Raw genomic sequence first — 57,671 nt, 5'->3', positions numbered from 1 at the left:
TCAAATTATAAATTTCGACACGCTGGTAGACTGTTGAGAAATGGTGCTGAATTTCGCCTTTTGCGAGGGAAGATGTACGAGGGTACCTCGACCGAGCAAAAGGCGAAAAACGCCAAAAGCGGCTTAGATTCGATGTCTAAGCCGCTTTTACAATCCCTCCGAGTGCGATAAATCGCACCCACCTCCCTTTACACAAGAGAGGCTCAAATCGGTTTATTAAATTTATATGGCGTGTTTCAGCCCACTTTATCGACAGTCTAACTCAAAGGCTGATGCCTTTGAGTATTTTCTTTATGCCGCTATGTTATACCAGTTTTCCTGAACATCCTTTATTTTTTCTTCGCGAAGCCTGTGACGTTCCTTTTCCTTTTCTGCCTGCTTTTCCTTTTTGTCCTGAATAAGCAAAAATATACAACCGACAACAAAGTATACGATCAATTCAATCAAAAAGAATATTCTTTGTCCGTCCTTTGATACTGACAAAAACAGGTTGAAGGGGATAGCCATTGCCGCATATCCTACTGCCAATGTAATAATTGAAATAATAATTCCTTTGAGTATTTCTTTAATTTTCATAATAATTCTCCTTTGAATTTTCTTTACAACCACATTGTAATTCATAGGAGATATTAATACAATAGCCTTGCTCTTTATGGTACTTAAAATAGTACTTATAATACAAAAGTTCTAAAAATTATTGCGTAAGTATTGACTTTAGTATTTCAACCGCCTTTGGTATATCCTCGGCTTTAACAGCTGATGGAGTAAGTGTTATCTTTGCTTTTTTGTTATCGATATTTATAATGTTTACACTTATTCCGTGTTTTTCAAATACATCTGCATCTATGATAAAGTCAAGCTGAATTTTCACTTGTAAGCCGTTTTCACTCAATTCTACATTAGCATTTGGCAAGGCTGACGAAAGCTCGTCACACAGCCTTTTTGCTTTTGTTGTATAGTGCCTCCTGATTTTTCTTGCCTGTGAATTTATGTGTCCGTCACGGATGTATTGACAAAGTGCTATTTGCTCTGTTTTGCTTGCTGCCTGGGCAAATCTGTGTCTTTGCATTTCAAATTTTCCTGCAAGCTCCTCTGTCAGTACCATAAAGCTTATTCTGATTCCGGGAATAAGCACATTTGAAAAGCTGCCCATATAGATAACATTTTGTGAGCTCGACAAAGCATAAAGCGACGGCGTTGGCTTTGCCTGATACAAAAAGTCGCTGTCAAAGTCGTCTTCAAATACGAGGCTGCCGTGCTCCTTACTGTAATTTACAAGCTCAAGCCGTCTTTTAATCGGCATTACATTTCCGTATGATGTCATATGCGACGGCGATACATAAATTATATCAGCGTCCTTGTCTTTTGTTTTTACATCATATCCGTAATCGTTGAATATTCCTATGCCCTGAACAAAGCTTTTGTCGGGAAAAGAAACGGTCTTTCTGTCTTTCGTCAAAGCACACAGAATATGCAAAAGCGATTGAACCCCGGCGCCGACAACAATTCTGTCGGGTGAGGCAGATACATTTCTTTTTGTTCTTATATAGTCGGACAGTGCCTCTCTTAAATCCTCCTCGCCCTGAACATCACCGTATGATAACAGCCTGTCCTGTTGCCTTAATGCACTTTTTATATACCTTTGCCAAAGCTTAAGGTCAAAGCTTTCCTCATCGGCATCTCCGCTTTTTAGGTCGTATTTTATATTGCTTATTGGTTTGCTTCGTGTTTTTTTAGATAGGGGAGCAGAGCTCTGCTCTGTGACATAGTATCCGCTTTTCGGACTTGAAATAACATATCCGTCTGCCTGTAATTCAAAGTAGGCGTTTTGTATTGTTGTTTTGCTGACAGGCAAAAGCTTTGATGCCTGCCTAACTGACGGCAGTCTGTCACCTGCCTTTAGCTGATTTGACACAATCAAGTCCTTATAGTAATTGTATATTTCCATATATTTTTTCATAACTGTACCCTAAAATATTATAAATTTTGCCTATATGAAAAATGACAGAATTATTATATAATATATAAAACCGGATTTCAAGGAGAAATATAACACTATGGCAGATATAATTTATACACTCTGTGGTGGAACATATATCAATATTACCAACAAATGTCCGTGCCGTTGTACCTTTTGTATTCGTTCGCAGGGCAATGCAGTAGGCGAGGCGGAAAACCTTTGGTTTTACGGCAACGAGCCAAGCCTTGACGAAATAATTAAGGCTGTTGATGATTATGGATTTGAGAATGTTGATTCCGTTGTATTTTGCGGATACGGTGAGCCCACCGAAAGACTTGATGTCTTGCTTGCTACTGCAAAGCATTTAAGAGAAATCAATCCAAGCATTAAGATTAGATTGAATACCAACGGACTGTCAGATTTGATTAACGACAGAAGCACTGCTCAGGAAATCGGCAAGGCGTTTGATGTTGTATCTGTATCCCTCAATGACCCCGATTCCGATAGCTATGATAAGGTTACAAGAAACATTTATCCTACAAAGGCTTTTCCTGCTATGCTTGAGTTTACAAAGCAATGTGCAAGGTTTTGTCCGCATGTTCGTATGAGCGTGGTTGATGTTATAGGCGAGGAAAATATAGAAAAATCAAGAAAAATTGCCGAGTCTCTCGGTGCTGAATTTGTTTGCCGTTCATTTGATAACGGTAGGTAAACATCAAAATAACATACTTTAAGCTCCTGCTTTCTGGAGCTTTTTGTTTTTGTTGTATTAAATTCTAAAAAAATTACCAAAAGTTAGTGACAAATGTTTATTTTTATTGTATAATGTTTTAGTAAATTTATATATTTGAAAGGAGTTTTTTATGAAACACTCTGAAATTGTCGGAAAGATGAGCCTTGAGCAAAAGGCTACATTTGTTTCCGGTTATGATTATTGGCATCTTGAGGAAGCACCTGAGCTTGGTCTTCCGAAGATTTGCATTACCGACGGACCTCACGGCTTGCGTAAGGCAAAGGGCAAGGATTATGTCCCTGAAGAAGGCGAAGCAAAGAACTCGGGCGGTGGTATCGGCTTGGGCAACTCAGTACCTACAACCTGCTTCCCTCCGGCAGCAACCTCATCTTGCTCTTGGGATGATGAGCTTCTTTTTGAGGAAGGTGTTGCAATGGGCGAGGAATGTCTTAAGGAAAAGGTATCGGTTATTCTCGGCCCCGGTACAAATATTAAGCGTTCTCCTACCTGTGGCAGAAACTTTGAATATTTTTCAGAGGATCCGCTTCTTGCAGGTAAATGCTCAGCCGCTGTTATCAACGGTGTTCAGTCAAAGGGCGTAGGCACATCACTTAAACACTTTGCCTGCAATTCACAGGAAGCATTCCGTATGGTTCTTAACGAGGTTATTGATGAACGTACAATGCGTGAGATTTATTTTCCTGCATTTGAGATTGCTGTTAAAGAGGCACAGCCTTGGACTATTATGAATTCATACAACCGTATTAACGGTGTTTATGCATCACAAAATGAGTGGATGCAGCAACAGGTTCTCCGTAAGGAATGGGGCTTTGATGGCTTGATAGTAACAGACTGGGGCGCATCTGTTGACAGAGTTGACGGTGTTAAGGCAGGTACAGACCTTGAAATGCCTACATCAGGCAAGCTTAATGCTCAAAAGATTGTTGCAGCCGTAAAGGACGGAACTCTTGACGAAGCAATTTTGGACGAAAGAGTTGACGCAGTTGTAGACCTCATTTTGAAATCAAAGCCTGCTCTTGAAAAAACACATACATATGACAAAAAGGCTCACCACAAGATTGCACAGAAGATTGCAGAAGGCTCAATGGTTCTTCTTAAAAATGACGATAACATTCTTCCTCTTCAGGCAGGTCAAAAGGTTGCAGTTATCGGTGAGATGGCAAAGGCTCCTCGCTTCCAGGGCGCAGGATCATCCGTTATCAATCCTACAATGCTTTCAAATGCGTATGACGAGCTTGTTGCTCTCGGCGTAGATGTTACCTATGCACAGGGCTATTATAAGTCAGCAGGTTCAAAGAAAGAGCAAAAGACAAGAATGACAGAGGCTCAGCTTACTGCCGAGGCAGTAGAGGCTGCAAAGAACGCCGATGTTGCTGTTGTATTTGCAGGCCTTACAGAAGATTTTGAGGGCGAGGGATACGATAGAGAAACTATCAATATGCCTCCAAATCATAACAAGCTTATTTCCGATGTAGCAGCTGCAAATCCAAATACGGTAGTTGTTCTTGCAGGTGGTTCTGTTGTTCTTATGCCGTGGCTTGCAGAGGTTAAGGGCCTTCTTAATTCAGGTCTCGGCGGTCAGGCAGGCGGTGCTGCTGTTGCAAATATCCTTACAGGAAAGGTTAACCCATCAGGCAAAACATCCGAAACCTATCCTGTATCATTTGAGGCAAATCCAACATTTGGCAATTATCCGGGCGGTCCTGTTACATCAGAGCATAAGGAAAGCGTTTATATCGGCTACAGATATTATGACGCTGCCAATGAGGATGTTGTATTCCCATTCGGCTACGGCTTGTCATACACAACATTCGAGTATAGCGACATCAAGCTTTCAGCTGATTCTATCAAGGATACAGACACACTCACAGTATCATTTAAGGTTAAGAATACAGGTAGCCTTGCCGGTGCGGAAATTGCACAGGTATATGTTGCCGATAAGGAATCAACAATTTATCGTCCTGTTAAGGAGCTTAAGGGATACAAAAAGGTATTCCTTAATGCTGGTGAGGAAAAGGAAGTATCTGTTGAGCTTTCAAAGAGAGCATTTGCTTTCTATAATGTTAAAATCGGCGATTGGTGTGTTGAGTCAGGTGACTTTGATATTATGGTAGCTGCTTCTTCAAGAGATATTAAGCTTACTGCTACTGTTAATGTTGAGGCTCCTGCTTGTGAAATCCCTGATTATCGCACAACAGCTCCTGCTTATTACAATAATGTTGCAGGCATCACCCGTGATGATTTTGCCGCAGTTTACGGCGAGCTTCCAAACCCTCAAATTGATACAACAAAGAAGATTGATAAGTACTGCTGTCTTAATGACGCAAGACATACAAAGTGGGGCGGTAGGCTTTGCAACCTTATCAATAAGGTTATGGTAAACCTCGGCTCTGCAGAAAACGGTGACGGCAAGATGCTTGCCGCTATGGCAACACAAATTCCTATCCGTAACTTTGTTCAAATGTCTATGGGTGCATTCAGCGAACAGCAGGCAGAGGGCTTGATTATGATGCTCAACGATGACCAATCATCATTCGTTGGCTTCAGCAAGATATTCTGGACTCTCGGCGGAACAATCGCAAGGCTTCCAAAGCTTTTGTCTGCAATTTAATTAAGTATAATAAAAAAGGCAGTTCGGTTGAACTGCCTTTTACATTATGTGCGGTTATTCCTGCTTTTTTGTTTCTTCTTCCAATTCAGTTGCCTTAGCCTAATAGCATCCGAACCTAATAGCCTAAAGTAAGGTAATTATGGTATCTGTCGCCATTTTTTGCCTTGATATACGGCAGTATAACTTCGTCAAAGAAATGACGACAGCTACACAAACTAACTCACTTTAGGTGCGTAGCAGTTTATATTAAACAAATTTTTAATTAGACAAGGCATATTTTTAATTGCATACTTGCGTATTCAATTAAAAATTAACGCAGTATAATCGTAAATTTGTTAATATAAACCTAATTATGTTCGAATACTGTTAGGCTAACGGTGTTAATGTATATCAATACAAGCATAACGATTAATGCAAGATACAGCAAAAGGGAAATTGCAAAGAATTTCTTGAAGGTCTTTTTATACTGCTCTGCGTTTTCTCTTGCAGAATCTGTTTGAGCAGTTAGGTTAGCAGGTCCAAAATTAAACTCAGAATTTTTATATAATTCTATCGCTGCTGCGGCACCCTTGTAATCGTTGCCTGCCTTAATTGCAACTCCTGTAGTTGTCGCACTTGCAATGAATATTATTACGGAAAAAACTATAAACAGTATTGTTGATTTTTTGTTTTTCATAAAAACATCCTCCCAAAATGTATTTTATCAAAAACATTATAACATATTAATTTTTTACTTGCAATTTATATTTTTATAGGTTATAATATGCAGGTAATTATTTGGAGAGTTGTCCGAGCTGGCCGAAGGAGCACGATTGGAAATCGTGTGATGCTTTCAAAGGTATCCGAGGGTTCGAATCCCTTGCTCTCCGCCAAAAAAGACGGTTTTTACCGTCTTTTTTCTTTAATAAAAGCGGGTTGAAAATTCCTTCAGCCCGCTTTGGTGTTTTATATATGAAAGCATTTGTGCAATGATTTGTAATCACCGAGAACAAGTAAGCTTTTGCTTGCAGAAAGATATGTGTCAGGTGATATTGACATATTCATTCTGCCATTTTCCTTGATTGCCAAAATATTGATGTTGTATTTTTTTCTGACATCAAGCTGGCCGATTGTTTTGCCGTTCCATTCTTTCGGCATCTGGATTTCGAAAATTGCGTGCTCATCATCAATCTCAATAAAATCAAGAATATGGTCTGCCGTGTATCGCATAGCCGTCCATCTTGCCATTTGCTTTTCGGGATATACAACCTCGTCGGCACCGTTACGGAGCAAGAATTTTTCCTGCACATCTCGTTTTGCGGCAGATACAACACAGCTTGCACCGAGCTCCTTTAGTAGCGATGTGGTTTCAAGTGAGTTTTGGAAATTGCCCGACATTGCTACAATACATACATCAAAATTTTTGATGCCCAATGATTTTAGGAAATCAACATTTGTGCTGTCTCCGATTTGAGCACTTGTAACAATCGGTAAAACCTCGTTAACCCTGTCCTCGTTTTGATCAACAGCCATAATCTCGTGATCGAGTCTGTTAAGCTCGGTTGCTATATGCTTGCCGAATAAGCCTAATCCAATTAATAGTACACTTTTCATTTTGTTCTCCTTTAGTGTGCGTTATCCTACTGTAATTTTATCAAGCGGTAGCTTTGCATTAATTTTTTTAGTACCTGAAAGTGCGGCATAAATAAGTGTTAAGCCTCCCACTCTGCCAAGGAACATAAGTACAATAATAATACCCTGTGACGCAGGATGGAGTGTAGGAGTTAGCCCAAGTGATAAGCCGACTGTACCGATTGCAGAGGCTGATTCAAACAAGCAATCGGCAAGAGGTATTTTCTCTATTGTACTTATTGCAATTCCGCCGAAATAGAATAATACAAAATACATTATTGCGATTGTTGACGCATTTTTAACCGCAGAATTGTCAAATCTTCTTCCAAAAGCAGTAACATCCTCGCGTCGCCTAAAGGTTGCTATTGCGTTTAATATCAGCACAGCTATTGTTGTTGTTTTAAGTCCGCCGGCAGTTGAGCCCGGAGAACCGCCGATAAGCATAAGAGCAATCATAATTGCCTGAGAGGGCTTTGACATAGCGGTTAAATCAGCTGTGTTGAAGCCGGCAGTTCTTGTGGTAACTGATTGAAACATTGCAAGAAAAACCTTTTTTTCGGCACTTACATCGTTGAAATCAAAGAAATAAAAATATATAGCCGGAAGGATAATTAATATCGCAGATGTAACAAGAATAATCTTGCTTTGCATTCTGTATTTTTTTATCCTAAGCTTCTTAGTACAAATATCATCCCAGGTTAAAAAACCAATACCTCCGATTATTATTAAAAGCATGATAACAATGTTAAGCAGAGGATTTGTGTTAAAGCCTGTAAAGGATTGATATGGGCTTTGTTCAGTGCCCAAAATATCAAAGCCAGCATTACAAAAGGCTGATATGGAATGGAACACGGAAAGCCAAATTCCTTTCGGCCCGAATTGCTTGCAGAATACAGGCATCAGTGATATGGCGCCTATACTCTCAACAATGAATGTTCCGAAAAGAATAAATCTTGTCAGCTTAACAATACCGCCAACCTTTGGGGCAGAAATTGCATCCTGCATTGTGCTTCTTTGTAAAAGGGATATTCTTCTGCCGGCAAGCATTGCAAACGAAGCCGCAACCGTTACTACTCCAAGTCCGCCGATTTGTATCAAAACAAGTATAATTGCCTGACCGAATACAGACCAATAGCTACCGGTATCATGTACAACAAGACCTGTAACACATACTGCCGATGTTGATGTGAACAAAGCTTCATTAAAAGGAGTTACAACTTTTTGAGCCGAGGAGATTGGTAGCATCAGCAAAAATGCCCCAAGCAGAATAACACCTGCAAATCCAAATATTATTAGCTGAAATGATGTCAGATGTTTTTTGTTTTTATATAGCTTGTCAGCCATAATGCGTTGATTCTCCTTTTTTATACATTAAAGGTTTCAAATGCAATGTGTGAGCTTGGCTGATCCTCGTACAGTACACCGATAGTGTTGTCGTTAATCCTTGTCATACAGCTGTATGCATAAAAGCCTTCGTTAATTTTTATATCGTCCTTAGACCACTTGATGCCTTTGCATTTGCCTTTTTTGTCGTAGTCAAATGTACCTACGGAGATAACGCCGTCGTGTCTGCCTTTTTTGGACGGATGAGATACAAATATTCTGTCACCTATAACAAGACAGTTCTTTTGGCATTTAGGAGCCTTGAACGGTGCCTTCTTTGTCTTTTCCCAGGTAATACCGTTGTCGCGAGAAATTGCGGCAGGAGTTTTTTTGTAGCCCTTTGCCCTTGAAAATGAGTACAATACTCCCTCGGGACCTTCTGCCAATGTCCACTCGTCAATGTTTGGCGTGAAGGTTATATTTTCGTTTCTTCTCCATGTTTCGCCGTTGTCATCGGAATATACACATACGGTACCGTTGAGTGTATAAAGAGGGAATAACATTCTTCCGTTTTTGGTGGTTAATGCACTGCCGGGTGCAACGCCGAGGAAAAATCCGTCCTTCTTTTGATTGAGAATACTGCCTGTGATGTCAACCGGCTTTGACCATGTTTTGCCCTTGTCAGAGCTTTTAAGCATAAATACATAGTTTCGCTTAACTGCCTTAAGCGGTGCACCGTAGGTGGTTTTGGCATTGCCGTCAACAGCCTTGCCCTTGGCACCGTTAAGGAAGATGTTGCCTACATATTCGCTGTCCTTGTAAAGCTCACCGTCGGTAAAATTAACTGTGTACGGTGTTGACTTTTTGTTTTTGTCAAGCACCTTACCATTGTTTAGCACATAGTAAAAGCTTCCGTCCCTGTCATAAATAAGGGGTACAGTCTGTCCGTCAAAGCTTGCATAGGCAAGCTTACCTTTATCCATCATCTTTTTATTGAACAATCCCTTTGATTCAGGATAGTAGGTTACAAGCATAACTATATCGCCGTTTGGAGCAACTGTCATACATGGGTCAATGTAAAAGGCAGTAGCGGTGTTTTCCTTGTCGCTGTTAATTACTCTTGCAGGCGGAGTAGCAATGGATTTTAGCGGTGTCCATGTTTTTCCGTCATCGTTGCTTGTTCTTATTCCTATTTCTATGTAACCCCAATCTGTAGGTACATATGCATTGTCAATTGCAGCAACAAGTGTACCTCCTGCGTTAACTAAGCTTGGAATACGGAATGCAACACCTCTGTTGCCGTCATCTGCATCCTTGATGCACTCCGGAGATAAAAACTCCTCGTTTGTTCCGCAAAACAGAATTTGTTTGTTTGCCATATATATCACCCTTTTAGTAAAGATTTTTTTATAAATTATATTATAGCAAAAAATATATCTTTATACAATATACTTTTTTATAAAAATAGCAGTATTTCACAGTAAGCAACACTTGATAATCCCGTACATTTGTTGTATAATATATTGATTATTGTTTTTTAGGAAAAGATTTGCATATGGATAAGTTCAAATTAGTTAGTAAATTTAAGCCGACAGGCGACCAACCTCAAGCCATTGATGCCCTTGTCGAAGGCGTTTTGCATGGTGATAGGGAGCAGACTCTTATGGGTGTTACCGGTTCGGGTAAAACCTTTACAATGGCAAATATCATTGAAAGAGTGAATAAGCCCACACTTGTGCTTGCTCATAACAAAACTCTTGCGGCACAGCTGTGCTCCGAGTTTAAGGAGTTTTTTCCCGATAATGCCGTTGAATACTTTGTGTCCTATTATGATTACTATCAGCCGGAGGCATATGTGCCTACAACCGATACCTATATCGAAAAGGACAGCTCTATTAATGATGAAATAGACAAGCTTCGCCACAGTGCAACTGCGGCGTTGTCAGAGCGGCGTGATGTTATTATTGTTACTTCCGTATCGTGTATATATTCTATCGGTGACCCTCTTGACTATAAAAAGATGGTTGTTTCTCTGCGCCCCGGTATGCAAAAGGACAGAGATGAATTAATACACAAGCTTGTTGAAATTCAATACGAACGAAATGATATAAACTTTGTTCGTAACAAATTCAGAGTACGTGGTGATACGGTAGAGATATATCCGGCAGGCAGCAGCGGCAGTGCGGTCAGAGTTGAATTCTTTGGTGATGAAATAGACAGGATATGCGAAATTAACCCCTTAACAGGTAAGGTTGAGGGCGTGTTAAGCTCTTGTGTTATCTACCCTGCATCTCATTATGTTGTTGGACCGGAAAAGCTTAAAAAGGCTCTCAAGCAGATATATGATGAAATGGTTGAACGTGTTGCTTATTTTGAAGAAAACGGAAAGCTCCTTGAGGCACAGCGTATAAAGGAGCGCACAATGAACGATATTGAAATGCTTGAGGAAACAGGCTTTTGTAAGGGCATAGAAAACTATTCAAGAATAATGAGCGATCGCAAGCCCGGTGAGGCCCCGTTTACTCTTATTGATTATTTTCCCGATGATTTTCTTTTGTTTGTTGATGAAAGCCATGTTATGCTTCCGCAGGTCAGGGGGATGTTCGGCGGAGACCGCTCAAGAAAGCAAAGTCTTATTGATTACGGCTTTAGATTGCCGTCTGCATATGACAACAGACCGTTAAAGTTTGATGAGTTTTACGGAAAAATTAATCAGGTAATATTTACCTCTGCAACTCCGGGTGATTTTGAAAAGAATGTATCAACTCAAATAGTTGAGCAGGTTATCAGGCCGACAGGCTTGCTTGACCCGGTTATCACGGTTAAGCCTACAGATGACCAAATGGACGACCTATTGTCTGAAATTAACATTAGAACATCTCGTGGTGAAAGGGTGCTTGTAACCACTCTTACAAAGAAAATGGCAGAGGATTTAACTGCTTATCTTGAAGGCTTTGATGTTAAGGTAAGATATATGCATCACGATGTTGATACCATTGAAAGAATGGAGATTATTCGTGATTTGCGTCTCGGTAATTTTGATGTGTTGGTTGGTATTAACCTTTTGCGTGAGGGACTTGATATTCCCGAGGTATCGCTTGTTGCAATTCTTGATGCCGATAAAGAGGGATTTCTTCGTTCCGAAACCTCACTTGTTCAGACTATCGGCCGTGCTGCTCGAAATGAAAACGGTGAGGTAATAATGTATGCAGACAGCGTTACTCCCTCTATGGAAAGAGCTATTACCGAAACCGAAAGAAGAAGAAAAATACAAGAGCAGTACAATTCGGAGCATAATATTATTCCGAGGACAATTAAAAAGGATGTTCGTGATGTTATTGAAATTACATCAAAGGACGTGCTTGACGATAAGAATAGACGAATGACTGCAAAGGAACGCAGAGTATTAATTGACAAGCTCACGCGTGAAATGAAGGAGGCCGCAAGAATGCTTGAATTTGAGCATGCCGCATTCCTTCGTGACAAGATTAAAGAGCTTAGTGATGAGGAGTAATTTAGTGATGAGGAGTAATTATGATAAAAAACATTGTTGTTAAGGGTGCAAGAGAGCATAACCTTAAAAATATAGATATAGAAATCCCGAGGGATAAGCTTGTGGTTTTTACCGGGCTTTCAGGTTCGGGCAAATCCTCATTGGCTTTTGATACCATTTATGCAGAGGGACAGAGAAGATATGTAGAATCCCTGTCATCATATGCGCGTATGTTTTTGGGACAGATGGACAAGCCTGATGTTGATTACATTGAGGGGCTTTCTCCTGCAATATCCATTGACCAAAAAACAACCTCAAAGAATCCTCGTTCTACTGTGGGTACCGTAACAGAAATATATGATTATCTTCGTTTACTTTGGGCAAGGATAGGTGTTGCTCATTGTCCCGTTTGCGGCAGAGAGATTACTCAGCAAACCGTTGATCAAATAGTCGACAAGATTATGCACTTGCCCGAACGCACAAAAATACAAATTTTATCTCCAATTGCAAGAGGCAAAAAAGGGGAGTTTGTAAAGGAAATTAACGATATAAGAAAGCAAGGCTTTGTCAGATGCCGTATAGACGGTGAGGTTGTTGAACTTGAAGATGATATTAAGCTTTCAAAAACAAAGAAGCATAACATAGAGGTTATTGTAGACCGCCTTGTAATTAAGGATGGAATTCAGTCAAGATTGAGTGACAGCGTTGAAACTGCTACAAAAATAAGCAACGGCTTATTGCTTGTTGATATAGTAGGTGAAAAGGAGGAGCTTTTCTCTCTTAATTACGCATGTCCGGAGCATGGTGTATCTATTGATGAAATGAGTCCGAGAATGTTTTCCTTTAATAATCCGTTCGGTGCCTGTAAAAAGTGTGACGGTCTTGGTACATTTAAGGAAATTGATCCCGAGCTCATAATTCCCGACAGAAAGATGTCAATTAATCAAGGTGCAATTAAGGCAAGCGGATGGAATGTTGCAGAGGGTAGCTCTATTGCAAGAATGTATCTTGACGCATTGGCAAAGGAGTATAATTTTTCGCTTGATATGCCTGTTGAAATGATTAATGATGAGGGAATGAATGCTATCCTCTACGGTACGGGCGACAAAAAGCTAAAGATGAAACGCGTTACATCTTACGGCAGTGGAACATACTTGAGTGAATTTGAGGGTATCATTAATAATCTAAAGCGTAGATATACCGAAACTACATCTGATTACTCTCGCTCGGCAATAGAGGAAACCATGCGTGAATGTACCTGCAGCGAATGTAAAGGTTCAAGGCTAAAGGCAGAGGCATTGGCTGTTACCGTCGGGGGCAAGAATATATATGAATTTTGCTCTATGTCGGTAGCTGATGAGCTTGATTTTATCAGCAATCTTGTACTCACCGAAAAGGAGCAGATGATAGGAAAGCTGATTATTAAGGAAATAAAAGAAAGGCTAAAGTTTCTTAATTCCGTTGGCTTGGATTATCTTTGCCTTGCAAGAGAGTCGGGCACCTTGTCGGGCGGCGAGGCACAGCGTATTCGTCTTGCAACACAGATAGGCTCCTCGCTTATGGGCGTCCTTTACATTCTTGATGAGCCTTCTATCGGACTTCATCAAAGGGATAATGATAAGCTGCTTGATACATTGCGACACCTTAGGGATTTAGGCAATACGCTGATTGTTGTTGAGCATGACGAGGACACAATGAGAGCAGCAGATTTTCTTGTTGACATCGGTCCCGGAGCCGGAGTACACGGCGGACATCTTATTGCAGCAGGAACTCCGCAGGAGGTTATGGATTGTGAGGAAAGCATTACAGGTCAGTATTTAAGCGGAAAAAGAAAAATATCCGTTCCCGATAAACGAAGAGAGGGTAACGGCAAAAAAATTACCGTTTTTGGCGCAAGAGAAAACAATCTTAAAAATATTGATGTGGAAATCCCTCTTGGCAAATTGGTTGCAGTAACAGGTGTTTCGGGCTCGGGGAAATCGTCGTTGGTTAATGAGATTGTATTTAAGCACCTGTGCAATGAACTCAATCACGCAAAAAAACATACAGGTAAGTTTTCTTCAATGAAGGGCGTAGATGCTCTTGATAAGGTTATTGATATTGACCAGTCGCCAATCGGCAGAACTCCTCGTTCAAATCCTGCAACATATACAGGAGTGTTTAATGATATTCGTGATTTGTATGCATCTACAGCAGACGCAAAGGCAAAGGGCTACGGTCCAAACAGGTTTTCGTTTAATGTTAAGGGCGGTAGATGTGAGGCGTGTCAGGGCGACGGTATTGTAAAAATCGAAATGCATTTTCTTGCCGATGTTTATGTGCCGTGCGAGGTCTGCGGCGGCAAAAGATATAACAGGGAAACTCTTGATGTAAAATTCAAGGGCAAAACTATTTTCGATGTTCTTGAAATGACGGTTGACGAGGCTCTTGAGTTTTTCTCAACTCACACGAAAATTGCCCGAAAGCTTAAAACTCTTTCCGATGTAGGACTTGGATATATTAAGCTTGGACAGCCTGCCACCACTCTGTCGGGCGGTGAGGCACAAAGGGTTAAGCTTGCAACAGAGCTTGCAAAGCGCTCGACAGGCAAGACAATTTATATCCTTGATGAGCCAACAACAGGACTTCACACTGCCGATGTGTCAAAGCTTCTTGATGTGTTAAATAAGCTTGTAGATGGCGGAAACACTGTGCTTGTTATTGAGCATAATCTTGATGTTATCAAATGCTGTGACCATATTATTGACTTAGGCCCCGAAGGCGGTAACGGCGGTGGACAGATTGTTGCTGTCGGTACACCTGAGGAGGTTGCAAGAGTTAAGGGCTCCTACACAGGTCAGTATCTTAAAAAATATTTGCACTGATATTTATTACAATTATGTAACCATTATTGATAACAAAACCCGATTTTGATATTATGTTATAGATAAAATTGTCTAAAGGAGTAAATTTATGGAAAGAAAAGTCGTAATTTTTGATCATCCGCTTATTCAGCATAAGTTGAGCATTCTCCGCAACAAAGAGACAAGCACCAAGGATTTTAGAGAATTAGTTAACGAAATCTCTATGCTTATGATGTTTGAGGCTACAAGAGATTTGCCTATGGAAACTGTTGAGGTTGAAACACCTTGCGGTATTGCAAAATGCAATCAGCTTGCAGGCCGTAAGCTTGCGTTTGTTCCTATTCTTCGTGCAGGATTGGGTATGGTTGACGGTTGCTTAAAGATGGTCCCAAGTGCAAGAGTAGGTCACATCGGTCTTTATCGCGATGAAACAACTCACACCCCTGTTGAGTATTACTGCAAGCTCCCAAAAGATATCGATAAAAGAGATGTTTTTGTTGTTGACCCAATGCTTGCAACAGGAGGTTCTGCCGTTGATGCTATTTCTCAAATTAAAATGAGAAATCCGCGTAAGATTTGCTTTATGTGTCTTATTGCCGCTCCGGAAGGTCTTGAGGTTCTTAAAAAGGCACATCCCGATGTAGATATTTTCTGCGCTGCTCTTGATGAAAGGCTTAATGAAAATTGCTACATTATTCCCGGTCTCGGAGATGCGGGAGACAGAATTTTCGGTACTAAATAAATTTAGTATATAATTACAATTGGAGGATTACATAATGGCTAAAACAAAAATCAAATTTGGTAAAGAGCCAATATACGATGCACGTCAGCTTGGTGCACCAAAGATGGTTGTTCTCGGATTTCAGCATATGTTTGCTATGTTCGGTGCAACCGTAACAGTTCCGCTCTTAACCGGATTATCAATCTCGACAACCTTGCTTTTTGCAGGTCTCGGAACACTTTTGTTCCACCTCTTAACAAAGTTTAAGGTTCCTGCATTCCTTGGCTCATCATTTGCCTTTCTCGGCGGTTACTTTGCAGTTATCGCGATGGGCGCAGAAAAAGGATTAGACGTTAAGCAATCGCTTCCGTATGCCTGCCTCGGTGTAGCGTGTGCCGGTGTTCTTTACATTGTTCTTTCACTGCTTATTAAGCTTGCAGGCATCAATAAGGTTATGAAGCTTTTCCCGCCTGTTGTTACAGGACCAATCATCATAGCTATCGGTCTCGGACTTGCAGGCTCTGCGGTTACAAACTGCCAAACAAACTGGATTATTGCTATCGTAGCACTTATTCTTATTGTACTTTTCAACATTTTCGGTAAGGGTATGGTTAAGATTATTCCTATCCTTCTCGGTCTTCTCGGTGCCGTTGCAGTTGCCGCTGTACTTGCCGTAACAGTCGGTGCACCGTTCGTTGATGCCGAAACAGGCGCAGAATATATCGCTATTAACGGCAATGCAAATATGCTTCTATTTGATTCCGCAAAGCTTCAGGCTCTTAAGGATGCTGCATGGATCGGCAATCCTATCGATTGGAGCTCAACAGTATTTGGCGGTGTATCAGATAAGGGACTTGCGACATCTGCAATTATCGCTATCGTTCCTATCGCTATTGCTACAATGATGGAGCATATCGGTGATATTTCGGCTATCTCCGCTACAACAAACAGAAACTTTATTCAGGATCCGGGTCTCAACAGAACTCTTCTCGGCGACGGTCTTGCAACAATATTTGCGTCACTTTTCGGTGCTCCTGCAAACACTACATACGGCGAGAATACAGGCGTACTTGCTCTTTCAAAGGTATTTGATGCAAGGGTTGTACGTATTGCGGCATATTTTGCAATTCTTTTCTCGTTCTCACCAAAGTTTGCTGCTCTTATTAACCTTATCCCAACAGCAGTTATCGGCGGTATTTCATTCGTTCTTTACGGTATGATTTCGGCAGTCGGTGTTCGCAACATCGTTGAGGCAAAGGTTGATTTCTCAAAGGCTCGTAACACTATCGTTGCAGCTGTAATTCTTGTATGTGCTCTTGGTATCTCTGCAGGTATTTCATTCAATGTAGGCACAACAACAATTACACTTTCAGGTCTTGCAATCGCTTCTATCGCAGGTATTCTTCTTAATGCAATCTTCCCCGAAAAAGACTTTGATCCTTCAAAGGCTTTCCAGGCTGATACCGTTACAGCTCAAATTAACACCGAATCCGATTACGGTAAAAAGAAGGCAGATGCTGAATAATTTTAACATAGTATAAAAAGATAAACTGCCTCGGGATATCCCGAGGCCGTTTTTATCTGTAAAATCTTATTGCAACAACAATCTTGTGCTTTTTTGTTTCATTTACTGCTTTGGAATAAATGAATTTGCCGTATCCTCTTGCGGATACAACATCTCCGTCCTTTAACAAAACAGAATCCTTGTATATTATGTTGGAATTAATGAAAACCCTTTGTTGATTGATAAGCTGTGATGCGGAGCTTCGCGACATTTTGTACACCGCCGATAATACCGTGTCTATCCTTAATGAAGAAACAATAAATTCTGTTTCTTCGGGTAATTCATTAAGTATTTCCGGAACTGCATCGGCAACGGTGCATTTAATTGATGTATGCTTTACCGATGATAAATTTTCAACTATATAATTACTTATTCTGTCTATACAAAATATATATCCGACATTATCTATTATTTTTATGTCGCCAATCATTTCGCGTTCTATACCGAGATTCATCAAAGCACCTAAAAAATCTCTGTGAGTAAGCTTATCGGAAAACTTTTGATTTAACGGCTCAGCCTTGATGCAGGTGATAGGGTGGGTGAAAACCTCTCTGTCACTAAAGGCACAAATACATCTTTCTGCATTGGTATATCCACCGTATAGGGTTGCAACGCTGTTTGTTTTTATGCTGCTTAATATGCCGATTTCCTGTATGTTCAAAAAGTCTGTGTATGTTGTATATCCTCGTTCAAATGCTCTGTTAGAAAGCTCCGATATACGCTTTTTAAGCAATTCATTGTTATCCATTTTTTATCTCCAAAACAGTTAGTGTATCTCCTTTAACACAAAATTTTATTTCCATTCCCGCAAAGGAAAAACCGTATTGCCTGTCATCATTGTGATATGCAGGGCGCGGATCACCTGATAATATACTTAATAGAGGTTTTCGCTTATTCTCGTCAATCATATTGAGTAAATTTTGCGCAATGTCAACCTTAAGGCAGTATTCCTTTTTTTCATCCGCGTATCCGCATACCGCATCTGTGTGGCAATCTGTAAAGCTTATGTACGGCTTGATGTCGTATATGGGTGTGCCCGATACAAGATCTGCTCCGCTGACAATTAGTGATACATTGCCGTTTGCGTCCTTTTCAACTTTTTCAAGCTTTACACTTGAAAGACCTATTGGGTTAGGTCTGTACGGTGATCTTGATGCAAACACACCGACACGTTCATTCCCTCCGAGGCGCGGCGGACGGACTGTCAGAGATGATGCTTCGTGCGAATTTAGACTAAATCCCCAAATGAGCCACAGGTGAGAGTATTCCTCAATTCTTTTGAAGCCTGCCTCGTTTGAATATTCCTTTTCAAAAATTATCCTTGATATAAGCTCATTTGCAAGTCCGCTTTGCCTCGGCACAGCAAATTTACCGTCAAAATCATTTACTATTTTTGCTATCGTTTTCAGTTCCATATGTGCTCCGTTTTCTGTTTTTTAACAGTATTATAACACATATTTTTATGTTTTTGAAAAAAAATGTTGAATTTGTTTCAACTTTAATGTATTATATAGTAGAAATATCTTTCTGATTAAGGAGAAATATATAAATGGCTAAGGTAAAAGATAAATCAGCACTTGCAAAGTTTAACAGATTCCTTTCTATTGTTTTGGTATTGTTGTTAATTGCAACAGTAATTATTGTGATTGTTTCACCTGCTAAGGTTGCAGTTCAGGAAACAGCTCAGGCAGAATTTGTTGACGAGCCTGTAATTGACGAATTCAAGGCAGGTACATACGGTGGAGTTGAGTTTGGTTCAGCAGAAGATGTTGTTAATTATTATGTTGAATGCTACAATCACACAAAGACATTAACTGTTCCGGGCGCATATGAGGGTAACCCTATCACTATGTATAAGATGCTCGGTGACGAATCAATTACTATTGAAAACCTTCTTGTTGAGGGCAAGTCAAACGATACTATTAACAAGCTTGTTCCCGGTATTCTCGATAATCTTTTCAACGGTGGTGTTAAGAGCCTTACACCGGGTAACTCTATGGAGCCACAGCATGATAAGCAGGAAACTGCAAACGGAGACGTTGACAGAACAGTATCTCATCTTACTGCTGAGGATGTTCTTGCCTGCAATGTAACGGATAACGGCGACGGTACAATTACTTTGGTAATTCAGCCAAAGGCACAGCTTCTTGCAATGCCGGCTGAAGATTCACAGGGACGTTTCTTTAATGTACTTGGTGATATTTCGGGCGTTGTTAACAGCATCAGTGTTCTTTCATTCTCTGAAGGCACTATTGATGAAAACTTTGTTGTAAACTATGCAGGCGGTACAGGTACAATCAAGATTAATGTTGCCAATAAGGAAATTGTAGAGGCTGATTATGTTATGAATGTTCATATTGATGTTAAGCATGCTAACGTTGCTATCATCAAGGATAAGAATGCTTCTCTTGATATTATTTACAAGAATCACTTCCCGGCAGATGAAAAGTATATGAACGAAAAGGGCGTAACATACAGATAAAACGTTATAATACAAAAATAGACCGTTTTTACAACGGTCTATTTTTATGCCATATTTTGATATTCACTAACTGCCAACCTGTCGCAAATCTCGTTATACTTGTGACCGTTGTGGCCTTTAACCCAAACAAATTCAACATTGTGGATTTTAAGTAGCTCAAGCAACTGCTCCCACAAATCAACATTTAGTGCAGGCTTTTTGTCTGCCTTGCGCCAATTATTCCTTTGCCATCCAAAAACCCATTCCTTGTTAATTGCATCGCAGACATATTTGCTGTCGGTTGTTAAAGTAACGTTGCAGGGCTCCTTTAATGCTTTTAAGGCTTCTATTACTGCGGTTAACTCCATACGGTTGTTTGTAGTGCTTTTTTCTCCGCCTGAAAGCTGTTTTTCTATTCCGTTATAAACAAGCACGGCACCCCAGCCTCCCGGTCCGGGGTTACCGCTGCAGGCTCCGTCTGTGTATATATTTATGCTTTTCATATAATCACCGAGTATATTTTATCATTAATTTTGCAAATAATCAATATAGATATTGTACTAATAGTTCTTGACTTTACTGCAATAATAATCTAAAATATATTTAATTATGTATGCGGAAAAATATTATAAAACAGGAGGTTCATTATTTAATGACAAATCAAAAAAAGGTGCCTGCATCAAACGACGACAGAAAGCGGAATTCTAAACGTCGTTATTACACCAAGAAAAAGGCACCAAAGAAATCCGTTTCTACTCCTCACGTAGAGCAGGAGAAGGTTCGTATTTCTTTCTTGGGTGGTATGAACGAAATTGGAAAGAATATGACTCTTTATGAGTACAAGAACGATATGTTCATTGTGGATTGCGGTCTTGCATTCCCAACAGCAGAGCTACCGGGCGTTGACCTTGTAATTCCTGATTTTACACATATTGTAAATTACAGCGACAGAATCAGAGGTATTATTGTCACTCACGGTCATGAGGACCATATAGGCGGTCTTGCATACTTACTAAAGCAGGTTAATATACCTGTTTATGCAACAAAGCTTACAATAGGTCTTATCAAAGGAAAGCTTGAGGAACACGGCTTACTAAATAAGGTTAAGCTTGTTGAAATCAAACCGAGAGATAACATAACACTCGGCTCATTCAATATTGAGCTTATTCATGTAAATCATTCAATACCGGACGCAGTAGGACTTGCTATAAGATGTCCTGCCGGTATTATCATTCAAACAGGAGACTTTAAGATCGATACAACTCCCGTTGACGGTGATATGATAGATTTACCTCGTTTTGCCGAATATGGCAAAAAGGGTGTTCTTGCTTTGCTTTCGGATTCAACAAATGCCGAGCGACCGGGATATACAATGAGCGAAAAGAACGTCGGTGAAAGCTTTGAGCTTTTGTTCCGCAAGGCAAAGGGTAAAAGAATCATTGTTGCCACCTTTGCATCAAACATTCACCGTGTTCAGCAAATCATAGATGTTGCAAATGCAAGAGGAAGAAAGGTTGCCGTTATCGGCCGAAGCCTCGAAAATCTTGTAAAGGTAGGCGAGGAGCTCGGATACCTTAACGTTCCGCAGAATATTCTTATTCCGATCGACACAATTAAAAGCTATCCCGATGATAAGCTTGTTATTATTACAACAGGATCTCAAGGCGAGCCGATGTCTGCCCTTACAAAGATTGCAATGGGTGAGCACCGCAAGGTTACAATTACACCTAATGATTACGTAATCATTTCGGCAACACCTATTCCGGGTAATGAAAAAATGGTTGGTGCTGTTGTTAACGCTTTGATGAAGCGCGGAGTAGAGGTTATCTACGAAAAAATGTACGAGGTTCACGCATCGGGACACGCCTGTCAAGAGGATCTAAAGCTTATGATAGGTCTTGTAAAGCCAAAATATTTCATTCCTGTTCACGGTGAGCAAAAGCATTTGATGAAGCATGCATTTCTCGCTCGTGCTATGGGTATTGAAGATAAAAACATTTATATCTCCGAAATAGGTGAAACCGTTGAACTGACCGACAGCTATATTAAAAAAGCGGGCAATATTCCTGCAGGTGATGTTTATGTTGACGGTCTTGGCGTAGGCGATGTCGGCAATGTTGTTCTTAATGACCGAAAGCGTTTATCACAGGACGGTATCATCATTGTTGTTGCCACCATTGATGCTCACGACGGATATGTTGTATCCGGACCGGACATTGTTTCCCGTGGCTTTGTATATGTCAAGGACAACGAGGATTTGATGAATGCTGCAAGAGATCTTGCTTGCAGGGTTATAGATGAACAGTATGATAATAGGTATCACGATTGGAATTCGGTAAAGACAAAGCTTCGCGATGAGATTTCTCATCTTATGTATGAAAAGACAAAGCGTTCACCGATGATATTACCTATATTTATGGAAATATAAATTATTAGAAAGGGCTTTGAAAAATTATGAAGGTTATATTAAAAGCAGATGTTAAGTCGCTTGGCAAAAAAGGCGAATTGGTTAATGCAAGTGACGGATATGCAAGAAATTTTTTGTTCCCCAAAGGATTAGCTGTTGAAGCAAATGCAACTGCTATGAACGAGTTTAATACCAAGGAGCAATCAAAGAAATTCCACAAGGCAGAGGAAATTAAGGCTGCAGAGGAAATAAAGAAAATAATTAACGGCAAAACCTTCTGCTTAAAGGCAAAGGCAGGAGCTAACGGCAAGCTTTTCGGCTCTGTGACATCAAAGGATGTTTGCGCAAAGATTAAGGAAGAACTTAACATTGATATTGATAAAAGAAAGATTACAATGACCGATATTAAAGCCTTTGGCACTGTTAAGGCAGAGGTAAAGGTATATCAGGGCGTTGTTGCTCAAATCAGCGTTCAGGTAACTGAATTGTAAGGATAACGATATGGCAGAATTAAATGTTACATTACCATATAATCTTGAAGCAGAGCAAAGTGTTTTGGGAAGTATATTGATTGACAATAAGTGTATGGCAGATGCTAATATGTATTTGCATGCGGATTATTTTTATCTTCCCCAGCACAAGGCAATTTACAGCGCTATGGATTATCAGTTCCTCAATAACGGAGGGGCTATCGACCCTGTAATTATTGCTGATGCGCTAACAAAGGATGGCAAGTATGATATGGCAGGCGGTAAGGAATATCTTATGCAGCTTGCAAGCTCTGTGCCGTCAACTGCTAATATAGAGAAATATGCAAAAATTGTTCAGGAGCAATACTATTTAAGAAATCTTATTCAGGTTTCTCAAAGTATAATTGAGGACGCAACCGCCGGAGCAGGCTCCGCCGGAGACATTATTTACAGCGCTGAACAAAGAATATATGATATTCGTCAGGGAAAAACAGGCAAGGGTCCTGAAAAAATTGCCGATGTAATTATGGGTAAGGTTTACCCTGAACTGAAAAACAGAACAGGCGAAAACAAGCAGGATTATCTTGGCATTCCAACGGGCTTCGGGCTTTTGGATAAATATATTACAGGCCTTAACAAATCTGATTTTATTCTTATCGGTGCCCGTCCCGCTATGGGTAAAACATCGTTTGCGCTTAACCTTGCGCAAAACATCACCATGGGTGCAAGAAAGCGGTGTCTTTTCTTTTCTCTTGAGATGACAAAGGAACAGCTTGCAGAAAGATTGCTTGCCTCACAGGCAGGAATTGAATCACAAAAGTTTAGAACAGGTGAGCTTTCCGAGGATGAGTGGATAAGGCTTGGAAATGCCCTTTCATCATTCCACGATGTTGAGCTTTATCTTGATGATACATCATCAATTACCGTTCCGGAAATAAAGTCTGTTGTCAGACGTTTGAAAAATGTTGATTGTGTTATAATTGACTATTTAGGTCTTGTTCAGTCCGCTGTACATAAGGAAAACAGAGTACAGGAGGTATCCGAAATTACAAGAAACCTAAAGATGATGGCAAAGGATTTGGAAATTCCGGTTATTTGTTGTGCACAGCTTTCCCGTGGTACAGAGGGTAGGGGCAAAACTCATACTCCGCAGCTTTCCGACCTTCGTGAATCAGGCTCTATCGAGCAGGATGCAGATATTGTTATGTTTTTGTACCGTCCCGATTATTATAGAAGCGAGATGTCCGAGGAAGAGCGTGAGAATGTAGACGAAAACCTTACAGAGCTGATTGTTGCAAAAAACCGTCATGGCGGAGTAGGTACAATTCAGCTTACATTTGATAAAGAATTTACAAGATTTAGAAGTATTGACAATGTTAGAGATTACAGCCAAGGCTGACAAATTAGTTGAAAAATACAATATGCTTTCTTATGGCGATTATGTGGTTGTAGGCGTTTCCGGCGGAGCAGACTCAATTGTCTTGCTTGAATACCTGCTTTCCAAAAAAGATGAGTACAACCTACGGCTCACCGTTGCCAATGTTGAACATGGTATCAGAGGGCAGGAATCACTTGATGATACTGCCTTTGTAAAGGATTACTGCATTAACAAAGGCTTAGATTTCAGCTCGCTGTCAATTAATGCTGTTGAAGAAGCAAGAAAGTGCGGTATGGGAATTGAGGAGTATTCAAGAAAAAGGCGCTATGAATTTTTCGAATCATTCAATCCTGACAAAATTGCTACTGCACACAATCTTTCCGATAATGTTGAAACGGTTCTTTTCAGAATGGCTCGAGGTACGTCTGCAAAAGGCCTGTGCGGTATTCCTGCAGTACGGGGAAGGATTATTCGACCGCTTCTTTCCTGTACCGCTGACGAAATAAGAAATGCCTGCAAATTGGCATCAATCCCATACAGAATTGACAGTACAAACAGCGACGTGGCTTACAGTCGAAATCATATAAGACACAATGTTATTCCACAGCTTGAAAAGCTCAACCCATTATTTACCGATGCCGTGTCAAGAATGATTGCAAGCGTAAACGAGGATGAGGATTTTTTAAGTATATGTGTTGAAGAAGCATACAGCATTTGCTTTAGTGACGGAAGACTTATTACGGACAGACTGAAAAAACAACATCCTGCAATATTAAAAAGAGTAATCATTAAATATTTGAATTCGTTTGATGTCTCGGTTGACGAATTACATCTTAACGGAATTTTGAATTGTATAAGTAATTACGGCAAATATCAAATTGCAGGCAACGGCTTTGTAGTATGTGATAAAAACTCTGTTCGTTATGCTTTGCTATGTTACAACGAAGAAAAACAACTAATTGTAAATAAATCTGTAATAGATTATAAGGATTTTTTAACTAACTGTAAATTTTACACCAAACAATTTGACATATATTTTGATTGTGATAAAATAATCGGTAATGTCTATGCTCGTTACAGAAAGGCAGGGGACAGGATTTCTCCTGCAGGCAGAGATTGTTCAAAATCGTTAAAAAAGCTTTTTAACGAGGTTTGTGTAGATGTTGAAAAAAGAAACAGCATTCCTGTTATTTGCGACGATGACGGTGTAATTGGCGTTTGCGGCTGTTGCGTTGATGAACGGGTAATGGCTGACGAAAATACTAAAAACATTCTTTTGTTAAAGATTTCTTTGGAGGACTAATAATAAATGCGAAATAACCTTTCACAGAATTGGAAATCTGTAATATTTTATATTTTGATTCCTGTTATGCTTATTGGTTCAATATTCCTGTTTTCAGGGCAGAACAAGAAGACGGATGTAAAGAATTATAGTGAAATTGTAAATTTGTTCCGTACAAATCAGGTTGCCGAATACGAGCTTGATTTAAGCTCAGGTCAGTTGACATATAGGCTGTTTGATGACAAAAAGGACGTTGTTAACAAATATACTGTTCCAAGTGTAACATACTTTATAGATGACATCAGCGAGTATGTTAATGAGTATAACGATGCTCATACCGATAAGCAAATAACTTATAATTATAAGAAGGGTTCAACAAATAATTGGTGGCTCAGTATGCTTCCGACCTTCTTCTTTACAATTATAATTATTTTAATGTTCCTGTGGCTTATGCGTAAGATGACAGGCTCCATTTCCAGCGAAACAAACAGAACACTTGGCTTTGGAAAGATAAAATCAAAAACACAGTCAGGCGAGGATTCGGATAAGAAATTTGAGGATGTTGCCGGCTGTGAGGAGGAAAAGGCAGAGCTTGAGGAGCTTGTTGATTTCCTTAAAAACGGTGAAAAATATACCGAGCTTGGTGCAAGAATACCAAAGGGTGTTCTTCTTGTCGGCCCTCCTGGTACGGGTAAAACTTTGCTTGCAAAGGCTGTTGCAGGCGAGGCGGGTGCGCCGTTTCTAAGCATTTCAGGCTCTGATTTTGTAGAGATGTATGTTGGTGTCGGTGCTTCAAGAGTAAGAGATTTGTTTGAGCAGGCGAAGAAAAAGGCACCATGCATTGTGTTTATTGATGAGATTGACGCGGTCGGTCGTCATCGTGGCACAGGTATGGGCGGCGGCAATGATGAGCGTGAGCAAACCCTTAATCAGCTTCTTGTTGAAATGGATGGATTTGGTTCAAATTCAGGTGTTATCGTTATTGCAGCAACTAACAGACCTGATGTTCTTGACCCTGCATTGCTTCGTCCGGGCAGATTTGACAGACAGATTACCGTTAACAGACCGGACGCACAGGGAAGAGAGGATATTCTTAAGGTTCACTCAAAGGGCAAACCGCTTGCTCCTGATGTTGATTTGCACGAGGTTGCAAAGGATACTATCGGTTTTACCGGTGCCGACCTTGAAAATCTTATGAACGAATCTGCTCTTCTTGCAGTAAGAAGAAATAAAAAGGCAATTACATCTCAAGATATTATTGATGCAACATCAAGAGTAGAGCTTGGTACAGAAAAGAAATCTCATAAGTTCTCTGAAAAGGCTAAAAAGCTTACTGCATATCACGAGGCAGGTCATGCCGTTGCATCCTTCTATATCGAAGGTCACGACCCTGTAAGAGAGATTTCCATTGTCCCTCGCGGACTTGGTGCCGGTGGATATACCTGGTACACACCGCAGGAGGAAAATTATAATTCTCGCAAGGATATGCTTGATAATCTTGTTTCAATGTTTGGTGGCAGAGTTGCAGAGGCTCTTGCACTTAATGACATTTCAACAGGTGCGTCAAATGATTTGCAGCGTGCAACCGAGATTGTCAGAGATATGGTTATCAAGTACGGTATGAGCGATTCCATCGGACCTGTTGTTTATGACAGCGGTAACGGCGAGGTATTTCTCGGCAAGGATTACGGTCACGTTAATAATTATTCCGAGGCTACATCGGCTCGTATTGATGCCGAGGTTGAAAAAATTATGCGTGAGGCATACAACCGTACTGTTGAAATTCTCAGCGAGCATTTTGACAAGCTTGAGCTTGTTGCAAATGTTTTGCTTGAAAAAGAAAAAATTTCGGGTGAGGATTTCGAATCCTTGATGAAAAACGGCGTACTTTCTTCTTTCGATTCTCAGGATACTACTTCACCTGAAAATAATGATGGTACCGCTGCGGAAATTCAAAATGAAAATACTGACACCGCAGAAGAGAACAATATCGACGATTCTTCAACCGAAAATGATGAATAATGTACAAAATACCTTGACATTTGTCAGGGTATTTTTTATATAAATTAATATAAAAGACAGTTGACTATTTTTATGATTTGTTATATAATTAAATTCCGAAAGAGGTGCGATATGACAACACTAATTAAGGGTGCTTTCTGTTACACAGGAGCAGGGTTTACAAAACTTGATGTTCTCATTAAAGATGGTAAAATAAATACCCTTGGTACCTCCATTTCTACAAATGGAGTTGACGCTGTTTTTTATGCACAGGATAAGTATTTAATTCCGGGTTTCGTAGATGTTCACGTACATCTTAGAGAGCCCGGTTTTTCTTATAAGGAAACAATTAAGACAGGCACTATGGCAGGGGCAAAGGGCGGCTACACCGCGGTATGTCCTATGCCAAACCTAAATCCTGTTCCGGACAGCGTAGAGAATATTAATGTTCAGCTTGATATTATAAAGAAGGATGCATGTATAAATGTTTACCCCTTTGCATCAATTACAAAGGGCAGACAGGGCAGAGGTGAGCTTGTAGATTTTGAGTCACTAAAGGAGCTTGCAGTTGGATTTAGTGATGACGGCACAGGTATTCAGCTTGGTGAGGATATGCAACGCGCAATGCAGGAATGTGCAAGGCTCGGTAAAATAATTTCGGCTCACTGTGAGGTTAACGATCTTCTAAAGGGCGGATATATTCACGACGGTGAATATTGCAGGGCACATAATCATAAGGGTATTTGCTCCGCCTCCGAATATGAGCAGATTGCAAGAGATTGCGTTCTTGCAAAGCAAACAGGTGTTAAATATCATGTTTGCCACATTTCAACAAAGGAAAGTGTTGATATAATCAGGAAAGCAAAGGCAGACGGCGTTAATGTAACCTGTGAAACCGGTCCGCATTACCTAACTATGTGTGATAATGATTTGCAGGAGGACGGCAGATTTAAGATGAATCCACCGCTTCGAAGTGAGCAGGACAGGCTGGCACTCTTGCAGGGCATAGCTGACGGTACAATTGATGTTATTGCTACCGACCATGCACCGCATTCGGCAGAGGAAAAGTCAAAAGGACTTGCAGGTTCGGCAATGGGCGTTGTCGGTCTTGAAACTGCCTTTGGTGTTTTGTATACAAAACTTGTTAAAACGGGAACTGTTACTCTTGAAAAGCTTATTGAACTTATGAGTATTAATCCGAGAAAAATATTTGGATTGCCCGGTGGAGTTATTGCCGAGGGTGAGGTTGCCGATTTGGCGTTGCTCGATTTAGACGCAAGATGGACTGTTGACCCGTCAGAATTTGTTTCTATGGGCAAGGCAACTCCTTTTGAGGGTTGGCAGCTTCAGGGTAAAAATGTATTGACTATTTGTGGAGGTAATGTAGTATATGAAGCCTTATGATAAAAAAATCATTCTTGAAAACGGAATGGAATTTTACGGCTATGGCTTTGGTTCAAACAAGCAGGCTGTAAACGAGATTGTTTTTAATACCTCAATGGTGGGTTATCAGGAGATAATTTCAGACCCATCATACACAGACCAAATGGTTTGTATGACATATCCGCTTATCGGTAATTACGGTATGACCGATGACGACTACGAAACAAGAATACCCACTATGGGCGGCTTAATTGTAAGGGAGTATAATGACCTGCCTTCAAACTTCAGATATACCAAAACTCTTTCAGAGGTTCTTGATGAATATGACATCCCAGGCATTAGCGGTGTTGATACAAGAATGATTACGCGTATTATTCGCAATGAGGGCAGCCAAAAGGTTATGATTTGTAATGCCCATAAGCCGTATGATGAGGCTTATGCAGAGCTTAAGGAATACAAAATTCCAACCGATATGGTTGCGAGGGTATCGTGTAAAAAGCGTTGGTATTCCCGCACACCTAATCATAAATATGATGTGGTTGCTATCGACTGCGGTATTAAGCTTAATATTGTCAGAAAGCTTAATGAAAAGGGCTGTAATGTTACCGTTGTTCCATACGACACACCTGCAGATGAAATACTTAAGCTTCGCCCGGACGGACTCTTCCTTTCTAACGGCCCCGGTGACCCGGAGAATGTTGAGCCTGTAATTAATCTTGTAAGGGAGCTTCACGGCAAGCTTCCTATCTTTGGAATATGTCTTGGCCACCAAATGATTTCGCTTGCACTCGGAGCGAAAACCTTTAAGATGAAATTCGGCCACAGAGGCGGTAATCATCCCGTTCTTAATCTTGAAAACGGTAAGATAGAGATAACATCTCAAAACCATTCATATGCGGTTGATGTTGACAGCCTGGAGGGAACGCCTCTTAAGCTTACTCATAAAAATCTACTTGATAACACCGCAGAGGGTGTCGAGTCAGTTGAAAACAAGCTGTTTTCCGTTCAGTATCACCCTGAATCTGCACCCGGTCCGCAGGACAGCTCGTATCTTTTTGATAAGTTTATTGATTTAATGGCAAAGGAGGCTGAATAATATGCCAAAGCGTACAGATATTCACAAGGTGTTGGTTATTGGTTCAGGTCCTATTGTTATCGGACAGGCTGCGGAATTTGACTATTCCGGCACACAGGCTTGCCTGGCATTGAGAGAAGAGGGATATGAGGTTGTGCTTATCAACTCAAACCCTGCAACAATTATGACCGATACCGATATTGCAGATAAGGTTTATATGGAGCCTCTTAATCTTGAATATGTTGCAAGAATTATCCGTCACGAAAGGCCGGATGCAATTCTTCCGTCCCTTGGAGGACAAACCGGTCTTAACCTTGCTGTTCAGCTTGCAAAGAAGGGCGTTTTGCAGGAATGTGATGTTGAAATTCTCGGCACAAGCTTTGAGGCTATTGAACGTGCAGAGGACAGAGAATTATTTAAGGATTTATGTGAAAGTCTCGGTGAGCCTGTTCTTCCGTCGGAAATTGCAAACAACCTTGAAGAAGGCCTAAAGGCTGCAAAAGAAATCGGTTATCCTGTTGTTCTTCGTCCTGCATTTACCCTTGGCGGTACAGGCGGTGGCTTTGCCGATGATGAGGCAGAGTGTGAAATAATGCTTAAAAATGCTCTTGCCCTTTCTCCTGTACATCAGGTTCTTGTAGAAAAATCTATCAAGGGCTACAAGGAAATTGAATATGAGGTAATGCGTGACGCTAACGATACTGCCATCACTATTTGTAATATGGAAAATATTGACCCTGTCGGTATTCATACCGGTGACAGTGTTGTAGTTGCTCCGTCGCAAACCCTTACAAATAAAGAATACCATATGCTGCGTGACAGTGCGTTAAAGATCATTCGTGAGCTTAAAATTGAGGGTGGCTGTAATGTTCAGTTTGCTCTTGATCCACTGTCATTCCAGTACTATTTGATTGAGGTTAATCCAAGAGTATCGCGTTCATCAGCCCTTGCATCAAAGGCATCGGGCTACCCCATTGCGAGGGTATCTGCAAAGATTTCCGTTGGTATGCATCTTGATGAAATACAGATTGCAAACACTCCCGCATCGTTTGAGCCAACACTTGACTATGTTGTTACAAAGATTGCAAGGTTTCCGTTTGATAAGTTTGCGGATGCCAACAACTCACTTAACACTCAAATGAAGGCCACGGGTGAGGTTATGGCTATCGGTAGAACAATGGAGGAATCTCTTCTTAAGGCAATTCGTTCGCTCGAAACAGGCGTTTGCCATCTTTACAGCAAAAAGTTTGATGATTACACCGCCGATGAGCTTTTGGAATATATTAAGATAGGCACTGATGACAGATTGTTTGCAATCGCACAGCTTATCCGTCTCGGTGTAGATCTTAATATGATTTACAACGACACAAAAATTGATATGTTCTTCCTTGACAAATTCAAAAATATTACCGAATTTGAAAAAGAGCTTAATTCAAATGTCGCTGATGTTCAAACACTTAAAGATGCAAAGAAAATCGGCTTTTCCGATAAATATATCGGTCAGGTTTGGAATATGACCGAGGCAGAGGTTTTTGCACTGCGTAAGGAAAATAATATATTCCCTGTGTACAAGATGATTGATACCTGTGCGTCCGAGTTTGACAGCTATGTTCCTTATTTCTATTCAACATATGAGCAGGAAAATGAATCAATCGTCAGTGAAAAGAAAAAAATTATTGTTCTTGGCTCCGGTCCTATTCGTATAGGTCAGGGCGTAGAATTTGACTATTCAACCGTTCACGCTATTTGGTCAATCAGAGATGCGGGCTATGAGGCAATTATTATCAATAATAATCCCGAAACAGTATCAACGGATTACACAACATCGGACAAGCTTTACTTTGAGCCACTCACGGTTGAGGATGTTATGAATGTTATTGAGCTTGAAAATCCTCTTGGCATTGTTGTATCTCTCGGCGGACAGACTGCAATTAACCTTGCTCCTCCTCTTGACGCCCTCGGTGTGCCTATTATTGGAACAGATGTTGAGGCTATCGACAGGGCAGAAAACCGTGACTCGTTTGAAAAGGTTATGACAGAGCTTGGCATACCTCAGCCAAAGGGTGAGGCAGTAACCGACATCGAAGAAGGTGTTAAGGTTGCCGAGCAAATCGGATATCCTGTTTTGGTTCGTCCTTCGTTTGTACTCGGAGGCAGAGCTATGCAAATTGTTGCAAACGAGGAATCACTTCGTCACTACCTGCAAACAGCTGTTGAAATAAATACAGAACAGCCTGTACTTGTTGATAAATACATTATGGGCCGTGAGCTTGAGATTGATGCTATTTGCGACGGTGAGGATGTATTCATTCCGGGTATTATGGAGCACGTAGAGAGAACGGGTGTTCACTCCGGCGACAGTATTTCGGTATATCCTGCATTCACCGCTAATGAAGAGGTAAAAAGCAAAATTATCGACTATACCGTTAAGCTTGGAAAGGCTATCGGCATTGTTGGTCTGTTTAACATTCAGTTTATTGCAGACGATAACGACGATGTATATGTAATTGAGGTTAACCCTCGTTCATCAAGAACTGTTCCGTTTTTGTCAAAGGCAACAAGTGTTCCTATGGCTCACATTGCCACACAGGTTATTCTCGGCCACAACCTTAAGGAGCAGGGTATAACCAATGTATATCAGCCTGAAAAGAAGAGATGGTATGTTAAGGCTCCTGCATTTTCGTTCAGTAAATTAAAGGGTATGGATACCTACCTTTCACCTGAAATGAAATCTACCGGTGAGGCTATCGGCTACGACAAATCTCTTACAAGAGCACTTTATAAGGCAATTCAGGCTTCCGGAATGAATGTAGCCAATTACGGTACGGTTCTGGTTACCATTGCCGATCAGGACAAGCCGACTGCATTACCTCTTATCAGAAGATTTTACGACCTTGGCTTTAATATCGAAGCTACAGAGGGTACTGCAAAATATCTTAAAGAGCATAATATCAGGACAAGAGTCCGTCACAAGCTTACCGCCGATGAAAGCGATGAAATTCTTATGGCGTTGCGTCAGGGACACATTGCATATGTTATCAATACTATTGATATTAATGCAGGCGATAGCCATTCTGACGGCTCTGAAATCAGAAGAGCGGCAGTAGATAACAATGTCACTATGTTTACATCACTTGATACCGTAAAGGTTCTTCTTGATGTTCTTGAAGAAATTACACTTGGTGTATCAACTATTGATGCAGAATAAAGGAACGCATATGTATAAGCAGAACAAATATATAATTTTATCAAATGAGGCGTTGACTGATGACGTTTACAAAATGGTTCTCGGCGGTGATACTCAATACATCACCGCTCCGGGACAGTTTATTAATATTCATCTTGATGGCAAATTCCTACGCCGACCCATATCTGTTTGTGATTATGATGACGAAAGCATAACTATTATCTACAAGGTAGTGGGCGAGGGAACACAGCAGATGAAAAATCTTGTTGCAGGTGAATTTTTGGATTTGCTTACAGGCCTCGGCAACGGATATGATATTTCAAAATCGAAAAAGCCTCTTTTAATTGGCGGCGGAGTCGGTGTTCCTCCTATGTATAATCTTGCCAAAAAGCTTATTAAAGCAGGGCAGGAGGTCAGCGTTGTTCTTGGCTTTAACACAAAGCAGGAGGTTTTTTACGAAGCGGAATTTAAGGATTTGGGTTGTACAACATATATAACAACCGTTGACGGCTCATATGGCATAAAGGGCTTTGTTACAGATGCCATTAAGAATATAGATTACGATTACTTTTACACCTGCGGTCCGCTACCTATGTTTAAGGCTGTGTACAATGCTACCGAAACATCAGGTCAGTTCAGCTTTGAAGAAAGAATGGGCTGTGGCTTTGGGGCTTGTATGGGTTGCTCCTGCAAAACAAAGTACGGCAACAAGAGAATATGTAAGGACGGTCCTGTTCTTGTTAAGGAGGAGATTATATGGTAGATTTATCGGTAAACCTTGCGGGAATGAAAATGGACAACCCGGTTGTGCCTGCGTCCGGAACCTTTGGATTCGGTAACGAGTTTAAGGATTTTTACGATATAAATATCCTTGGCTCTTTCTCCTTTAAGGGAACAACAAAAGAAGCAAGATTCGGCAATCCGACTCCGAGAATTGCAGAATGTAAAAACGGAATGATTAATGCCGTAGGACTGCAAAATCCCGGCGTTCATCATGTTATTGAGCACGAGCTTGTTGAAATGAAAAAATACTTTCACAAGCCTGTTATTGCAAATGTTTCAGGCTTTAGCGTTGATGATTACGCATACACCTGCGAGCTACTTGATAAGCAGGAGCAGGTTGGTATTTTAGAGGTTAATGTATCATGCCCAAATGTTCACGGCGGCGGTATGTCGTTTGGAACATCTCCTCAGGCGGCTGCCGAGGTTACAAGAGCTGTTAAAGCCGTTACCTCAAAGCCTGTATTCATTAAGCTTTCGCCCAATGTAACAGATATAGTTGCAATAGCAAGGGCTTGCGAGGAAGCAGGCGCTGACGGTATCTGCCTTATCAACACAATGCTTGGTATGAGAATTGATATAAAACGCAGACAGCCTGTTATTGCAAATAAAATGGGCGGTTTCAGCGGTGATGCTATTTTTCCTGTTGCCGTCAGAATGGTGTATCAGGTTTCGAAGGCTTGTAGTATTCCTGTTATGGGATGCGGAGGAGTTAGCACAGCAAAGGATGTTATAGAAATGATGATGGCAGGTGCAACCGCAGTTCAGGTGGGTGCGGCCAATCTTGTTAATCCGTACGCCTGCAAGGATATTATTGAGGCTCTTCCTGCTGAATGTGAAAAGCTTGGAATAAATAAAATCAGTGATATTATAGGAGTGGTTGATTAATGGGAAAAGACGTAATTATTGCTTGCGATTTTGCAAGCGCAGATGAAACATTTAGGTTTCTTGACAATTTTACCGATGAAAAGCCTTTTGTAAAAATCGGTATGGAGCTTTACTATGCAGAGGGTCCTGCCATTGTAAAGGAAATTAAACGCAGAGGACACAAGATTTTCCTTGACCTAAAGCTTCATGATATTCCCAATACCGTTAAAAAATCAATGGCGGTTTTGTCAAAGCTTGACGTAGATATGACAAATCTTCACGCCGCAGGTACAATAGATATGATGAAGGCTGCGCTGGAGGGATTAACCCGCGAGGACGGCACAAGACCGATTTTGATTGCAGTAACCCAGCTTACATCAACAAGTGAGCAAAGGATGCAGAACGAGCTTTTAATTAATGCATCAATTAACGATACAATAGTTAAGTATGCTCAAAACGCAAAGGAGGCAGGTCTTGACGGTGTCGTTTGCTCTCCTTTAGAGGCCGGAATGGTAAAGGATGAATGCTCAAGGGATTTCATTACCGTTACACCGGGCGTAAGATTTGCAGACGGTGATGTCGGCGATCAGGTACGTGTTACCACTCCTGAAAAAGCAAAAGAAATCGGCTCTGATTATATCGTTGTCGGAAGGCCGATTACACAGGCTGATGACCCTGTCGCTGCATACAGAAGATGCTGTGCTGAATTTATTGATTAGGAGCTGTAATTATGGAAGGATATAAAAGAGAATTTATAAAGTTTTTAGAGGATGCCGGAGTTTTGAAGTTCGGTGATTTTACTGCAAAGAGCGGAAGAAAAATTCCTTACTTTATCAATGCGGGCGAAATTAAAACAGGCGAGCAGATTTCAAGGCTCGGTGAGTTTTATGCAAAGGCTTATTTTGATAAGGTGGGCAAGAAAAGAGCTGTGCTTTACGGACCTGCATATAAGGGTATTCCGATTGCCGTTTCCGTTGCTGTTGCACTTGCCAAAAACGGCCTTGATGTTCCTTTCTTCTTTAATAGAAAGGAAGAAAAGGATCACGGTGAGGGTGGTGTATTTGTTGGCTACAAGCCACAGCCGGGCGAAGAAATCGTTATCGTAGAGGATGTTGTAACTGCCGGAACCGCTATAAGAGAGAGTATGGCCATTCTTTCTTCTCTTGAAGATGTAAAGGTAAGCGCAACATTCGTTATGGTTGACCGTAAGGAAAAGGGCAAAACAGATAAGTCTGCTATTGCTGAGGTCGGCGAGGAATACGGTTTTCCTGTTTATTCGGTTGTTGATGTTTACGATATTATCGAATATCTTGAGCAGGACGAAAAGAATAAGGAAAATGTAGACCGTATCAAAGCTTATCTTGAGATAAACGGTGCAAAGGCTTAATTTAGAAAGGATTATGTAAATGCGTCATTTATTAGATACAACTGATTTGTCGCTTGATGAAATTGATGATATGATAGCTCTTGCGATGGATATCATCAATAATAAACAAAAGTATGCTCATATATGTGATGGCAAAAAGCTTGCAACCCTTTTCTTTGAGCCAAGCACAAGAACCCGACTTTCATTTGAAGCTGCTATGTACGAGCTGGGCGGAAATGTTCTTGGTTTTTCAGAGGCAGGCTCGTCATCTGCATCAAAGGGAGAAACTGTTGAGGATACAGTTCGTATGGTATCAAATTATGCCGATATTATCGCAATGCGTCATCCTCTTGAGGGTGCTCCAAGGGTAGCCACAACAAGAACGCTTGTACCTATCATCAATGCAGGCGATGGCGGTCACGCTCATCCAACTCAAACCCTGACCGACCTTTTAACGATATACAGAGAAAAAGGCAAGCTTGGAGATATATCAATCGGCTTGTGCGGTGATTTGAAATTCGGCAGAACAGTACATTCGTTAATAAAAGCAATGTGCAGATATAAGAATGTCAAGTTTGTTCTTATTGCACCAAAGGAGCTCCAGGTTCCTGATTACATTATTTCCGACGTTCTTGAGCCGAGCGGTGCAGAGTATATACTTGTTGAGGATTTAGAGGATGTAATGCCAACCTTGGATGTCCTTTATATGACAAGAATACAAAGAGAAAGATTTTTCTCTGAAGAAGAATACTTAAAGCACAAGGACGCTTTTATTCTTGATTTACAAAAGCTTGATAATGCAAAAAAGGACTTAACCATTATGCATCCGCTTCCGAGGGTTAATGAAATTTCAACCGATGTTGATGACGACCCGAGAGCAAAGTATTTTGAACAGGCGCTCAACGGTAAATATATTCGTATGGCGCTTATTATGACCTTGTTGAAATGGGGTGGCAATCTTGAATATTGATTCTATTGAAAACGGATATGTAATTGACCATATTCCTGCAGGCAAGGGTATGGCAATCTATAATTATCTTTCTCTTGATAAGCTCGATTGCCAGGTGGCAATTATTACAAATGCAAAATCCAAAAAGAATACTGTTAAGGATATTATCAAGATTAATAAGCTTGTAGATTTGGATATGGATATTATTTCATTCGTCGCACCCAATGCAACAGTAAATGTTATTAAAAACAGCCAAAGAATTGACAAGAAAAAGCTTGATATGCCAAAGCAGATAAAGAATATTGTAAGGTGCCCAAATCCTCGTTGTATCTGCAATAATGAGGATATTGACCATATCTTTAAGCTTACGGATAATAAGGGAACATACCGTTGCCTTTATTGCGAAACCATGGCTTTGTAATATTCAAAAATTATCAAAAAAATATTGACATTGTCTGCCTATTCTGTTATTATACATAGGCAGATATAAATGGCCCGGTAGTTCAGTTGGTTAGAACGCCAGCCTGTCACGCTGGAGGTCGACGGTTCGAGCCCGTTCCGGGTCGCCATTTTATTTTGGTAAGTTTTTGCTTACCTTATATTTTTTGCTGATATAGCTCAGGTGGTAGAGTGCATCCTTGGTAAGGATGAGGTCACCGGTTCAAATCCGGTTATCAGCTCCAAAAAAGACGGTTTCTCAACCGTCTTTTTCTTTTGCCATTCAACCAACTTGCAAATGGCTATGCAACCTTATTTTGCATACAAACTATATGTTCCGTGTTGCTCTCGGCTGAAATAATCTGTTTTAGTAAGTGCATTGTTATTATTTATTGCAGACTCAATTAGCTTTTTTGTAAGGTCCGGCACATCATCCCTTGAAAGTGCTTCGTAAATATCTAACCAAACGACCTCGCTGTTTTCATCATTATCAGATGTAGCCTCTCCACTAACATAATCAAGAGAAAAGGCAACATACCAATCCTTGAAATTGAACCTTATAGCAATAATGTCTTTTGGTTCAACAGTAATCCCTGTTTCTTCCTTGTATTCTCTTACGACAGCTTCTTGCGGTGTTTCGTTATAGTTCAAATATCCACCGGGAACAATCAAAAGATTTTTACCTGCACCGTATGTATGCCTTGCAAGTAGTACTTTGTTGTCGCTAATCAAAACTCCTGTTACACTTTGATGCCAATTAGTGTTTTCAGTATTCATTTTTAATTCCTTTCATATAATTCTTCAATGCTTCTAAACTTGTCACTAATTATGTTTTGGGTGATATATTTACCATTCTTCCAATAGCATTTTTCTGCAACCGAATTTTCATCAATAGTCAATATTCTGTACTGATTATCAACAACCTCTAATGCTGCATTATCAAGCTGAACAGCAGGTATTTTATATGTTCGTTTCATCATTTGCTTAACAGATTCAATTCTGTTAGGTTCTTTTACTATATGCGGTGCAAACAAAACATTAATTAATCCAAGTCCTGATACTCTGATTATTTGACTTGAATTTGACGAAATTGCTCTTGAATCGGAATTACCGTAATCGCACCAGCAAATACCTCCGGCACTAACTCCACACAAAACCTTATCCTCGTTATAAGCCTCAATAAGCATTTCATCAATACCATACATTTTGAATAATCTCATCAGCTTGTATGTATTACCACCACCGACATAGATTATATCAGCCTTTTTGATTTTGCTGCTTGTTATCTCTTTATTCCTGATTTCTTCATATCGCAGGTAATCTGTCGTGCATCCATACACACCGTTATAAATTCCATCCATTACCTCAAAATAATAATCAGGATAATTATTAGCCAAGCCTATAAACAAAAAGCTTGGTTTTTGTTTGCCTGTAAGCCTAATTATTTCCTTATCAAATGGTGCAGTTTCGTATTTAGTGTTGTGGTGTCCGTTTTCTCCGCCACCTATTGCTACAATTTTTCCCATTGTTAAAGCTCCAATGTATAAAATTTTGCCTTGAAGGTTTGACTGCCGTCTGTTTTTGAATATTCACCGTAGTGTTGAAATTTCAGCCCGCACTTTTCCATAACCTTGCCTGAGCGTGGGTTATCTACTGCGTGGTTTGAACAGATTTTATTTACATCTAATTCCCTGTGAACAAAGTCAATTATTGCTTTCATTGCTTCGGTGCAATAGCCCTTGTGCCAATAATCATAGTGCAGATTATATCCCATACCCCAATATCCTTCCATTTTATCACTCGGACCGATACCTCCTGTGCCTATAACCTTGTTTTCCTCTTTCAAAACAAATGCCCAATTCCATTCCTTTTCATCAACAAGTGTTGACTTTATCCAATCAATCGTTTGGCTTATATCCGTTAATGTGGGATAGGACATAAATTTTGTTACCCGTTCATCACTGTTCCAAGAGAAACAAGCCTCAGCGTCATCAAGTGTAATAGGTCTTAATATCAATCTTTCTGTTTCTAATATTGGTTCTTTATACATTTCAATACCTCCTGTTATTGCAATTTGTAAAGTGTTAATATCATTTTATAATACTCGCCATATTCATCAATTGCTGTTTCATAAATTTCAAAGCCGAATTTTTTGTAAATATGTAATGCATTACTATTGTCAGTATCAATACCAACTGTAATCTGTTTATATCCTTTTTCTTTACAGAGATTAATCATATATTTTAGTAGCCCTTGCCCTATACCTTTGTTTCTATACTCTTTTTTCACTATAAGCCTTGATAGATATATTTTAACATCTTTTTCAGTATATTCTTCATAATCAGTTACTAAATCACAGCTTGCAATATATTTATCGTTATGCTTCATTAAGTAAGATTCACGATTACCGCAAGCAATTTGCTCCTTGAATTGTTGGGTAAAAGGACAGCTTTTCATATCCCATACATTATTACTTTTATCGTATTCCTCTAATCGTAATTTTTCGATAATATAATCTGTCATAGTCTCTCCCATTCTTCTTTAGTTAGTTTATAGCAAATTATTGGTATGCCATCGACCTCTGTTAAACCTCTAACCTGATAAGTTTTGGATTTTTCGGTTGGTATTTCTGTCATTCCTATTTTCTGCATTACTCTGCCGGAGCCGATATTTTCTTGTGCGTATTCAGCCTCTAACACTTCAATACCGATTTGAGAAAACATATAATCTCTAATCGCCGTTGCAGCCTCGGTCATTATTCCTTTATTCCAATATTCGCTGTCAATTTGCCAACCTATCATTGCAGTTGTATCAATAATTTTTACTATCTCTATATTACCGATAACTCTGTTATTATAGACGATAGCCCAATGATATTTATCCCCGTTTTTATATTCATCTGCCCACATTTTACAAATAGCCTTTGTGTCCTCAATACTTTTATGAACTGACCAAGTAACATATTTTGCTACTTCTTCCTTTGTTGTGTATCGGTACATATCCTTATAATCGTCTTCTCTTATCTTTCGAAGAATTAGCCTTTCGGTATAAATTGTTTGTGTTCCTTTGTGATTTAACATTTTAACTCCTCCTTAAACAAAAATTAACCCGCTGATGATATGCTCATCAACGGGCTTGTAGCAATGATATGATAATATCTACACCGAAAATGAACATAGCAAAGCAAATCTATACGCTCTGTGCATAGATTTCATATCTCTGTTAAGTTCAAAATTAGGTGTGAACATATCGTTATTTCCTTTCGAATATTGAATACATACTAACACTAAAAGAACTATTTGTCAATGCATCCTTTAAATTTGTAAATGGGAATAGGCAGGTACCTATCAATGTGATGCTGAGGATTAATATTTATGATTAATATTGTATACAATGTCGTGTTGATATATAATAGGTGAATATAGGGGTGAAGATATGCTAAAGGATATGCACATCCACATTGAACGTGGAGAGTACAGTAAAAAATGGATTGAGCAATTTGTTGATAAGGCTGTTCAAATGGGCATAGATGAAATAAATCTTCTTGAGCATTCTATTAGAATCAAGGAGTTTTTACCTACCTTTGAAGAGGCGAAAAATTACAATTTGTACCAACAACGTTGGGTTACAAATAAAGTCCTCAACGCACATTCACTTGATGAATACCTTAGGCTTGTCAGCGAAATAAAGGCAGGGGAGTATCCTGTAAAAATTAACTTTGGCTTGGAGGTTTGCTGGTTTGAACAGTACAGTGATTTAATAAGGCAGTTGGTTGATGAATGTAATCTCGATTATGTTTTAGGTTCTGTTCATTGGATAGATAATTGGACCTTTAATCAGCGAAAGTATCAATGGAAAAACAAGGATGTTGATTATCTTTTTAATCGCTATTATGAGCTTAACAATTCGCTTATAGAATCGAATATTTTTGACGCAGTTGCTCATCCTTATCTTATAAAATGCCATGGCTTTACTCCAAGCTTCGATCTGAAGTCCTTATATCTTAAAATGTGCCTCAATGCAAAAAAGCATAATATGGCAGTTGAACTAAATGGTTCACAGATAAAATGTATGGACAATGATTTTATTTCTGCTGTAAGCGAAAGCGGAGTAACAACAGTTTTAGGCTCCGATGCACATTCCCCAAACGATGTTGGAAAAAACATAAAAATTATGAGCACACTTATATAAATGTGCTCATTTTTTATTTATCTTATTCTGTCAATTACTGCTTGACAATTTGCGTAAATTTTTTCTGTGTCTATGCCGATAAACTCACCGTTGCTGTAAAGGATTTTTCCGTTTACCATTGTCATTTTTACAACATCCTTACTGCCGCTGTATACGAGGTTTTTGCTAATGTTGTTTATCGGTTGCATACTCGGTCGGTGCATATCAATTACAATAAGGTCTGCCTTTTTGCCTACATCTATAACATCACAGTCGTCAAGCCCCATACATTTTGCAGAGCCTATTGTAGCCGCCTTAAGTATTGAATTTGCGTCAGTTGATGCGGCATCATTGTCCTTTAGCTTTTGTGTTGCGGAAATCATATACATTTCTCTGAACATATCAAGTGCATTGTTACTGCTTGCACCGTCTGTACCGACTGCAATGCCTATGCCCTCATCAATAAGTCTTGAAACAGGAGCAATACCCGATGCAAGCTTTGCATTTGAGCAGGCATTTATAATTGCCCAAATGCTCCGCTTTTTGTATATTTCTATATCATTATCATCAAGCCATACACTGTGATAGGCACCGCCACCGTAATTAAAAACACCAAGGCTGTCAAGGAATTGTGTAGGTGTCATACCGTTTCTGCCGATGCAATCCTCAACCTCTGCTTTTGTTTCGCTTGCGTGAACAAACACAGGTGCCTTGTATTTTTCAGCCAAGTCAGCAATACCTTTAATTAATTCCTTGTTTGTTGTGTATTCTGCATGAAAACCAAGCTTGTAGCTGATTAGAGGGTGGTAGTTGTTGAACTTTTGATAGTAACCTTCAACGGCATCAATACTTTCCTTAAAGTTGTTAAGCCCGCTTGTCATAACAGTTCTAAAGCCAATGTCTACACTTGCCTTTGCCATCATCTCGGGATAATAATACATATCAAAGCAGGCTGTAGTACCGCTTGTCAGGTATTCCAAAAATGCAAGAGATGACAAATCGTATATATCCTGTGGTGTAAGCTTTGCCTCAAGCGGAAAGATTTTGTCGTAAAGCCAGGCCTGTAAAGGCAAATCATCGGCAAATGAACGACCGAAGGTCATAGCAGAATGTGTATGAGCATTTTTGAATGACGGCATAAGCAGATTGCCGTTAAGGTCATAAACCGTGTCTGCCGTTTTGTCACAATCTCCTATTGCGACAATGCTGTCACCGTCGACAAAAACATCCTGCTTTGTAATATTAAAATCCTTATCTAACACTAAACAGTTTGTAAACTTAATCATTATACCGTATCCTTTGTAAGTTTTCCTTGTAAGGCTTTCTTATGATACCTCTGTCGGTAATAATGGCCGTTATCAGCTCATTATCCGTAACATCAAATGCCGGATTATAGCATTTTGTTTCTTCAAGTGCCATTGGCTCCTTGTACCACATTTCTTTAATTTCGCTTGGGTCACGTTCTTCGATTACAATGTCGTCACCTGTAGGGCAATTATAATCAATTGTTGAATAAGGACCAAGAACATAAAAGGGTATGTTGTAGTGCTTTGCCAAAATAGCAACACCCGATGTTCCTATTTTATTGGCAATGTCGCCGTTTGCGGCAATTCTGTCCGCGCCTACCAAAACTGCATTTATCTTGCCCTGCTTCATCACAAGGCTTGCCATATTATCACATATAAGGGTTACATCTATTCCGGCCCTTTCAAGCTCAAAAGATGTCAGCCTTGCACCCTGCAAAAGAGGCCTTGTTTCATCGGTGTAGGCATGGAAGGTATATCCTCTTTCCTTGCCGAGAAGCAGAGGGCCGAGCCCGGTTCCGTATTCGCTTGTGGCAAGCGCACCTGCATTGCAGTGGGTAAGTACCCCGTCACCATCGTTGAGCAAGGATAAGCCGTATTCGCTGATTTTTTTGCACATTGCAATATCCTCGTTGTGTATTGCAATGGCTTCGTCTATCAAGCTTTTTCCGCCTTCATATGCCTTTAACATTCTTGATGTTGCCCAGGAAAGATTAACTGCGGTGGGCCTTGAAGAATCTAAGTATTCTTTCAACTCGTATTTATCATCATCAAGCAATGCCATTGCATATGCGGCAAAAATTCCTATTGCAGGAGCACCACGAACCTGTAAGGATTTTATTGCATAATAGTAATCCTCTTTTGTTTTGGGATTAATGTATTCAATTCTGTTTGGCAAGGCTGTTTGATCAAGCAAATACAGCTTGCCGTCCCTGTATTCAATATTTTTCATATTATATTGCCTTTACTATTTCGTTAATCAGCTTGCTGAATGTAGGAGCACATTTTGATGTTGCCTGTGTTACGTCGTCACTTGACAGGGGAGTATCGTATATTCCGCATGCCATATTTGATATCATACTTATTGCACAAACCTTCATTGAGCAATGAACGGCTGTGATTGCCTCTGCAACCGTGCTCATTCCAACTGCGTCGGCACCGAGTGCAGAAAGCATCTTTATTTCGCTCGGTGTTTCAAATTGAGGCCCTTTAAGTTGAACATAAACACCTTCATTAAGGCAAATGTTATTTTCGTAAGCAATTTTTTTGATGGACTTTCTTAAATCCCTATCATACACATTGCTCATATCGGGAAATCTGCATCCGTATTCTTCATCGTTTTTTCCGATTAAAGGACTGTCAATAAAGCAGGAAATATGGTCCTTGATTAGCATAAAATCTCCTACATTAAGATTTTTGTTAATTCCTCCCGCGGCATTTGTAAGGATTAATGTACTAACACCTAAATCCTTTAATATTCGTATCGGCAGGGCTGTTTGCTGCGGAGTATAGCCTTCATATAAATGTACTCTGCCTTGCATAATTACTATTTTCTTTTCACCTAAATAACCAAAAACAAGCCTGCCCTTGTGCGATGGAGCCGTTGATACAGGCATATCGGGAATATCCTTATAATCAATAACGGCTTCAATTTTTAATTCGTTTGCAAAGTTGCCTAAGCCGGAGCCTAATACTATTGCAATTTCGGGTTCAAAGTCTGTAATGGTTCTTATATAAATAATTTGTTTGCTTTGCATAGTACCACCTCTGGAGTAATTATACATTATTGTATAACATAAATCAAATTATTTTGTACATTATCTATTGCATATTTCAGTTAAATTTGCTATTATATTTTTGTTATATATTTACTGAAAGGTAAAGGGAACATTTATGAAAAAACTGTTATCTGTATTTCTTGTTTTAGTTCTTGCCGTATGCGGCAGTATTGCTCTTGTCGGCTGTTCAAAAAACAATGGTAAAAATTTTGAGTTGGTGTTCATCACCGATGGCGGTACTGTCAGCGATGGGGCATATAACCAAAATGCCTGGAACGGTGTAACAGAATATGCAGGCTCTGCCGGAATGAACTGTCGTTATTATCAACCTTCAATTGATGAAAACGGTGATATTTCAACACAAGAGGTTGAAAAGTATGTAAAGCTTGCCAAGGATGGCAAAGCTCAGTATATTGTAATGCAGGGTGAAAAAATGGCAACAGCTGTTTCAGAGCTTGCTCCTGCATACAGTGATGTAAACTTTTTGCTTGTTGATGCAAAGCTTGATGCACCGCAGGAAAATGTTATGACAATTACCTTTGATAATATGCAGGCCGGTTTTCTTGCGGGCTATACCTCTGTTGTAAAGGGTAATAACAAAATCGGTTATCTTGGCTCTGTAAGTGATGAAAGCTCTGCTGATTACGGTGCTGGCTTTGTTCAGGGTGCCGCATATGCTGCAGATGAGCTTGGCACTCCTGTTATTTGTGATTACGCAAATTATGACGCGCAGGATTTGAATTATGATTATTCCTTTACTATCCGTCCCGTATACCAAAAGGTAGAGGATTGCAAGGAGCAAACCTTTAAGGTTAATGTTGTTAACGGTATAGGTTCAGGCGTTTATACAGAGGGTGAAAATGTTACCGTAACTGCTAATCCTGCTCCCGAGGGCAAAGCCTTTGATCATTGGGAGGTTAAAAGCGATACCGAAGGTGTTAAGGATAAAAAGGTAAATATCAGTTCCGATAAAAAATCAACGATGAATCTTCTTGTAGGTGATTGCGATTGTACTATTACAGCTGTTTGGAAGGATGTAAAAACAGTTAAAATTGCGGTTGGCGATAAAGATACATATAATGTAGAGGAAAATTCAACCACTTGGATTTCTGCTCCTCCGGCTGTTAGCTCAATGGTATTTGACCATTGGGAATGTGATGACGAAAATGCAGTTGAAGATGTAAATACCTCTTCAACCAATGTTACCGTAACCGATAAGGATATTACACTCACACCTGTATATGTTAGATCCGAGGCTCCTACTTTTGATGTTGTGGTAGAAAACGGAACAGGCTCCGGCTCGTATATCAACGGTGATTATGTTCAGGTTGTTGCTGATGCACCGCAGGACGGATATATGTTTTATAAGTGGGAGAATGTTGACAATCAAGGTCTTTCAACAGGTATTGCAATGAAAAACGAATATTGCTATATTACCGATTTCGAAATGATTGACAGATATTCATCCATAGCAGAAAAGATGTATGACGACGGAGTTCAGGTGGTTTTCGTTGGCGGTAATTCACAGGCTGATTCAGTATTTACAGCAACATGGAAAATAAGCCATCAGGTTTACGCCTTTGGTTATGGATACGACCAAAGTGATATGGGCAACTGCCTTTCAAGTGTTGTAAACGATTATCGCGTTGCAATTGTTAACGCTCTTTCCGATTATAAGGGTGCAACAGAATATGTCGGCAACTGTGCTAACGGTTGCCTGTATGTTGTCGGAATGAGCACAGTCGAACTGTATAAGGATTCCGAAGGAAACGATGTTAAGGATGAAAACTATAACGAGGGCTATGCAAAGGTATACAATTCACTTGTTGATGGATCTATTGTACCTACAAATATAGATTTAAGAACATTTAACTCCTCAAAATGCTTAACACTTGATTATTGGGTAAAATAAGATATATTGATTAATAACTAAGAGCTTTACAGTATTTGCTGCAAAGCTCTTTTAGTTTAGTATTCAATTTCGCCCTTGTATACAAGGTTGCAATCTCCTGTGAGAGTTATTCCCATATCGGTGTAGTTTACGGTTAGGTCACCGCCTCTAACCTTTACGGTGATGTCTTCACCCTTGTTGCAATACCCGTTTTCAACTGCGGCAACAACTGCGGCACAGGCGCCTGTGCCACAAGCCATGGTTTCGCCGTTTCCTCTTTCCCAAACTCGCATTTTAATTGTTTTGCTGTTAATAACCCTTACAAATTCGGTATTAACTCGTTCGGGGAAAATATCAGCATTTTCAAATTTAGGTCCGACAGTGTGAATGTCAATTTTGTCAACATTTTCAACAAAAACTACTGCGTGTGGATTTCCAACAGAAACACAGGTTATATTGTATTCGCTATCTGCTATATTAACCGTTTTATTAATTATTTTATCTCCGTCAAGATTTACCGGAATTTTAGCAGGGGATAGCTCTGCCTTACCCATTTGAACTGCCGCAGATGTAACCTTCGAATCTCGTGTAAACACCTTTAGGTGCTTTATTCCCGCATTGGTTTCTATGCTCATCTTTTCTTTTTTGACCATATCGTTATCGAAAAGATATTTTGCAACACACCTTATGCAGTTTCCTGCCATATTTCCCTCACTGCCGTCAAGGTTAAAAATTCTCATTTTTGCATCGGCAATTTCGCTGCTCTCGATTAAAACAATACCGCTTGCACCTATTGAATAGTGTCTGTCGCAAAATTCAATAGAAAAGCTTTCGGGGCAGGTGATAATTCCGCATTGATTGTTAAAGAAAATGTAGTCGTCACCTGTGCCTTGCATTTTTGAAAATTTCAAAATACCCTTGTCCTTGCGCATATTGTTGATGTCTACAAGCTCGGTGTTGTTTTGGTTATACTTTGACGCAATAATATCTGCCAACGCATTTGCTGTATCAAGTGATGTCAGTGTTGCAATACCAAGCTGATTTGCTCTGTTGTGAAGCCTGATGTAATCGTTTATTGACTTTTTGTCAGACTTTCCCGTATAGATAATATAGTCAATTTTACCTGATTCAATAAGCTCCATTATTGAGTTATCGTCACGAAGCTTGTTTACCGTTTCAACATCAATGCCAAGTGTTTTAATCTCATTTGCGGTTTCAGGAGTTGCGTATATTTTTGCTCCAAGGTCATCAAGCTTTTTTGCAAGGTTAACGATTTCGTATCTGTCCTGCTTTGTAACAGTGATGAATACACCTTTGCTTTCCTTGTGAGCATTTACCTTAAAGCCGGCACTTACAAGTCCCTTGAACAACGCTTCATTTAGGTTTTTACCAATGCCGAGTACCTCGCCGGTAGATTTCATTTCGGGACCGAGCTGAGAGTTAACATCATTAAGCTTTTCAAAGCTGAATACAGGAACCTTAACTGCAAAATAAGGCGGTGTCTTGTACAAGCCTGTGCCATAGCCAAGCTCTTTAAGCGGAGAGCCTACCATAATCTTTGTTGCAAGCTCTACCATAGGAACGCCTGTTACCTTGCTTATGTATGGTATTGTTCTCGATGCTCTCGGATTAACCTCAATTACATACAGCTCATTTTGGTAAATAAGATACTGTATATTCACAAGTCCTTGTGTTTTTAATGATAAAGCAAGCTTTTCAGAGACCTCGCAAATCCTCTCAAGCATTCTGTCATTTAGGTTGTAAGGGGGATAAACGGCTATTGAGTCACCGGAATGTACACCGGCTCTTTCAATATGCTCCATAATGCCCGGAATAAGCACGTCCTTGCCGTCGCTTATGCAGTCAACCTCAAGCTCTGTACCCATCATATATTTGTCAACAAGTACAGGATTTTCTATCCCTTGCTTAAGGATAAGCCTCATATACTGTTCAACGTCATCGTCGGTATATGCAATAGTCATATTTTGACCGCCGATAACATATGACGGACGAAGCAAAACAGGATATTCAAGCCTGTGTGCAACATTCTTTGCCTCATCAATAGTCATAACAGATTCGCCCTTTGGCCTTGAAATACCAAAGGATTCAAGCAACTCATCAAATCTTTCTCTGTCCTCTGCAATATCTATTGACTCTGCAGATGTACCGAGAATTTTTATTCCGTTCTCGTCAAGAAATTTTGTAAGCTTAATTGCGGTTTGTCCTCCAAAGGCAACAACAACTCCGATAGGATTTTCAGCCTTGATGATGTTCATTACATCCTCTTGACAAAGAGGTTCAAAGTAAAGTCTGTCACCCGTGTCAAAGTCTGTTGAAACGGTTTCGGGGTTGTTATTTACAAGAATAACCTCATAGCCAAGAGCTTTAAGAGTCCAAACACAATGAACTGATGAGTAGTCAAATTCTATGCCCTGACCGATTCTTATCGGACCGGAGCCAAGAACAATAATTTTTTCTTTGTTGTTTTTAGGAAGAGCTCTGCTTTCGCAATGTTCGTCGTAGGTTGAATAAAAATACGGTGTTTCGGCTTCAAATTCTCCGGCGCAGGTGTCAACCATTTTGTAAACACAATCCTTATGAAATGCCAATGATCCGCCGCTTATTCTTTCAAGTGCTTCATCTGTATAGCCGAGCTGCTTTCCCTTAATGTATTCATCTTTTGAGATTGCCTTGTTTTCAATTGCTTTTTCGTAATCGGCAAGATTCTTCAGCTTGTACAAAAACCACTCGTCTATCATTGTAATTGAGTGAATTTTATCAACACTGATTCCGTCTTTTAATGCCTTGAAAACCGTAAAAAGCCTTAAATCATCCTGATCGTAAAGCTTTTGCGTAATGTCAACATTATTAAGAGCCTTGTTGTTGAGAGTGTCAAGAGAAATCTCGGCTCCTCTGACAGCCTTCATAATTGCCATTTCAAATGACGGTGCAATGCTCATAACCTCGCCGGTTGCCTTCATCTGAGTTCCAAGCTTTCTTGAAGCCTGAACAAACTTGTCGAAAGGCCATTTCGGCAGCTTAACAACAACATAGTCAAGCGTTGGTTCAAAGCAAGCACACGTCTTTCCCGTTACATCATTTTTTATTTCATCCAAGGTGTAGCCGAGTGCTATCTTTGTTGTAACCTTTGCGATAGGATAGCCCGTTGCCTTTGAAGCGAGAGCTGATGAACGTGATACTCTCGGGTTAACCTCAATTACGCTGTATTCAAAGGTTTCGGGATTCAATGCAAACTGACAGTTGCATCCGCCTTCAATTTTAAGCTCGCTTATAATATCAAGTGAAGCAGAGCGGAGCATTTGATATTCCTTGTCAGAAAGGGTTACTGCAGGAGCAATAACTATACTGTCGCCTGTATGAACACCAACCGGATCAAAGTTTTCCATAGAACAAACGGCAATAACATTGCCGATATGATCTCGCATAACCTCAAACTCGATTTCCTTCCAGCCTGCAATGTACTTTTCTACCAAAACCTGTGTGATAGGGGAGAGCATCAGTCCGTTTTTGGCAATAACATTTAGCTCGTTAATGTTGTTTGCTACTCCACCGCCTGCACCGCCAAGGGTAAAGGCAGGACGTATAATAACAGGATAACCGATTTTTTCCGCAATCGCTTGGGCAGTTTCCAAATCATTTGCAATGTCAGACGGTACAACGGGCTGATTGAGCTTAACCATTGTGTCCCTAAACATTTGACGGTCTTCTGCCTTGTCGATTGCTTCGGCGTTTGTGCCTAAAAGCTTTACTCCCATTTTGTCAAGATAGCCGTCCTTGGCAAGCTGCATTCCGAGTGTTAGACCTGTTTGACCGCCAAGACCGCACAGAATGGAATCCGGCCTTTCTTTTTCAATTATTCTTTTTAATGTATCTTCGGTTAAAGGTTCAAGATAAATATGGTCGGCAAGCGCCTTGTCGGTCATAATTGTTGCAGGATTTGAATTGACAAGCACAACCTCTATGCCCTCATCCTTAAGCACTCTGCATGCCTGTGCACCCGCATAGTCAAATTCGGCTGCCTGTCCAATTACAATCGGACCTGAGCCGATAACAAGAACCTTTTTTATGTCTTTATTCAGAGGCATCAGTCGTTACCTTCCATCATACTAATAAATTTGTTAAAAATAAATTCCGTATCCTTCGGTCCGGAGCAGGCTTCGGGATGAAATTGAACTGAAAAAGCTTTTTTGCCCGGATAGTCAACTCCCTCGCAGGTTAAGTCGTTTGCGTTTATGTAGCTGACAACTCCTCCGCATTCTTCTATACTTTCATTCAAAACAGCGTATCCGTGGTTTTGAGAGGAAATATATGTTCTGCCTTGTTCAATAGATTTTACAGGTTGATTTACTCCTCTGTGACCGTATTTAAGCTTTGTTGTTTCTCCGCCCATGGCGAGGGCCAAAAGCTGATGACCAAGACATATACCGAAAATAGGCACCTTGCCGATTAGCTTTTTTATTTCCTCAACAATCAGCGGATTGTCGGCAGGATCTCCGGGACCGTTAGAAAGCATAATTCCGTCAACTCCGAGCTTTAGAATATCATCGGCCTTTGTGTCATACGGCATAACAGCAACATTACATCCGCGCCTGTTTAGCTCTCTAATGATATTCTTTTTTGCACCAAAGTCCATAAGTACAACATTGTGCCTGTGATTATCGCTTGGATAAAGCTCTGCCTTTTGAGTTGATACTGCCTTAACTGCATCGGTAATTTTATAATCTCTGACAGCCTGCATATCGGCTTTGTCGGGATTTGAGGTGATGATTGCGTTCATAACACCTGCTTCGCGAATAGTTTTTGTTATTTCTCTGACATCAACACCGTATACACCTACAATGTTATTATCCGACAGATATTTTTCAAGCGATTTTTCACATCTGAAATTTGACGGATTGTCGCATTTTTCACGCACAACATATGCACTGACAAAGCTTTTTTTGCTTTCGAAATCTTCGCTAATAACTCCGTAATTTCCGATAAGAGGAAAGGTTTGTATTACAATCTGACCGTAATAGCTTGGGTCGGTTAAGGTTTCGATATAACCGCCCATACCTGTTGTAAATACAAGCTCGCCTATTACATCTCCGGTTGCACCGAAGCGATAGCCTTTATATTTTTGTCCGTTTTCAAGACAAATGTATACTTCATTGTTCATAGTATCAGTCCTGTAAAAGCTTTACTAAAACAGCCTTTTGAGCATGTAATCTGTTTTCTGCCTCATCAAAAATTTCGTTTGCATGTGCCTCAAAAACCTTTGCGGTAATTTCTTCCTCTCTGTGAGCAGGAAGACAATGAAGAACCATGGCATTATCCTTTGCAGCATCCATAACGGCATCATTAATTTGGTAATCCTTAAATACCTTTTCTCGTTGTGCCTTTTCCTCTTCCTGACCCATTGATGCCCAAACATCTGTGTAAAGAATATCTGCGTCCTTTGCACATTCCAAAATATTTGATGAGCAGGTGAATTTACCGTTTGCATTTGCCCATTCCATAATTTTTGCATCGGGCTTATATTCGCCAGGGCAGGCGATTGCACATTCCATACCCATAGTGATAGCACCGACAATCAGGCTGTTTGCCATATTGTTTCCGTCACCGATGAAGCAAAACTTTAAGCCGTCAAAGCTCTTTTTGTATTCTCTTATTGTCATAAGGTCGGCAAGCACCTGACATGGATGACAGTAGTCTGTAAGACCGTTGATGATTGGAATTGAGCCGTACTCTGCCAAATCTTCAACCTCTTTTTGCTCAAAGGTTCTGATCATAATGCCGTCAAGATAGCGTGACAAAACCCTTGCAGTGTCCTGCACAGGCTCACCTCTGCCGATTTGCAAATCTCTGTTGGAAAGGAAAAGCGCCTGTCCGCCAAGCTGATACATACCTGTTTCAAAGCTTACTCTTGTACGTGTCGAGCTTTTTTGAAAAATCATACCAAGAGTTTTACCCTTGAGAATGTGATGCTCAATTCCGTTGTGGTTTTCGTATTTAAGCTGATCTGCAAGGTTGAGTATGTCAAGGATTTCCTCCTTGTCCAAATCCTGTAGCTTTAGTAAATGCTTCATTTTTCAATTACCTCCCTGAGTATTTTTAATCCTTCGTTTATTTCATCGTAAGAAATGTTCAAGGCAGGTAAAAGCCTAACCTTGTTTTTGTGTGCTGTAAGCACCAAGAGTCCTTTTGCAAGACATTCCTTTGCAATCTCTCCTGCATCCTTTGTTGTAAGTATTCCAAGCATTAATCCCATACCGGAAATATCTTTAACGTTATTTAATCCCTTTAACTCGTTAATGATATACTTGCTTTTTTCCTTAACCTCGTTCAAAAGTGTTTCATCAATTCTGCTTACAATACTGATTGCTCCTGCCGCTGCAATGGGGTTTCCTCCAAATGTTGAGCCGTGAGTTCCGGGCTCAACAGTATCCTTTAGCTTATCCCCAAAGATGACGGCACCCATTGGCAATCCACCTGCAAGTCCCTTTGCAGTTGAAACAATATCGGGCGATATACCGAAATTTTGAAATGCAAAATACTCTCCTGTTCTGCCGTTGCCTGTTTGCACCTCGTCAACGATCATAAGGATGTCATTTTTATTTGCAATGTCTTCAATAGCTTTTACAAATTCAGCTGTAAGATTGTTTACACCGCCCTCACCCTGAATACATTCAAACATAATTGCGCAAACATCATCGGTAATCATATTATTCAGTGCCTCAATGTCATTTGCGGGGCAGTACTTAAATCCATCCGTAAACGGACCAAAGGTTGTGTGGAAGCATTCCTGTCCTGTTGCGGCAAGCGTTGTAATTGTTCTGCCGTGGAAAGAATCAACAAGAGTAATTATCGTTGAACGTCCATCACCGTATTTGTCAAAGCTGTATTTTCTTGCAAATTTAATTGCACCCTCATTTGCCTCTGCACCGGAATTACAAAAGAAAACGTTACTCATTTCAGCTTTTTCACAAAGCATTTTTGCAAGCACGGAACAAGGCTCGGTATAGTAAAGATTGCTTGTGTGTTGAACCTTTTTAAGCTGTTGTTCAACCGCTTTGATCCATTCGTCATCGCATATTCCGAATGCAGTAACGCCGATTCCGGAGCCGAAATCTATATATTTTTTTCCGTCCTCATCAAAAAGAGTTGAGCCCTTTCCTTTAGACAGACAAACATCAAATCTGCCGTAAGAGTGGGCTATATATTTACTGTCAAGCTCTTTAGTGTTCATATTTCTACCTGCCCTTAAACATTGTACCCAAGCCCTCGTCGGTGAGCAATTCCATCAAAATTGAGTGCGGAACTCTGCCGTCGATAATGAATGCTTTTGTGCATCCGTTTCTTATTGCCTGAGTCATAGAATCAATTTTAGGTATCATACCGCCCTTAATTATTCCGTCGGCAATAAGCGCAGGAATATCTGATATAAATACCTTTTGAATTTTTGTACTTTCATCATTTACATCTCTTAAAAGGCCAACAATATCCGTCATTGAGATAAGAGCCTCTGCCTTTAGGTCACCCGCTATCTGTGCGGCAACCGTGTCGGCATTAATGTTGTAGCAGTTGCCCTGCTCGTCGTATCCTATTGTGGAAACAACGGGAATAAAGCTGTTAGCCAAAACCTCCTTGATAACATCCATATTGGTTTCAACAATTTCTCCGACAAAGCCGTGTTCGTCATCAAGTGGCTTACATTTTATCATATTTCCGTCCATTCCGGACAACCCGATTGCGTGACCGCCAAGGTTACCGATTTGACAAACCAAATCCTTGTTAACCTTGCCTGCAAGCACCATTTGAACAACATCAACAGTCTCCTTGTCGGTAACTCGCAGTCCGTCAACAAACTTGCTTTCAACACCGATTTTATCAAGGGTTTTGTTGATTGCAGGGCCTCCACCATGCACCAATACAACCTGAATACCTACTGTTGTAAGAAGAACAAGGTCGTTCATTACGGCTTCCTTGAGTTCATCGTTAATCATTGCATTTCCGCCGTATTTAACAACTATAATTTTTTTTCTGTACTTTTGAATGTGAGGCAAGGCTTCTGCAAGAATGTGTGCCTTGCTTTCGTTATCAATTTGCTGATTCATATTTACCTCCGTATATCAGGTGCGGTAGTCTCCGTTAATTTTTACATAATCGTATGTAAGGTCACAGCCCCAAGCTGTAGCTTCATCGTTGCCGTCGTTAAGGTTTATAAGGACAAATATTTCATCAGCCTCTAAAACCTTTGCGGCTTTTTCTTCGCTGAATTCAACGCCTGCACCGTTTGAGCAAACATTGACAATTCCGTTTTCGCTCTTTATATCAACATCAACCTTGTTAATATCAAAGTCTGCGTTTGCATAGCCGATTGCACAAAGAATACGTCCCCAATTTGCATCCTCACCGAAAACTGCCGCCTTGAAAAGGGAAGAGCATACAACGCTTTTTGCAACGGTAATTGCCGTGTCCTTATCCTTTGCACCCGATGTAATACACTCAATAAGCTTTGTAGCACCCTCGCCGTCCTTTGCAAGCATTCTTGTAAGGTTAGCCATAACCTCGTACAAGGCTGATTTGAATATTTCAAATTCTTCTGTATTATCAGTTATTTCCTTGTTTTCAGCCATACCGTTAGCCATTAAAACAACCATATCGTTTGTTGACGTATCACCGTCAATAGAAAGACAGTTGTACGTAACCTTAACTATTTCCGATAATGCCTCCTGCAATAGTTTTGAGGATATCGCACAGTCTGATGTAATAAAGTTTAGGGTAGTTGCCATATTTGGATGAATCATACCCGAACCCTTTGCCATTCCGCCGATTGTGCATATCTTGCCGTCAATTTCAAACTGTACGGCATATTCTTTTTTTACCGTATCGGTTGTCATAATTGCTGTGGCGGCTTCCTCGTTTTTGTTGTAGTCAAGGCCTTTAACAAGCTCCGGTATACCTTCCTTGATAGGCTCAATCGGTAGCACCTGACCTATTACACCTGTTGATGCAACAACTATTTGCTCTTGTGGAACATTAAGCTCTTTCGCAAGCAATTTGCACATCATATCTGCTTTTTCTATGCCGTCGGCATTGCAGGTGTTTGCGTTTTTTGAGTTTGCAATTACCGCTATTGATTTGTTTCCGCTTTTTTCAAGGTTGGCTTTTGTTACAAGTATCGGTGCACCCTTAACCTTATTTTGAGTGTATACTGCAGCTGTGTTACAAAGCACATCTGATTTGTATACACAGATGTCATTTTTATGCTTAATGCTCGGGTTATCATTTGCCGGCTTTTTTATTCCACAGTATATTCCGTTTGCCTTAAAGCCCTTCGGTGCACATATTCCGCCGTCGATATTTTTTATTTCCATGTTTAATCTCCTAACTCTAATCCTGTTGCTTCGTCAATTCCAAGTTTAATGTTTAGGCATTGAATGGCAGCTCCGCTCGCACCCTTGCCCAAATTATCAAATCTTGATGTGATTACAATTCGTTCATCGTTTCCGTTAATTTCAATTTCCATATCGTCACGATTGGCAAAATTGTTTGCCCCTATCATTGACTCCGAATATCCAATATCTCTAACCTTTATGAATTGCTCGCCGTCATAGTGCTTGCAAAGCATTTCGTGAATATCCTGTTTTGTAAATTTTTTGGTAAGCATTTTTGTAAATATCGGAATACTTACAACCATACCCTGTGGATAATCACAAATATGCGGAGCAAAAAACGGCTCAGAGTCTAACTTGCTGATAGCCTTCATTTCCTTAAGATGCTTGTGCTGTTGCGTTAATGCATATTGCCTTGGTGAATCAAGCTCTTTCGGTCTGTCCTTGCTTTCGTATTGAGCAATACCGTTTTTGCCCGCACCTGTATATCCGCTCATAGCATAGCAGGTGATAGGGTAATCGGCTGGCATAAATCCGTTTGCAATTAAAGGATACACAATGCTGTTAAAGCCGCTTGCATAGCAGCCGGGAACAGCAATTCTTTTTGATGCCTTTATCTTATCCCTAAAGCTTTTGTCAAGCTCCGGAAAGCCGTATGCCCAATCATTATTTGTTCTGTGAGCAGTTGAGGTATCAATGATTACAACATTGTCGTTTTTTACAAGCTCAACCGCTTCAATGCTTGCCGCATCCGGCAGGCACAAAAAGGTGATGTCGGATTCATTAATCATCCTTGCACGCTCGTACAAATCCTTTCTTTTATCATCGTCAATATGTAAAAGCTCAATATCATTTCTGTTTTCAAATCTTTTGTATATTTTTAACCCGGTAGTACCCTGGCTGCCATCAATAAAAACCTTTTTCATAATTCGCCTCATATATAATAAACTTTATTTATTATACATTATCATTTTTGTATGTCAATAGAAAATGGCAAAAAAGTTATAAATATACATAAAAAAGAATATTTATACATAAATTTACATAAAAAAAGCAGTGCTAAAACTGCTTTGTAATGTCGTATGTTAAATTTTGAGGATCCATAAAAAACGGAATTTTAACAGGATAAAACGTGAAGAATATAAATGAAATTCCAATTATAATCAATAGTGCAAACGATATGCCGTTGATTATACCCTTACCCTTTGAAGATACAGTAATAATATAGCTTATGATGTATGCTATCAACACACCTATAAAAAAGCTTGCAATATTTACTGCATCAACAGTTTTTCCGGTTGCTCCTTCAAAAATATAGAAAACGGATAATGTAACATACATTCCTAAAAGAATACCTATCAGCTTTGAAGTAAATATATTGAACTTATTGTTAGAAAGCTTAATGTTTTCAACAAAAGTCCAGATTAGAAAGGGGAAGAATAACAGCTTTAGATGTTCATAGGGACTTTCGTTGACAGGACAAAAAAGACCGACAAAGGTGTTGTTACCGCTCCATTCATAAAAGAAATGCATTAAGGTTCCTAATACACTTGTAAAAATAAATCCGATAGCCTCAAGCTTTAATATTCGTTTGTTCATCATATCACCAATAATATGATATGTTTATAATATATGAATATTAATAAAAAGAAAAAGCAGACTGCCAAAACAGCCTGCCGTGGCGCAGAGGGTGGGATTCGAACCCACGTGGGCGTGAACCCAAACGGTTTTCAAGACCGCCTCGTTATGACCACTTCGATACCTCTGCGTAAATCGAATGCTTTGATATATTATCATAAGCAATATTAAAAGTCAAGGCTTTTTTCAAAAATATATTTTTGCTTTTTTGCTTGACAATTCAGCGTTAATATGATAAAGTAATTTCTGCACTTAGGTGCAACAACTTGACAGGATATAACCAAGTTACACGCAGAAGTACTCAAGCTGGTGACGAGGCGCCCCTGCTAAGGGCGTAGGCCGGGAAACCGACGCGAGAGTTCGAGTCTCTCCTTCTGCGCCAATAAAAAGGAGTTCGGATTTTCGGGCTCCTTTTTATTGTTGTACGAGACTCGAACTCTCACTAATCCATTTGCGACGGTATGCCGCAGGCAGAGGAGCAAGGATATATAAAATAAGAGTGAAAGCAAAGCTTTCGAGTCTCTCCTTCTGCGCCAATAAAAAGGAGTTCGGATTTTCGGGCTCCTTT

Annotated in this window: 48 protein-coding genes and 5 tRNA genes; 27 read left to right on the top strand and 26 right to left on the bottom strand. The window is 40.1% G+C overall.

Annotation, left to right across the window (positions count from 1 at the left end; all coding sequences use genetic code 11):
* Positions 1 to 291 precede the first annotated feature (291 nt).
* Entirely contained in the window at positions 292 to 576 is a 285-nt protein-coding gene (locus tag Q0P34_RS03705) for a hypothetical protein (RefSeq protein WP_294953052.1), read from the bottom strand.
* A 118-nt stretch (positions 577 to 694) separates the two neighbouring features.
* Positions 695 to 1,948 carry a PLP-dependent aminotransferase family protein gene (locus Q0P34_RS03700; protein ID WP_294953050.1) on the bottom strand — a complete coding sequence of 418 codons (1,254 nt, stop codon included), beginning with the start codon at positions 1,946 to 1,948 and terminating at the stop codon, positions 695 to 697.
* A gap of 109 nt (positions 1,949 to 2,057) precedes the next feature.
* Between Q0P34_RS03700 and Q0P34_RS03695 the strand changes: the two genes are divergently transcribed.
* Positions 2,058 to 2,672, top strand: a complete 615-nt coding sequence (locus Q0P34_RS03695) for a TatD family nuclease-associated radical SAM protein (protein WP_294953047.1) — start codon at positions 2,058 to 2,060, stop codon at positions 2,670 to 2,672.
* Between the two features lie 151 nt (positions 2,673 to 2,823).
* Positions 2,824 to 5,325, top strand: a complete 2,502-nt coding sequence (locus Q0P34_RS03690; RefSeq protein WP_294953044.1) for a glycoside hydrolase family 3 C-terminal domain-containing protein — start codon at positions 2,824 to 2,826, stop codon at positions 5,323 to 5,325.
* Positions 5,326 to 5,671: 346 nt separating this feature from the next.
* On the opposite strand, the gene Q0P34_RS03685 is transcribed toward Q0P34_RS03690, so the two are convergent.
* On the bottom strand, positions 5,672 to 6,001 hold the full coding sequence (locus Q0P34_RS03685; RefSeq protein WP_294953042.1) for a hypothetical protein: 330 nt from the start codon (positions 5,999 to 6,001) through the stop codon (positions 5,672 to 5,674).
* A 103-nt stretch (positions 6,002 to 6,104) separates the two neighbouring features.
* Here Q0P34_RS03685 and Q0P34_RS03680 point away from each other — a divergent pair.
* Positions 6,105 to 6,197: transfer RNA gene (locus Q0P34_RS03680), tRNA-Ser, on the top strand.
* A 73-nt stretch (positions 6,198 to 6,270) separates the two neighbouring features.
* Here Q0P34_RS03680 and Q0P34_RS03675 read toward each other — a convergent pair.
* The 3 genes from Q0P34_RS03675 to Q0P34_RS03665 are packed head-to-tail and all read right to left on the bottom strand — an operon-like array spanning position 6,271 to position 9,638.
* Positions 6,271 to 6,918, bottom strand: a complete 648-nt coding sequence (locus Q0P34_RS03675) for a TrkA family potassium uptake protein (protein ID WP_294953039.1) — start codon at positions 6,916 to 6,918, stop codon at positions 6,271 to 6,273.
* Positions 6,919 to 6,939: 21 nt separating this feature from the next.
* Entirely contained in the window at positions 6,940 to 8,280 is a 1,341-nt protein-coding gene (locus Q0P34_RS03670; RefSeq protein WP_294953036.1) for a potassium transporter TrkG, read from the bottom strand.
* A gap of 20 nt (positions 8,281 to 8,300) precedes the next feature.
* Positions 8,301 to 9,638 (bottom strand): sialidase family protein, encoded by a 1,338-nt coding sequence (locus Q0P34_RS03665; RefSeq protein WP_294953034.1) that lies wholly within the window; start codon positions 9,636 to 9,638, stop codon positions 8,301 to 8,303.
* A gap of 176 nt (positions 9,639 to 9,814) precedes the next feature.
* On the opposite strand from Q0P34_RS03665, the gene uvrB reads away from it, so the two are divergent.
* The 4 genes from uvrB (at position 9,815) to Q0P34_RS03645 (ending at position 16,841) form a co-directional block, all read left to right on the top strand.
* A complete protein-coding gene (gene uvrB / locus Q0P34_RS03660) occupies positions 9,815 to 11,773 on the top strand; it encodes an excinuclease ABC subunit UvrB (protein WP_294953031.1) in 1,959 nt (652 codons plus the stop codon).
* 20 nt (positions 11,774 to 11,793) lie between these two features.
* A complete protein-coding gene (gene uvrA, locus Q0P34_RS03655; RefSeq protein ID WP_294953028.1) occupies positions 11,794 to 14,616 on the top strand; it encodes an excinuclease ABC subunit UvrA in 2,823 nt (940 codons plus the stop codon).
* Positions 14,617 to 14,704: 88 nt separating this feature from the next.
* Complete coding sequence (gene upp, locus Q0P34_RS03650; RefSeq protein ID WP_294953026.1) at positions 14,705 to 15,337, top strand: uracil phosphoribosyltransferase; 633 nt, start codon at positions 14,705 to 14,707, stop codon at positions 15,335 to 15,337.
* A 34-nt stretch (positions 15,338 to 15,371) separates the two neighbouring features.
* The gene (locus Q0P34_RS03645; protein ID WP_294953023.1) at positions 15,372 to 16,841 is read left to right on the top strand and encodes a solute carrier family 23 protein; all 1,470 of its coding nucleotides are present in this window, start codon (positions 15,372 to 15,374) and stop codon (positions 16,839 to 16,841) included.
* 52 nt (positions 16,842 to 16,893) lie between these two features.
* Here the strand turns inward: Q0P34_RS03645 and Q0P34_RS03640 are convergent, their stop codons facing one another.
* Entirely contained in the window at positions 16,894 to 17,628 is a 735-nt protein-coding gene (locus Q0P34_RS03640; protein WP_294953021.1) for a YlmH/Sll1252 family protein, read from the bottom strand.
* A complete protein-coding gene (tsaA, locus tag Q0P34_RS03635; protein WP_294953018.1) occupies positions 17,621 to 18,295 on the bottom strand; it encodes a tRNA (N6-threonylcarbamoyladenosine(37)-N6)-methyltransferase TrmO in 675 nt (224 codons plus the stop codon). Before tsaA ends, Q0P34_RS03640 begins: the two co-directional genes overlap by 8 nt.
* Positions 18,296 to 18,429: 134 nt before the next feature.
* Here tsaA and Q0P34_RS03630 point away from each other — a divergent pair, with 134 nt between their 5' ends.
* Complete coding sequence (locus Q0P34_RS03630; protein ID WP_294953015.1) at positions 18,430 to 19,362, top strand: hypothetical protein; 933 nt, start codon at positions 18,430 to 18,432, stop codon at positions 19,360 to 19,362.
* 44 nt (positions 19,363 to 19,406) lie between these two features.
* Here the strand turns inward: Q0P34_RS03630 and rnhA are convergent, their stop codons facing one another.
* On the bottom strand, positions 19,407 to 19,844 hold the full coding sequence (rnhA, locus tag Q0P34_RS03625; protein WP_294953013.1) for a ribonuclease HI: 438 nt from the start codon (positions 19,842 to 19,844) through the stop codon (positions 19,407 to 19,409).
* A 149-nt stretch (positions 19,845 to 19,993) separates the two neighbouring features.
* Between rnhA and Q0P34_RS03620 the strand changes: the two genes are divergently transcribed.
* From Q0P34_RS03620 to Q0P34_RS03545, 16 genes are all read left to right on the top strand, one after another.
* Positions 19,994 to 21,769 carry a ribonuclease J gene (locus Q0P34_RS03620; protein WP_294953011.1) on the top strand — a complete coding sequence of 592 codons (1,776 nt, stop codon included), beginning with the start codon at positions 19,994 to 19,996 and terminating at the stop codon, positions 21,767 to 21,769.
* Between the two features lie 26 nt (positions 21,770 to 21,795).
* Complete coding sequence (gene rplI, locus Q0P34_RS03615; RefSeq protein WP_294953009.1) at positions 21,796 to 22,239, top strand: 50S ribosomal protein L9; 444 nt, start codon at positions 21,796 to 21,798, stop codon at positions 22,237 to 22,239.
* 10 nt (positions 22,240 to 22,249) lie between these two features.
* Entirely contained in the window at positions 22,250 to 23,617 is a 1,368-nt protein-coding gene (gene dnaB, locus Q0P34_RS03610) for a replicative DNA helicase (protein ID WP_294953007.1), read from the top strand.
* Entirely contained in the window at positions 23,592 to 24,899 is a 1,308-nt protein-coding gene (gene tilS / locus Q0P34_RS03605; RefSeq protein WP_294953004.1) for a tRNA lysidine(34) synthetase TilS, read from the top strand. The genes dnaB and tilS overlap by 26 nt, the downstream gene beginning before the upstream one ends.
* A 66-nt stretch (positions 24,900 to 24,965) precedes the next feature.
* Positions 24,966 to 26,900, top strand: a complete 1,935-nt coding sequence (ftsH, locus tag Q0P34_RS03600) for an ATP-dependent zinc metalloprotease FtsH (RefSeq protein WP_294953001.1) — start codon at positions 24,966 to 24,968, stop codon at positions 26,898 to 26,900.
* A gap of 111 nt (positions 26,901 to 27,011) precedes the next feature.
* A complete protein-coding gene (locus Q0P34_RS03595) occupies positions 27,012 to 28,283 on the top strand; it encodes a dihydroorotase (protein ID WP_294952998.1) in 1,272 nt (423 codons plus the stop codon).
* Positions 28,270 to 29,358: a glutamine-hydrolyzing carbamoyl-phosphate synthase small subunit gene (gene carA, locus Q0P34_RS03590; RefSeq protein WP_294952995.1), complete on the top strand. Its 1,089-nt coding sequence runs from the start codon at positions 28,270 to 28,272 to the stop codon at positions 29,356 to 29,358. The genes Q0P34_RS03595 and carA overlap by 14 nt, the downstream gene beginning before the upstream one ends.
* A 1-nt stretch (position 29,359) precedes the next feature.
* Positions 29,360 to 32,545 (top strand): carbamoyl-phosphate synthase large subunit, encoded by a 3,186-nt coding sequence (carB, locus tag Q0P34_RS03585; RefSeq protein WP_294952992.1) that lies wholly within the window; start codon positions 29,360 to 29,362, stop codon positions 32,543 to 32,545.
* Between the two features lie 10 nt (positions 32,546 to 32,555).
* On the top strand, positions 32,556 to 33,287 hold the full coding sequence (locus Q0P34_RS03580) for a dihydroorotate dehydrogenase electron transfer subunit (protein ID WP_294952989.1): 732 nt from the start codon (positions 32,556 to 32,558) through the stop codon (positions 33,285 to 33,287).
* The gene (locus tag Q0P34_RS03575; protein ID WP_294952986.1) at positions 33,281 to 34,192 is read left to right on the top strand and encodes a dihydroorotate dehydrogenase; all 912 of its coding nucleotides are present in this window, start codon (positions 33,281 to 33,283) and stop codon (positions 34,190 to 34,192) included. The genes Q0P34_RS03580 and Q0P34_RS03575 overlap by 7 nt, the downstream gene beginning before the upstream one ends.
* Complete coding sequence (gene pyrF, locus Q0P34_RS03570; RefSeq protein WP_294952983.1) at positions 34,192 to 34,890, top strand: orotidine-5'-phosphate decarboxylase; 699 nt, start codon at positions 34,192 to 34,194, stop codon at positions 34,888 to 34,890. Before Q0P34_RS03575 ends, pyrF begins: the two co-directional genes overlap by 1 nt.
* Positions 34,891 to 34,901: 11 nt before the next feature.
* Positions 34,902 to 35,558, top strand: a complete 657-nt coding sequence (gene pyrE, locus Q0P34_RS03565) for an orotate phosphoribosyltransferase (protein WP_294952980.1) — start codon at positions 34,902 to 34,904, stop codon at positions 35,556 to 35,558.
* A gap of 19 nt (positions 35,559 to 35,577) precedes the next feature.
* Entirely contained in the window at positions 35,578 to 36,507 is a 930-nt protein-coding gene (gene pyrB / locus Q0P34_RS03560; RefSeq protein ID WP_294952977.1) for an aspartate carbamoyltransferase, read from the top strand.
* The gene (locus tag Q0P34_RS03555; RefSeq protein ID WP_366783585.1) at positions 36,488 to 36,907 is read left to right on the top strand and encodes an aspartate carbamoyltransferase regulatory subunit; all 420 of its coding nucleotides are present in this window, start codon (positions 36,488 to 36,490) and stop codon (positions 36,905 to 36,907) included. The genes pyrB and Q0P34_RS03555 overlap by 20 nt, the downstream gene beginning before the upstream one ends.
* A 71-nt stretch (positions 36,908 to 36,978) precedes the next feature.
* A tRNA-Asp gene (locus Q0P34_RS03550) sits at positions 36,979 to 37,055 on the top strand.
* A gap of 38 nt (positions 37,056 to 37,093) precedes the next feature.
* Positions 37,094 to 37,169 (top strand) — tRNA-Thr (locus Q0P34_RS03545).
* Between the two features lie 67 nt (positions 37,170 to 37,236).
* Here Q0P34_RS03545 and Q0P34_RS03540 read toward each other — a convergent pair.
* From Q0P34_RS03540 to Q0P34_RS03520, 5 genes are read right to left on the bottom strand one after another with little or no spacing between them, the layout of a single operon-like run.
* A complete protein-coding gene (locus Q0P34_RS03540) occupies positions 37,237 to 37,701 on the bottom strand; it encodes an NUDIX hydrolase (protein ID WP_294952974.1) in 465 nt (154 codons plus the stop codon).
* A 2-nt stretch (positions 37,702 to 37,703) separates the two neighbouring features.
* Positions 37,704 to 38,450, bottom strand: a complete 747-nt coding sequence (locus tag Q0P34_RS03535) for a Type 1 glutamine amidotransferase-like domain-containing protein (RefSeq protein ID WP_294952971.1) — start codon at positions 38,448 to 38,450, stop codon at positions 37,704 to 37,706.
* A 2-nt stretch (positions 38,451 to 38,452) separates the two neighbouring features.
* Entirely contained in the window at positions 38,453 to 38,974 is a 522-nt protein-coding gene (locus Q0P34_RS03530; RefSeq protein ID WP_294952969.1) for a GNAT family N-acetyltransferase, read from the bottom strand.
* Positions 38,975 to 38,988: 14 nt separating this feature from the next.
* Entirely contained in the window at positions 38,989 to 39,447 is a 459-nt protein-coding gene (locus Q0P34_RS03525) for a GNAT family N-acetyltransferase (protein WP_294952967.1), read from the bottom strand.
* Entirely contained in the window at positions 39,444 to 40,004 is a 561-nt protein-coding gene (locus Q0P34_RS03520; protein WP_294952964.1) for a GNAT family N-acetyltransferase, read from the bottom strand. Before Q0P34_RS03520 ends, Q0P34_RS03525 begins: the two co-directional genes overlap by 4 nt.
* Before the next feature lie 355 nt (positions 40,005 to 40,359).
* Here Q0P34_RS03520 and Q0P34_RS03515 point away from each other — a divergent pair, with 355 nt between their 5' ends.
* The gene (locus tag Q0P34_RS03515; protein WP_294952961.1) at positions 40,360 to 41,115 is read left to right on the top strand and encodes a PHP domain-containing protein; all 756 of its coding nucleotides are present in this window, start codon (positions 40,360 to 40,362) and stop codon (positions 41,113 to 41,115) included.
* Between the two features lie 17 nt (positions 41,116 to 41,132).
* Here the strand turns inward: Q0P34_RS03515 and Q0P34_RS03510 are convergent, their stop codons facing one another.
* Genes Q0P34_RS03510 through Q0P34_RS03500 form a run of 3 tightly spaced genes read right to left on the bottom strand, consistent with a single transcriptional unit; the run spans position 41,133 to position 44,155 of the window.
* Complete coding sequence (locus tag Q0P34_RS03510) at positions 41,133 to 42,380, bottom strand: amidohydrolase (protein WP_294952958.1); 1,248 nt, start codon at positions 42,378 to 42,380, stop codon at positions 41,133 to 41,135.
* On the bottom strand, positions 42,373 to 43,350 hold the full coding sequence (gene mtnA / locus Q0P34_RS03505) for an S-methyl-5-thioribose-1-phosphate isomerase (protein ID WP_294952955.1): 978 nt from the start codon (positions 43,348 to 43,350) through the stop codon (positions 42,373 to 42,375). Before mtnA ends, Q0P34_RS03510 begins: the two co-directional genes overlap by 8 nt.
* A 1-nt stretch (position 43,351) precedes the next feature.
* Complete coding sequence (locus Q0P34_RS03500; protein ID WP_294952952.1) at positions 43,352 to 44,155, bottom strand: purine-nucleoside phosphorylase; 804 nt, start codon at positions 44,153 to 44,155, stop codon at positions 43,352 to 43,354.
* Positions 44,156 to 44,291: 136 nt separating this feature from the next.
* On the opposite strand from Q0P34_RS03500, the gene Q0P34_RS03495 reads away from it, so the two are divergent.
* Positions 44,292 to 46,088 carry a BMP family ABC transporter substrate-binding protein gene (locus tag Q0P34_RS03495; RefSeq protein WP_294952949.1) on the top strand — a complete coding sequence of 599 codons (1,797 nt, stop codon included), beginning with the start codon at positions 44,292 to 44,294 and terminating at the stop codon, positions 46,086 to 46,088.
* 56 nt (positions 46,089 to 46,144) lie between these two features.
* Here Q0P34_RS03495 and carB (Q0P34_RS03490) read toward each other — a convergent pair whose 3' ends face one another.
* The 9 genes from carB (Q0P34_RS03490) to Q0P34_RS03450 all read right to left on the bottom strand — a co-directional run bounded on the left by carB (Q0P34_RS03490) (position 46,145) and on the right by Q0P34_RS03450 (position 57,233).
* The gene (gene carB, locus Q0P34_RS03490; protein WP_294952946.1) at positions 46,145 to 50,173 is read right to left on the bottom strand and encodes a carbamoyl-phosphate synthase large subunit; all 4,029 of its coding nucleotides are present in this window, start codon (positions 50,171 to 50,173) and stop codon (positions 46,145 to 46,147) included.
* Positions 50,173 to 51,246, bottom strand: coding sequence for a carbamoyl phosphate synthase small subunit (locus tag Q0P34_RS03485; RefSeq protein ID WP_294952943.1), 1,074 nt, complete (start codon positions 51,244 to 51,246; stop codon positions 50,173 to 50,175). Before Q0P34_RS03485 ends, carB (Q0P34_RS03490) begins: the two co-directional genes overlap by 1 nt.
* 4 nt (positions 51,247 to 51,250) lie before the next feature.
* The gene (argF, locus tag Q0P34_RS03480) at positions 51,251 to 52,156 is read right to left on the bottom strand and encodes an ornithine carbamoyltransferase (protein WP_294952940.1); all 906 of its coding nucleotides are present in this window, start codon (positions 52,154 to 52,156) and stop codon (positions 51,251 to 51,253) included.
* Entirely contained in the window at positions 52,153 to 53,316 is a 1,164-nt protein-coding gene (locus tag Q0P34_RS03475; protein WP_294952938.1) for an aspartate aminotransferase family protein, read from the bottom strand. Before Q0P34_RS03475 ends, argF begins: the two co-directional genes overlap by 4 nt.
* Before the next feature lie 4 nt (positions 53,317 to 53,320).
* Positions 53,321 to 54,184, bottom strand: coding sequence for an acetylglutamate kinase (argB, locus tag Q0P34_RS03470; RefSeq protein WP_294952935.1), 864 nt, complete (start codon positions 54,182 to 54,184; stop codon positions 53,321 to 53,323).
* 15 nt (positions 54,185 to 54,199) lie between these two features.
* On the bottom strand, positions 54,200 to 55,447 hold the full coding sequence (argJ, locus tag Q0P34_RS03465; RefSeq protein WP_294952933.1) for a bifunctional glutamate N-acetyltransferase/amino-acid acetyltransferase ArgJ: 1,248 nt from the start codon (positions 55,445 to 55,447) through the stop codon (positions 54,200 to 54,202).
* Between the two features lie 2 nt (positions 55,448 to 55,449).
* On the bottom strand, positions 55,450 to 56,394 hold the full coding sequence (gene argC, locus Q0P34_RS03460; protein WP_294953104.1) for an N-acetyl-gamma-glutamyl-phosphate reductase: 945 nt from the start codon (positions 56,392 to 56,394) through the stop codon (positions 55,450 to 55,452).
* A gap of 130 nt (positions 56,395 to 56,524) precedes the next feature.
* Entirely contained in the window at positions 56,525 to 57,067 is a 543-nt protein-coding gene (locus tag Q0P34_RS03455) for a DUF6512 family protein (protein ID WP_294952932.1), read from the bottom strand.
* A gap of 77 nt (positions 57,068 to 57,144) precedes the next feature.
* Positions 57,145 to 57,233: transfer RNA gene (locus Q0P34_RS03450), tRNA-Ser, on the bottom strand.
* A 161-nt stretch (positions 57,234 to 57,394) separates the two neighbouring features.
* On the opposite strand from Q0P34_RS03450, the gene Q0P34_RS03445 reads away from it, so the two are divergent.
* A tRNA-Ser gene (locus Q0P34_RS03445) sits at positions 57,395 to 57,485 on the top strand.
* Positions 57,486 to 57,671: the final 186 nt, after the last annotated feature.

This window comes from uncultured Eubacterium sp. (genome assembly GCF_945980375.1).
Lineage (GTDB): Bacteria > Bacillota > Clostridia > Oscillospirales > Acutalibacteraceae > Eubacterium_R.
This window is presented reverse-complemented; position numbering and strand designations above follow the sequence as displayed.

Coding starts and splice junctions, on each gene's coding strand:
- uvrA (WP_294953028.1), top strand. CDS start 11,794: ATGATAAAAAACATTGTTGTTAAGGGTGCAAGAGAGCATAACCTTAAA.
- tilS (WP_294953004.1), top strand. CDS start 23,592: ATGTTAGAGATTACAGCCAAGGCTGACAAATTAGTTGAAAAATACAAT.
- carA (WP_294952995.1), top strand. CDS start 28,270: ATGAAGCCTTATGATAAAAAAATCATTCTTGAAAACGGAATGGAATTT.
- Q0P34_RS03670 (WP_294953036.1), bottom strand. CDS start 8,280: ATGGCTGACAAGCTATATAAAAACAAAAAACATCTGACATCATTTCAG.
- Q0P34_RS03525 (WP_294952967.1), bottom strand. CDS start 39,447: ATGACAGATTATATTATCGAAAAATTACGATTAGAGGAATACGATAAA.
- dnaB (WP_294953007.1), top strand. CDS start 22,250: ATGGCAGAATTAAATGTTACATTACCATATAATCTTGAAGCAGAGCAA.
- Q0P34_RS03645 (WP_294953023.1), top strand. CDS start 15,372: ATGGCTAAAACAAAAATCAAATTTGGTAAAGAGCCAATATACGATGCA.
- Q0P34_RS03640 (WP_294953021.1), bottom strand. CDS start 17,628: ATGGATAACAATGAATTGCTTAAAAAGCGTATATCGGAGCTTTCTAAC.
- Q0P34_RS03535 (WP_294952971.1), bottom strand. CDS start 38,450: ATGGGAAAAATTGTAGCAATAGGTGGCGGAGAAAACGGACACCACAAC.
- carB (WP_294952946.1), bottom strand. CDS start 50,173: ATGCCTCTGAATAAAGACATAAAAAAGGTTCTTGTTATCGGCTCAGGT.
- Q0P34_RS03515 (WP_294952961.1), top strand. CDS start 40,360: ATGCTAAAGGATATGCACATCCACATTGAACGTGGAGAGTACAGTAAA.
- Q0P34_RS03695 (WP_294953047.1), top strand. CDS start 2,058: ATGGCAGATATAATTTATACACTCTGTGGTGGAACATATATCAATATT.
- Q0P34_RS03500 (WP_294952952.1), bottom strand. CDS start 44,155: ATGCAAAGCAAACAAATTATTTATATAAGAACCATTACAGACTTTGAA.
- Q0P34_RS03665 (WP_294953034.1), bottom strand. CDS start 9,638: ATGGCAAACAAACAAATTCTGTTTTGCGGAACAAACGAGGAGTTTTTA.
- argB (WP_294952935.1), bottom strand. CDS start 54,184: ATGAATCAGCAAATTGATAACGAAAGCAAGGCACACATTCTTGCAGAA.
- Q0P34_RS03630 (WP_294953015.1), top strand. CDS start 18,430: ATGGCTAAGGTAAAAGATAAATCAGCACTTGCAAAGTTTAACAGATTC.
- Q0P34_RS03595 (WP_294952998.1), top strand. CDS start 27,012: ATGACAACACTAATTAAGGGTGCTTTCTGTTACACAGGAGCAGGGTTT.
- Q0P34_RS03540 (WP_294952974.1), bottom strand. CDS start 37,701: ATGAATACTGAAAACACTAATTGGCATCAAAGTGTAACAGGAGTTTTG.
- Q0P34_RS03700 (WP_294953050.1), bottom strand. CDS start 1,948: ATGGAAATATACAATTACTATAAGGACTTGATTGTGTCAAATCAGCTA.
- Q0P34_RS03495 (WP_294952949.1), top strand. CDS start 44,292: ATGAAAAAACTGTTATCTGTATTTCTTGTTTTAGTTCTTGCCGTATGC.
- mtnA (WP_294952955.1), bottom strand. CDS start 43,350: ATGAAAAATATTGAATACAGGGACGGCAAGCTGTATTTGCTTGATCAA.
- ftsH (WP_294953001.1), top strand. CDS start 24,966: ATGCTTATTGGTTCAATATTCCTGTTTTCAGGGCAGAACAAGAAGACG.
- Q0P34_RS03475 (WP_294952938.1), bottom strand. CDS start 53,316: ATGAACACTAAAGAGCTTGACAGTAAATATATAGCCCACTCTTACGGC.
- uvrB (WP_294953031.1), top strand. CDS start 9,815: ATGGATAAGTTCAAATTAGTTAGTAAATTTAAGCCGACAGGCGACCAA.
- Q0P34_RS03520 (WP_294952964.1), bottom strand. CDS start 40,004: ATGTTAAATCACAAAGGAACACAAACAATTTATACCGAAAGGCTAATT.
- pyrB (WP_294952977.1), top strand. CDS start 35,578: ATGCGTCATTTATTAGATACAACTGATTTGTCGCTTGATGAAATTGAT.
- Q0P34_RS03675 (WP_294953039.1), bottom strand. CDS start 6,918: ATGAAAAGTGTACTATTAATTGGATTAGGCTTATTCGGCAAGCATATA.
- upp (WP_294953026.1), top strand. CDS start 14,705: ATGGAAAGAAAAGTCGTAATTTTTGATCATCCGCTTATTCAGCATAAG.
- rnhA (WP_294953013.1), bottom strand. CDS start 19,844: ATGAAAAGCATAAATATATACACAGACGGAGCCTGCAGCGGTAACCCC.
- argF (WP_294952940.1), bottom strand. CDS start 52,156: ATGAAGCATTTACTAAAGCTACAGGATTTGGACAAGGAGGAAATCCTT.
- argJ (WP_294952933.1), bottom strand. CDS start 55,447: ATGGAAATAAAAAATATCGACGGCGGAATATGTGCACCGAAGGGCTTT.
- Q0P34_RS03580 (WP_294952989.1), top strand. CDS start 32,556: ATGTATAAGCAGAACAAATATATAATTTTATCAAATGAGGCGTTGACT.
- Q0P34_RS03485 (WP_294952943.1), bottom strand. CDS start 51,246: ATGAACAATGAAGTATACATTTGTCTTGAAAACGGACAAAAATATAAA.
- Q0P34_RS03530 (WP_294952969.1), bottom strand. CDS start 38,974: ATGTATAAAGAACCAATATTAGAAACAGAAAGATTGATATTAAGACCT.
- Q0P34_RS03510 (WP_294952958.1), bottom strand. CDS start 42,380: ATGATTAAGTTTACAAACTGTTTAGTGTTAGATAAGGATTTTAATATT.
- Q0P34_RS03690 (WP_294953044.1), top strand. CDS start 2,824: ATGAAACACTCTGAAATTGTCGGAAAGATGAGCCTTGAGCAAAAGGCT.
- Q0P34_RS03455 (WP_294952932.1), bottom strand. CDS start 57,067: ATGATGAACAAACGAATATTAAAGCTTGAGGCTATCGGATTTATTTTT.
- pyrE (WP_294952980.1), top strand. CDS start 34,902: ATGGAAGGATATAAAAGAGAATTTATAAAGTTTTTAGAGGATGCCGGA.
- Q0P34_RS03685 (WP_294953042.1), bottom strand. CDS start 6,001: ATGAAAAACAAAAAATCAACAATACTGTTTATAGTTTTTTCCGTAATA.
- Q0P34_RS03620 (WP_294953011.1), top strand. CDS start 19,994: ATGACAAATCAAAAAAAGGTGCCTGCATCAAACGACGACAGAAAGCGG.
- Q0P34_RS03575 (WP_294952986.1), top strand. CDS start 33,281: ATGGTAGATTTATCGGTAAACCTTGCGGGAATGAAAATGGACAACCCG.
- tsaA (WP_294953018.1), bottom strand. CDS start 18,295: ATGGAACTGAAAACGATAGCAAAAATAGTAAATGATTTTGACGGTAAA.
- rplI (WP_294953009.1), top strand. CDS start 21,796: ATGAAGGTTATATTAAAAGCAGATGTTAAGTCGCTTGGCAAAAAAGGC.
- pyrF (WP_294952983.1), top strand. CDS start 34,192: ATGGGAAAAGACGTAATTATTGCTTGCGATTTTGCAAGCGCAGATGAA.
- Q0P34_RS03705 (WP_294953052.1), bottom strand. CDS start 576: ATGAAAATTAAAGAAATACTCAAAGGAATTATTATTTCAATTATTACA.
- carB (WP_294952992.1), top strand. CDS start 29,360: ATGCCAAAGCGTACAGATATTCACAAGGTGTTGGTTATTGGTTCAGGT.